Here is a 57,671-nt window from a genome sequence, read left to right on the forward strand (position 1 = left end):
GAGCAGCTGGAGCTGAACACCGGCGGCGCCTCGGACAAGAAGACCTGGCTCACCTACAGCTACGAGCAGGGCACCAAGCAGCTCACCAACTCACGCGTCGACGTGGAAGGCGCCTCGTCGGTCGCCTACGACGGCGACTACACCTATGACGCGGGCGGCAACGTCCAGTCAATCGTCGACAACCCCACCGGCGGCACGCGCGACACGCAGTGCTTCGCCTACGACAACCTGCGCCGCATGACAGACGACTGGACGTCGTCTGTGACTCCCGACGGCGCCGTCGGCACAGGCAGCACGGACGCGGCCTGCAAGTCCGCAGCGTCGTCGACGACGGTCGGAGGGGTGGCCCCGTACTGGCACCACTACGACTACGACGCCACCGGAAACCGCACCGCGGAGACCGACCACGGCATCAACGGAGCAGCAACCTCGACCAAGACGTACACCTATGGTGAGAACGGCGAGGGACCGCACCAGCTGACCAAGGTGGTCACCGACACGACGGCCACGCCCACCACGCCGGCCGTCACGTCCCAGGACACCTACAGCTACGACGCGGCCGGCAACACCGACACGCGTGTCCTGGGCGGCGACACCCAGACGCTGGCCTGGGACAAGCAGAACGACCTGACCAAGGTGACGAACGCGGACGGCAGCGAGTCGTCCTACCTCTACGACGCCGCGGGCAGCCGAATCCTGCGCAAGGCACCATCCGAGACGACGTTCTACCTGCCCGGAATGGAGCTGCACCTCAACAAGTCCTCCAAGGCCGTCACCGCCACCCGCTACTACTCCCTCGGCGGCCAGACCGTCGCGGTCCGCGACAGCGGCGGCGTGACATTCCTGGCCGGCGACAACCACGGCACCGCGCAACTCGCGATCAACGCGGTCACCGGGCAAACCCAGCGCCGACGCCTCGACCCGTTCGGCGAAGGCCGCGACAGCGCCTCCTCGGACAACTCGAAGTGGGTGGACGACAAGGGCTTCGTCGGCGGCTCGAACGACGACACGTCAGGCCTGGTGAACCTGGGGGCCCGCGAATACGACGCGTCCACCGGACGCTTCATCTCCGCCGACCCCATCGTCGACTACACCGACCCGCAGCAAGTCAACGGCTACGCCTATAGCTACAACAACCCGGTCACCTTCTTCGACCCCGACGGCCTCAAGCCGGCTGAGTGCGACGAGCCCGGCATGAGCTGCCGGGTCAACGACGCGGGCGGCTTCGACGTCAAGCCCACCGCCACTTGGTACAAGTACAGCGGCGCGAAGCCCCCCACGGAGACGCCGGCCAGCTACAAGGCCCGCCAGGAACGCGCCAAGGCCAACGCGGCCAAGGAACTCGCGATCGCGATCGCCAAGGAACTTGGCAAGATCATCGCCGACGAACTGGGCATCACCGACGCACTCGACTGCTTCACCACCGGCAGCCTGGGCGCCTGCGGCGCCACCGCAGGCAACATCGTCTCCTCCCTGATCGGCGGCGGTCCGGCCACCAAGCTGGTCATGAAGTACTGGAACAAGATCGACAAGGCGTATGCGTTGGGCAAGCGCATCGTCGGGCTCGGAAAGAGACTCTGGGGCGCCTTCAAGGATTGGCGCAAGAGCAGCAAGGCAGCAAGGGCGGCCAAGTCTTGCGATGTCTTGAACAGCTTCACTCCAGGCACCAGAGTGCTGATGGCCGACGGCACAACCAAGGCCATCAAGGACGTCGATATCGGAGACAAGGTCCTCGCGGCCGATCCGGTGACCGGCGAGACGAAGACCGAAACGGTCACGGCCGAAATCAAGGGCAAGGGCCTCAAGCACCTCGTCAAGATCACCATTGATGTCGATGGCCAGCGGGGCACCAAGACGGCATCAGTCACAGCAACCGACGGACACCCGTTCTGGGTGCCACAGTTGGGTAAATGGATCGACGCCACGGACCTGAAGACCGGTGAATGGCTGCGCACGAACGCCGGAACACGGGTACAGATCGCCGCGATCGAGCGACGCGCGGCACAAGCGGCCACGGTCCATAATCTCACTGTCGCCGACCTGCACACGTACTATGTGGTTGCCGGTAGTGAATCTGTATTGGTTCACAATGCACGCGGCGGTGGCCAGCAGCCCGACCCTCGGGCCGTTGTCGATGGCATTGGGTATCCGCATACAACGATTCAGTGGCACGGCGGTACAGGTCAGGTGAAGAAGTATCAAGAGTGGCGCACGCAGACGAACCCGAGGAGTCCGCACCCGTTTGAAGCAGGCCCTCGGTTTGACCTGGAAGGGCCGGCCCACAGGAACGCGGATGGGACATCGGTCTCGACGCCTCACATGAATGAACCGGATGGTAGCGCTCGAGCGCTGGAGGACTGGGAGAAGCCCCGTGGTTGCCCGTAGACCTGAGAGCATGATGGGTTTCCTTCAATCGTGGTATCAATCTCAGTGCGATGGGGATTGGGAGCACGAGTTTGGGATTCGGATCGAAACGCTCGACAATCCCGGTTGGAACATCGAAATCGATCTCACTGGGACCGATTCTGAGGGACGCACACTCCCGAAGACGGATATGTGGACGAGCCCTGATGGGAGATGGCTCTGGCTATCGTCCAACGGGGAAAAATTCGAGGCATCGTGTGACCCGATCTCCATAGATCACGCGATTCTTCGATTCAAGGAGCTAGTGGAAGGAGGCGGGAAGGGGTCGAACGATGACTCTGACCCTGTCTCCTGAAGGAAGTCGCCCTCCTCGAACACCGAGTAGATGTGAGATTGGCGAAGCGGGTCTCGGCGGCGTCCGCGTTGGTCCCGTCATTTTACGATATAGCCGAGATTCCTGAATGTGTAGCTGCCCGGAGCCTGGAGGGTCTCCGGGCAGCTACATATTTCACCCGCATGGAGGTATTAAATGAATGCGCAGATTAGCTTCATTTTGTTCATGAAAAGCCTGCCATCGGGGCAACTGGGAGGAGGAGGAGGAGGAGGAGGAGGAGGAGGAGCTAACAATGAGATTGATCGCCGCGGAGATTGGGTTCTTCGAGGATTACGAGGACGAAGAGGCGCTTGAGGTGGGCGTTGCCGGGGTGGATGAGTTCGGCGTCCCGAGATTGTTCTCATTTCAGCGATCCACGTATGAACCGGATGGGCAGGAAATCCGGTCTGGAATGGATTCCTATAACATTTCGACTGGACGGGGCTTCACGGTCTACGGCTGTTTGCGGAGCGTGATGCTTGCCGACTCGCAGTTCACTCTAGAGTTCGCAGCTGAGGGTGCGGAGTTTCTTGAAGTTTCGACGCCGGTGGAAGTGGACCTTCGCGAATCGGGAGTCGATTATGTGATCTTGTCCGAGAAGCTTCTTCAGATCTTGGACTGGGGCGCTCGCGAGAAGCGGCCGGAATTGATTGGATTAAGCATCCCTGGTCTACGCTCTGGCGAGCGACTTCCTCGCGAGTAGCTGACGCTAGCTGTTCGCGCCAGTGAATATGGAGTCCCGGCCGAAAGGGATTTCGGCCGGGACTCCATATGGCGTTTGATGCTGAGGTTGAAAGGGTGGAGCGCGCATCGCCAATAATCCGCCAGGATGGAGAGGTTGGGTGTGGGAATTGTTTCGGTCGGCGCCCTCCTGTCTGCGGGCCGTCACCGTTGTCCTGGGCCCGCTCGTGGCCCGCACGGCAGTCGAGGGACGGTGCTGAGAGTGTCGACAGGTTGGCGCTTGAGGCGGAGGCTGGCGGCGGCGCCAATGTGAGTGTGGCCGAGCGTTCCTTGACCACCCGTGGTCGGCCGCACTTCGTCGTCACCGTGAGGTGAAATCACTCAAAACGATGGAAACGCCAAGCAAGTGATGAAAGTGCTGGCCAGTGAGTGAAAGGCTTGCGGCACCTCCCCCAAGAGGGCTGAACCCGTAGGAAGGGAAAGTGCGTTGCCTCGACGCCACGTCTTGCCGCTCGCCATCGGAATGCTCACCGCCCCGCTGATCGCCATGTCGGCTCCCGCAGTTGCCGCCCCGCCCGTGCATGCGCCCGTCGCAGCGATGGCCGCCAAGAAGGACTTCTGCCGCATCACCGTTTCGTCGGCCACGATCCGCGCCCAGCCGCGCAAGAGCGCCGCTGCAGTCGGCACCGCGTACAAGGGCGATACCTGTACGGCGCATGGCTGGGCCGGGGGTGACAGCACGTGGGTCAAGGTCACGATGAAGCGCACCGGTGTCACCGGGTACGTGCACTCCTCCCTCGTCGCCTGGGGCAAGGAGGAGCTGACCCAGACCGGGCCCTGACTGTTCAGTGCCTTGGGACCCAGCGGCGGGTACCCCCTTAATAGGGGGTACCCGCCGCCGCGCTGGTGCTGGGCTCTACTCGGTGTCCGCCTCAGGGGTCGCATGGCGGTAGGTGCGCGGGGTGTCGCTGACCTGCTGGGCGATGCCCTGCCGGGCGAGGATGACCAGCGCGTTCGCGATCGCGCCTGAGCTCCTTTCGATCACTCGGCTGATCCTGGTCGCGGTGAACGCTTCTTCCGGGTGGGCCTGAAGGTGCTCGATGACCCTTTGCCGCAGCGCGCCCGGCGCCATCCGGGTCTTCGGAACAAGGACTGCCACCGGCTTAGCGGTTGCGGTGTGAGTGGGGGGCTGGGCTGAGGGCTTCGGAGCTTCCGGGTTTGTGCACGCGTCGTCCGGGTCCGGAGCGCCCGTGGCTTTGTTCGCCTTGGGCACGTTGGGGGCTTCGACCTGTGCGGGGGATTGCGCGGCCGCCCCCGTGTCGGGCTCAGCGGCTGAGGTCGGGGAGGTGTCGGTTTGCGTGTCCTTGTTGGTGCATACGGAGTCCGTGGTCGAGGACTCGTCCGGGGCGGCGCTGACGGTGTCGTCGATCGCCTCCGTGTCGGTGGGCTCGCTCTGGGCGCAGCTCCAGCGGTCGGGGGTGCGGCGAGCGCCGGTTCGCTCTCCTTCTTTGCGGATGGCCAGGCCGTGCTCTTCGAGGGTGGTGAGGGCCTTGCCGGCGGTGGAGCGGCCGATGCATGCGGCCAGGGCGAGTTCCGTGGCCGTCGCGCCGGGGTTGCTGATGAGCGCTGTGTAGATCGCGGCGGGTGCGCCCGTCAGGCCGGTCAGGGGCTCGGGCGCAGGGACGGCGTGGAGGGTGCGGGTTTCGGACATGTTGGGGGCCTCGTTCCAGAGTGTTGATGGTGGGTGAGGTCCCCGGCCGGGGTGCAGCCGCTGGGGCGGTTGCGGGGTCGGCGGGCCGCGTGCGCAGCGCGGGGTTCTCCCGCCGATCTGCCCGCCGGATCTCGGAATTTGTGAACCCCGTGGCCCGGTGGGCGGACCACCATGGACGCTCTGGCGCGGGATGAAGTCAAGCCGCTTACCCCGCTCTCCGATCGAACTGAGAAATGCCGATCGGCGCAGGTTATGAGAGTGGCGACGCACCATCGGGGCGGCGTTTGATGAGCTGGGCGTGGATCTGTTTTGCGCGATCTGGTCCGAGGCGCAGCTCGGAGCGCAGCCGCCATACGCTCACCGGCCCGCCGTTCGCCATTCGCACGGCATCGTCGATCGCCACGGCGTGCGCCCACAGGGCCGCGTCGATCGCCCCATGGGTGCCGTCGGGACCCGTGGGTGCTCCAGGGTGCGTGGTGGGCGGACTGGTGGCGCCGTGGGGCCCGGTGGCGCCCGTGCCCTCGCCCGGGGCCGCCGCCGGCGAGCCGAACGTGGAGGGGAGCACGGTCGGTTCGTCGGATCGGAGAACTCTCCTCGGATCGAAGTCGGGGGTGGGATCGGTGTCGCCGATCGGGTCAAGGAGTGGGGCGACGGTACGCCGGTAGGCGGCGATGGTTTCGGTGAGCAGAATCAGGAGCACGGTCGGTACGCCGTGCAGGACGACGCCCGCCAGATCGGCGTGGATCGGTGTGCCGATCTGCCGGTCGGGCCAGATCGAGTCCCAGGTGTTCATCAGCGTGGCGGTGATCCCGGTGAACCAGCGCAGAGCTGCCGACCAGCGGGGCGGGCGGATACCCCAGGCGGCGAGGCGGGCGTCCGCGTACAGGATCGCGGCGAGTGCCAGGGCGACCATCGGGTCGAGGAGGATGGCGATGGCGGGGGTGACGCCGCGGCTGGTGGCGAACAGGGTGACGTTCACGGCGGTGAAGATCAGCGCGAGGATGGCTACTCCGGCCAGGGCCCGGGTGAGTGCGGTCAGCAGGGCCTGGGCCTCGGCCGGCGCGGGAGCGCTCACCGGGGGTGTCCTTGTCCGGCGGGGCGGGTGGCGCCCTGGAAGTCGGCTCTGGTGGTGGGATCGAAGGCGCGCTCGCGGACCACCGCTCCGGGGTGGGGTGCGTCGATCATGCGGCCCGGTGCGCTGTAGATGCCGACGTGGGTGATGTGGGCCGGGCTGGTGCCGAAGAACAGCAAGTCGCCTGGTGTGAGAGGGGATTTGGCCGGGAGGTGGGGTCCGGCGGTGTACTGGGCCTGTGCCACGCGTGGGATGTTGATTCCGGCCTTGTGGTACGCGGCTTGGGTGAGGCCGGAGCAGTCGAAGCCGCCCTCGCCAGCTCCGTCGCCGCCCCAGAGGTAGGGCTGGCCGAGCTGGGCGCGGGCGAATGTGACGGCCTTCGAGGCGGCTGCGTTGGGTGCGGGGGCGGCGGCCTCGTACTGTGCTGCGATCTTCAGGACCTTGTCCACGTACCAGTTGGCATGGTTGTAGCTGAAGATCGCGGAGCGCAGGTTGCGGCTGTCCTTCGCGCCGTTGGCGCACAGCATCCTCGCTGCCGCGTACACGGCGTCTACCGGGTCCCACGGGGTCGGCGGGCTCTTCCCGCCCGGAGGGACTGGGTGCGAGTACTGCTTGAAGGTGGAGGGCAGGAACTGCATCGGGCCGACCGCACCTGCTGAGGAGATCATGGTGGGGTGGCGGCCGTGGTCGGTTTCGACCTTGCCGATCGCTGCCAGGATCGTCCAGGACAGTCCCCGGCATTCGGGCGCGGTCCGCTGGTAGAGGGCCAGCATGCTCCGCGGGATGTCGGCGAGGGCGTGCTTGCTGGGGGAGGCGGCCGCGCCGCCGGTGCTGGGGATCGCTGAGCTGATCAGCGCGGCGACGACGAGGGCGGCGAGCAGCGGCAGGGCGAGGACGGTGCAGCCCACTCCGGCGGCTGTTTTGGCGAGGGCGCTCACGGTCAGCTGCTGGGAGTCGGCGGCTGGGGCGGAACAGGATGCCACGGCAGGGCGGTGGGGCGGCCGCCGGTGGAGGGCAGGGCTGTGTCGGGGGTGAGGGCGGGGATGAGGCCCGTCCAGTGGGTGGCGAGCTGGGCGGGGGTGAGGCGCCTGGCCTGGGCGGGGCCGAGGGGGAGCCAGGCGGCGTCGGCGGGTTGGGCGAGCTGGGTGTTGCCGGTGGCGATGGGGAGTTCGAGGCGGTCCGCGCTCTGGGCAAGGCGGTGTCGGAGGGCGGCTTCGCGGCAGGCGGTGGCGGTGTGGATGAGGAGGGGGGTGCGGGTGCCGGTGGTGGAGGCGAGGGCGGCGTAGCCGGGGAGTTTGGCCTCGACGCGGGCGAGGTTGTAGGACCCGGTGTCGTACTCCAGGAAGAACGGCAGGAGTTGATGGCCTGCGGTGGTGTGGTGGGCGTAGGCGTCGGGGCGGATCCAGTCGCCCCAGAGCCGCGTTGCCGAGCGCTCGGACAGCCACTCGGCGAGGTCTCCGGTGGTGGCGAGTTGGATGAGGAGGGTGTTGACGCCGAGGGTGTGGTCGAGGGTGGGGGAGAACGCGATGCGGGCGCAGGTGTCCTTGCGCCAGCCGGTGGCGGCGAGGTCGGTGCCGGCGCGGGCGGCGAGGAGTTCGGCTCCCGCGCGGCCGAGGGTGTAGTGCTCGGGGGCTGAGCCATGCTGGCGCAGGGGGCGGAAGGAGTCGGTGACGCCCATGAAGTACAGCTCGCGCAGACGTCGGTTGGCGGTGCGGTGGCCGGTGAAGGCGAGCGCGGTGATGTGGTGCGAGGTGAGCACCTTGTGCTCGTGGAGCATTTCGATGAGCCACACATCGCGTGGGGTGAGGCGGGTCGCGAGCTGTGCGAGGTTGGTGCGGGCCCGGGCGGGTTGGACCGGTCGGCGACGCCGTGATGCGGCGCGTGGGACGTAGCCCGGGTTCGGACTGGGCGTGGGCATGACCTTCTCCTCGTCGAAAGCTCGGCGCGCGCAGGGGGTTTGGGGATTACAGGGGGAGGTAGCGGGAGCGGCTGGTGGTGCCGCCGACCCGGGCGGCCGCGGCGGCCCGCAGTGCGGCGGAGCGTCCGGGCACCGGCGGGGCCAGGGGGCGGGTGGTGAGAGTGAAGGCCGCGGATTCCGCGCCGTGCGCCAGGAGGTGGGCGGCGGCCTGGTAGGGGCCGAGGTGGGCGAGGTCGTGGGCGCCGAGGGTGGGCAGGGTGTGGCGCTCCAGGGCTCCGGCGTCTTCGGGGGAGGCGTTGAAGAAGACCTTGTTGCGGGCGTTGGCGGAGATGCCTTCGCGCAGGTCGCGGGGAAGTTGGGCGAGATGCTGGTGGGCGAGGACCATGGACAGGCGGTAGCCGCGGGCCTCGGCGAGCATGTCTTCCAGCGGGTAGGGCAAGGTCAGGAAGTTGTGCGCCTCGTCCACGTAGAGCGAGGCGTCGATCCGGTCGCGTTCCGCGGTGCGGGCGCGGGCCGTGGTGGCCTGCCAGGTCTTGGCGACGATGAAGGAACCGAGCAGCCGCGTGGTCTCCTCACCCAGCGCCCCCTTCGGTAGGCGGGCCAGCAGGATGCCGCCGTCCAGCACGTCGGCCAGGTCAAAGGTGGACTCGCCGGAGGCGATGGTCTGGCGGGCGAACGAGCGCAGCAGGAAGGCGCGCAGCTTGTTCATGATCGGTCCGACGACGGCGGCCCGAGAGGGCTCGGACAAAGACTCGTACCAGAGCCAGAACCCTTTGAGGACGGGGTCCTTGATGGTGGGGATCATACGGATGCGGTAGGCGGACTCACCCAGCAGTCGGGGGATGTCGGCGAGGGTGACCAGGCGGTTGGTGGCCTGGGCATGACGCAGCAGCGTGAGGCAGGCCGCACGCATGATGTCGTCGGTGCGCGGTCCCCAGAAGGCGCTGAAGATGCGGCGGAAGATGCCAGTGATGTTGTCGACGACGACGTCGATGTCCGCGCCGTCCAGGACGTTGAGGCAGGGCGGGGTGTGGGTGTCGTCGGGGTCGATGACCACCAGTTTCTCGGCGCAGTCGGGTGGGAGGCGGTGCAGAAGGTCGGTGACGAGGTCGCCCTTGGGGTCGATGACGACCGCGCCGCGACCTTCGCGTACGTCGTCGAGGACGAGCTGGGCGACGAGGGTGGACTTGCCCGAGCCGGTGGCGCCCATCAGGTGCAGGTGGTGCCGCGCGTCGGGGACGGCCAGGCCGACACCACGGCGGGCGCCGGTATCCGCCGTGCCGAGCGGTTTGACACCGGCGCCTGGGGTGGGGATGGCCGGGGGCGGTGCGATGGAACGGGCGCCGGCCCGGGCCAGGCCGGGGGCGTCGGGGTCGACGGGGAGGTGGGCGAGGGCGGCGAGTTCGGGCACGGACAGCAGGTCGCCGCGGTGAAGAAAGCGGCGGGTGCTCAGCGCCAGATGCGGTTCGCGCAGGCGGTGGCGGGCCAGCCAGTTCCGGGCCGCGTAGAGGGAGAACGAGGAGGCGATGGCGTGGGCGCGACCACGCAGCCGGGCCTCGGCCCCTTCCGCTTTCGCCGGGAGGGCTACGACGTAGCGGATCTGTACGTCCCATTGCGGTCCGGTGAGTTTGCCGACGCTCTGGCGTACCTCGACGCCGTGCGAGGGGTCGGTGGCGGCGGGCGAGGTGCGCTGCGGGGCATGAGCGAACACTCGGAAGACGGAGGTGAGGCGCGGCGCGGTGTGTCCGGCCTTGAGCCGGCGGGCCATGCGCTTGGCACGGCGTAGCCGGGCGCCGGTCGCGGGCCGCGCCAGGAACTGCACCAAGGCGTGCTCGTCCTCCGCCATGCCGGTGGCCGCTTGGAGCAGTGCTCGCAGCGGATCGTCCTTGTGGTCCGTGCGCAGCGGCAGCGCCTCCACCCGGGCCAAGCGGAGGCGGCCCGACGTAGTCAAGTAACCCGAAGAGAAAGGCGGCTCGGCATCGGTGACAGTGGTGTGGGCCCCGGGCCAGGAGGCCTCGATGGCGCGGCGGACGAGGGCGGTGGGGATGGAGCCGGGCAGCCACAGCCGCACAGTCAGTCCACCGGTGTTCCACGCATACTCGAAGCCGATGTGCGGCTGGCCGTGCACCAGGCGCCGGTACCAGGGGCGCAGCAGGCCGGAAAGCTGCGCCCACAGCACCTCGCCGCCCTTGGCGGGCACGGTGGGCGGGGCAAGGATCGTGACCAGGCGGGCGCCAACGGCAAGCGATCGCTGCCTCCGGCGATGCACTCGCATGCGCAGACCGAGGACGACGACGCAGCCCAACACCGTGACGGGCGCCAGCCACGGCCAGGAGTCCGAGAGAAACTGCCCGCCGGGCGCCAGCAGGGAGGGCCACAGGATGCCGGGGTCCGTCAGGAACGTGCCGATAGGCCCGCCCTGCGAAGGGCCGCTCACAGCTGAAGACCTGTCAGGTCGGGGAGCCCGTAAGGATTGTTAGCCTCGCCCTGCGCAGCGTGTTCGGCCGCGTGGAGTTCGACGGGGTCTGTGGTGATCAGCTCGTGCTCGGTGGCCGAGGCGATCGGGCTGAAGGAGATCTTGGTCCGGCCCGACAGCAGTAGGGCGCAGCCGCGGGGCGCGGCCAGCAGATGATGCCGCTCGCCGCGAGAGAGGCGGAATGCGGCAGCGACCTGGTCGATTGACTGCGGGGCCTGGCGCATCAGGAGCTGGGTGGCGGCATTCGCCACGATGGCCCTGCCCAGTTCGGACGCCAGGACGTCGTCGGCGTCCTGCGTGACCACCGCGAGCCCGGCCCAGTACTTACGGGCCGCCTTGGCCATCTGGAACAGGAAACGCGCACCGTGCGCTTCGCGCATCAGACGCCAGGCCTCGTCGACGACGACCAGACGTCTGCGCCGGGTGCCGGTGTGCGCGACCTGATGCCAGATCGCGTCCAGGGCGAGCAGCATGCCGGCGGTCTTCAGCTCCTCGGGGATCTCGCGCAGCGAGAAGACGACCAAGTGACCGATGGGACGGGTTGTGCTCGGCCCGGCGAACAGCTGCCGGTGTGAGCCCGTGATGTAGGGCTCCAGACGCGTCGCCAGATCGCGGGAGGCCGGGTCCTTCATCGCGTCCAGCTGGGCGGCCAGATCGGCGAGCAGCGGCGCGGGCCGCGACCAGGTGGCCGGATCGGACGTGATGCCAGCCTGTGCGTAGGCGGCGAGGACGGCCTTGTCCAGGACGGCGCGTTCGGTCGTGGCCAGTTCTCCGCCGAGCAGCACGGTCAGGAAGGTGTGCAGGAAGAGGACGCGGCGCGTGAGGGCATCCGACTCCTCGTCGCTCTCATGCGGAAGGTCGAAGGGGTTGAGGCGGACAGTGGGGTCGCCGAGACGGATGACGGTGCCGCCGACGGCTTCGGCGAGGCGGACGTACTCCTCTTCCGGGTCGATGACCATGGCCTCGGTGCCGGTGAACAGTAGTCGGAGCAGCTCCAGTTTGGTCAGGTACGACTTGCCGGCCCCGGAGCGGGCCAGCAACACCGAGTTGTAGTTGTCCTGGGCGAAGCGGTCCCACAGGACCACGGAGCCGCTGGCCGTGTTGACGCCGTACAGGACGCCGCCCGGCGCCATCGCCATGTCGGCGGGCAGGTCGGGGGAGGCGAAGGGGAAGCAGGCAGCCAACGCCTCGGTGTCGAACGTGCGGCGCACGTTCAACGTGTCGATGCCCAGGGGGAGGGTGGCCAGCCAGCCAGCCCGGCAGCGCCCGGTAGGTGGCGGGAGCGGTGGACACCAGTAGGGACTCGGCGATCGAGCGGACCAACGCCACTTCGTCGGCGAGGTGTTCCTCGCTCTCGCCGTAGACGGTCATGTACAGGCCGAGGCGGAAGAGTTTTCCCTCGCCGCGGGCGATCCGGTATGCCAGGTCGGCCGCATCCTGTGCGGCCGCCACGGTGTCGGGGTCGTCCAGCCGTCCCCGGTCCGATCCGGTGCGGCGCGAGGATTCCAGGCGGGCGCGCTGCTTCTTGAGCTGCTGCGCGGCGAGCGCACTGGTGACGGGCTCGATGTGTAGGGCGACATCGAGGCGCCCGGGGTAGGTGAGCAACGGGTCCAGCCACCCTGGCACCACCTCGGCGGGGTACCCGGTCACGACGAGCGTGGCGGCGAGGAAGTCGCCGACGGCGAGGGTTCGGGCGTGTACCTCGATGGCGTCGGGGCCGAGGCGAGCGAACTCGTCACGTGCGTTGACCAACGCGCCGGGCACGGCGGAGCGTCGCGGTAGCCGGAGCATCATGCCCCTCCCATCGGGGTGGCGTCGGGATCGGCGGCGAGCCGGAGGGTGTGTGCGGCGGCCTCCGCATCCAGCGCGGTGACGGTGATCTCGGCGCCTTCCAACGCGCGCGCTGCTTCGGTGAGGCGGCGGCCGGCTCGTCCCCCGCCTGAGGGGGACGGCTCGCGGGCCACGAGCAGGACCTGGCGGGTGAGCAAGTCGCGTTCCGCGGCGAGTTGATCGAGGAAGTCGGCGTGGGCGAGCGCTGCTTGCTCGAGCGCCGGATGCGGAAGCTGCGGTGCCTCGTCGGTCAGCTCAGCGACGAGCGGGGCGACGTCCAGACGGTGAGCGCGCACCAGGATCTGGGTGGGGCCGGTGAGGGCGTTGAGCCAGCGGGCGAACGCCTCGGTCAGCGCCTGCTGTTCGCCTCCGGTGCGCAGATGGAAGTTGATCGTGCTGCACACCGCGAGCGCGGACCGGCCCTCATTGCCGAGGTCCAGCACGCCGGTGTCGCTGACCTCACGGCACGGCATTCGCAAAGCAGCCGGTTTCCGGCCGTCCTGCGCACGCCACGCCCCGGGGACGAGGGATGGCAGCGGCCGGACTCCTTCCGGGGCCGGTACGCGCCGTTTCGGCGTGCGGTGGAAGCGGACCGCGGCCAGCAGCAGCCGGTCCATGCCGATGCCGTCCCGCCGACCCACCGCGATCACCGTCACGACGAGGGCGACGGGTGCGACGAGTGCCAGGTAGGCGAGCGGGGCCATGAACGGACGCGATACCCAGTACCCGCCGTACAGCAGGAGGCCGGCCACGGCCAGGATGGCGGCCTGGCGCGCGGTGAGCGGGCCCAGCACCTGATCCGACTTGCTCACGTCGGCCGGGATACGGGCCGAGGCGACGTACTCGTCATCCAGGTCGGTCACAGCGGATTCACCTCCCGGAGGCTGACGGAGTGGGTTCCAGAGGCAGGCGCAACTGCGCCGGGCGTGCGGGGCGTTTGCGGACGCGGGCGGCAGGCACGGGGAGGGCCAGCTGCTGCGGCCTCCGCCTCGGACGGGCCGTGGCGGCAGGTGCGGCGGCCACGCTCGGCTGCCCACCCGGCCGCACGATCGGCTGGACGCCCGGTCCGGAACTGCCCATGCGTGGAACACCGCCGGGAAGAGCGCGTGCGGTGCGGGGAACACGCTGGGCTGCGATCGGGAGACGCAGCTGAGTCGGCCGCCCGGGACGAGCGGGGACACGTTTCGCCGGGATAGGCAGCGTCAACTGCCGCTTATGCCGGGCCTGCGCGGGGTGGATCACGGAGCGAGGACCTCCTGTCGCACGCGATGGCCGGGACGAGGTACTGCCGCGCCGAGCAGCAGCGCTCTGGGCGGTGGTCTGCCCTCCGGCTGCCGCACCAGAGCCAGAGGCGACATGGGTGGCGCGTGCCCGGAGCCCGGTCAGCAGGGCTCTACCGCGGCGGACGGCGAACCCGGCGACGCCCCCTGGCCGCAGCAGGCCGCCCGCGCCCGGACCTCGGCCAGGCCGTCCACCGCCTCCGCCACCGCGTGGCCCTCGTGGGGTCGAGCCACCGCCACGAGGGCGCCCACCACCGCCTCCACCCCAGCCGCCGCCTCGACCGGCCCCGGCGGGACGCAGAGCGCCCAGTCCGGGCGCCGCACGGTTCAACAGCCGCCACATGGCGACGGACTGGAGCATCCGCACCGGCGCAGGCGCATTCAGGCTTACGGGGGTGGAGCGCAGGACGGACCGCAAGCACCAGCCGGGAATCTTGAACAGGATCCAGAACAGGGCGAGTCCGGCGAGCGTGGTGCCCAGCTGGCTCGGCTTGGGAAAGCCCAGCAGGCTGGCACCCGGGGCGAAGAACAGCTTCAGCGCGGCAATGAACGTCATCGACTGGGCGACCTGGATCGCCAGGCAGCCCGCGAGCCCGCGCCACCACATGCGCGCCAGCGGATCGGTGACCGGATGCGCATGACAGGACAGCGCGAGCGGCGCCGAAATCGCCAGCAGCGCGATCACGGCCACGCGCACGATGTATCCGATGAGGACCGCGATGATCAGTACGACCAGGATGATGGTGAGCATCAGCAGGTACAGCTGCAGCCCGGCGACGCCGAACAGCGCGAACGGGATGACCCGTTCCACCAGCCCCTGGCCGGCGTCCGACAGGTCAGTGCCCATCACCACGTATGACAGGGTGTTCGCAAGGCTGATTGCTTTGCCCATCACGGTCAGCGACATGGCGGCGGCGATCATCCCGATCAGCAGCCGGGGAGCGATCTGCTTGAGGGCGTAGCGGGTCTGAACGGTCTCGTAGCCCATGACCGTGATCCCGCCGGCGGTCACGAAGAGCACGTAGATCCCCGCCGCGATCCCCAACGAGCCGGTCCACAGCCGCTTGATGTCGGCCTGCCGGGTTACGTCCGGGGTGGCAAGCAGGGTGACGGCCAAGAGTTCGCGGACAGGTTTCATGACCTGCTCGACGAGCTTGCCGAGGAACGAGGTGACCGCGTTCACGATCATTCCGGGGACATCGAGGAGAGCGCCGAAGCCCTCGCCCGGAGTGCAGTCGGTGCCCTCCACCTCGCAGGCCGGCGGAATCAGCCCGGGAGCGGGCTCGGGGGCGGAAGGCCGCTTCGGCTTGGGGGCGGGGCGCCCGGGGGCGGGCGAAGGCCCGGGCGACGGCGACGGTTGAGGCTGCGCGGGGCCAGGACCAGGACCAGGATCGGGCGCGGGCTGGGGCCCGGGGGCGGGGCGAGGTTCCGGATCGGCGGGCGTGGCCGGTGCATGGGATGCGGCCGCCAGGGCGTACGGCGACGACAACGGTCCAGGAGCGAACCCCAGGGAGACCATGAGTAGGAGCAGGACGCCGGTGAGGCGGCGGAAAGTGGTCATTGGCCGCCCCCGCCAGCGCCGACGATGCCTTGAAGCACGGTGACCAGGACGGGAGCCATGATGGCCAGCCCGTAGCCGATGGCTGCAGCCTTCAACGCCCGTTTGGCGGACTCGACTTCGCCCGGGTCGCCGCCGGCCATCAGGTAGCGCAGACCACCGAACGTGAGAAACAGCGTGGCGAGCCCGGCCAGGCTGCCGACGATCCAGTTCCGCAGATTGTTGATCACCGTGGGGACGTCCGCGACCGCCCACGACGACGGCGGATCGCATAGAAGCGCGAAAAGCGCGAACGCGACGACGAAGAGCAGCCGGGCCACGATAGAGCCCGCCTCGCGCCGGGCAGATCGGCGGGCTCCGGCCCGCGGTGGGCGCAGATGTACGAGCACGTGCACACACCTCCTGGAGCGGCACAAGGGGAGAGACCGAGAGTGGGAGAAGGGGAAGAGGTGCCTCGTCCCCGGGGTCCGGGCTGGCCCGCAACAGCGCTTCACCTCCTTCATGGGGGAAGGCGAGCTACTGGAACGCGGAGGGGCGGAACCGAGTGTCAGCACGGGACGCCGTGCCCGAACCCCAGGGACAGATGAGTGAGACAGAAGGAGCGCTACGAGACGGGAGTTCCCACAGGTGCCTTCACACCTCTAAGGAGAAAAACCGGACGCGATCGTGCCAGGCGCTGACTTCAGAACTCCCGCGCGGCCAGCGCAGCGGCCAGACGCTGCTCAGCCGCGGATCGGCGCCGGAAGGCGGCGCGGACACTCATGCCCACCTCGTTCGCGGCCTGCGCCATGAGCCGGCGCTCCAGCCGTGTCTGTGCGATGAGTTCGGCCTCCTCCTTCCCGAGAACCCCAGCACCCACGGCCCGCTCCAGGACCTCGAACACCTCCGCGTACCCGCCGACGGAAAACGGTCGCGCGACCGTGTTCTCGTCCAGCGGCACGGGGGCCGTGCGCCGCGCCCGCTGCGCGGCGTACAGCAGACGGTGTGCGGCCCGGTCCCCGGCCCGCAGCAGCCGCAGTCCTGCCTCTTCTGCCTCCGCCGGCATGGCGGTGAGCTCGGTGGTCACCGCGGTCAGCACTTCCTGCTCCAGCTCGCACGCCTCGACCTCCGCCAGCCTCGGCAGCCGCGACAGCGCGCGCCGCAGCCCGGGAATGGCAAAGCCGACCGCCACGGTGCACCAGGGCTCACCGTGCGCCTGGCAGCGGCACAGCACTTCCCGCCATACACGGGCACGGGCCTCAGCGGTGCAGCTGGGATGCGCCATCCGCGAGCGAACCCGGGTCACCGACAGCACACCGGCCCCCGGCTCGGGCAGCAACGAGCCCGGCAGCGTGAGCGGCCACGGCGGCGAAGCCAGAGCGAGGAACGCAGACTCAACCTCCTCCAGTGGTGAGACGGACAGTGCGGGGCGGGAGGGGCGGATGTTCGTACGTCGCATGACGGGGCTCCTTGCCTACGAGCTGCGAAGCGGACGCCGCCCATCCCGCCAGTCACCCCCGCCACGCCCCTGCCGGCATCGAGCCGCATGCACGTCGCCGCTCCGCCACGGGCCCGCCGCACTCCGGGCCCGGTATGGCAGATATGCCACCGACCTGCACCTTTGTCGCATCAGGCTGCCCGAGAGACTCGCGGAAGAATTTCTCAGAGTTTGTTCTGCCGACCCAGAGGTGAGACCCACGTGCGTCACCGCGCGGCATGCCGCCGGCATGGCAGATCGCGCGCTGACCAGCACCTTCTTCGTCTGCTGGCGGTACAGCAGTTGTACCGATGCTGACCAGGGGAAACGGCAGTTGATGCGGATCCTTGACGTGGGCTGGTCCGGAAATGGTTCGGATCTTGGTCCGGTAGCCCTGGGGAGGAGGGGATGGGGTGGGCTGGGAAGTTCTGGCAATGATCGGGAGCGGGCTGGGCTATCAGGTGGGGCCACTGTGCTGCACATGAGCCTGGACTGAGAGGTGGACTCGGATGCCTTGTAGCGAACAACGCCGAGGGCGAAGTGGCCAAGAATCGAACGTGAGAGACTAGCGAGCTATGACATCAACTTGGCGCTTATGCCGCGGAGTTACTGCGCCGCAGGATGGCATGTTGCGGAACGTCGTCGAACAGCCCGGGCGAGGGATTGCATGACTGAGCTGCTGCGGATACCCATCGGAGACGACGAGGCGGGGGCCCTTGTTGTCGAGGTCAGACCCAACTCACGTGACATCCAACAGGTATCGCGTACCGGGGACCGAGTCATTGAAGCGACCCAGACGCTGCAAGAGTCTCTACAGCCGATCACTCAAGCAGCTGCGATGGCGCTCCGCACCCTTCAGAGCGTCAATCCGACGGCGGTCGAGGTGGAGTTCGGGGTTCGAATCCACGCGAAGACGGGCGCGGTGCTCACGGAGGCTGGGGCCGAGGGCCATCTCAAGGTGACGATCACCTGGGATCGGACGGCGGCCGGGCTTCAACCCCCCCCAGCGGTCGGCAGAAGCCAGGGCCTCGAATGAGTGACCTCGCATCGTGGTCGGTGCGAGTAGCCGATGGAGACGGCGCCATCTACGGCGCTGGCTTACATCTCGGCGGCGGACTGGTCCTCACCTGTGCCCATGTAGTGCGGGACGCAACGCAGGCGGATGAGATTGCAGTCCGTCCAACCGGGCCCGTCTTCATCAACTTCCCTGGTCTCTCCACCGATTGGATGGCAGCTGTGGTGGAGCCGGACGGATGGTGGCCTTACGACGACGCCCTACACGGAGATGCCGCTGTACTGCGACTCTCCGTTCCTCCTCCGCAGGGGGCGACCGCCGCGCCGCTGACCTACGAGTTCCCGGAGGGGGCCATTGTGCGGACGTTCGGCTACCCATTGGGGCGCGACTTTGGGGTACACGCTCGGGCGGAGATCATGGGCGAAACCCTTTCGCAGGGCTGGTATCAGCTGGACGACAGTCGCCTGAGAGGTGAGCAGATCCAGCCTGGCTTCAGTGGCGCGGCCGTTACACTTGAGGGAAGCGGCAAGGTAGCAGGAATGGTCGCGCTCGCCACCGTTGACACCGGCAACGTGTCACCCCGGGTCTCCTGGATGCTGCCGATTCGATTGCTGGCCGAGCATCTGCGCCCGGTTGCCACAGCCCTGGACGACTCCACGCCCGTCCCCCGGCAGCGCTCGTGTGAGCAGCCTGCCGCCGCTCTCGGCACGTCCTGTCCGCTTCCATCCGACATCCGCGACTTCACCGGCCGCGAGGACGAGATAGCAGACGCTAGTGAAGAGATTGAAGGGGCTGACGGCGTCCCCATAGTCCAGGCCGTATACGGCATGGGGGGCATCGGTAAGACCACACTGGCTGTCCGTCTCGCCCACCGGTGCAAAGCTCGGTACCCGGATGGCCAGTACTTCATCGACTTACAGGCGCACACCATCGGCGCCGAACCGCTCAGCCCGGAACAGGCTCTCCGTGCACTGCTGCGTGCCACACTTGGCCAGCCGCCGAAAGATGGAAGTTCACTCCTTGAGCTCTCCTCCATGTGGCAAGACGTCATGCGATTGCGGCGCCTGATCGTCGTATTGGACAACGCCGAGTCATTCGGCCAGATCGAGCGATTGTTGCCCCGAGCAGGGCTCGGTCTCATGCTGGTCACGAGTCGGCGATGGCTGGAAGAGTTAGGTGCGGATGGCAGTGTGCCGAGACAGATGACCGTATTCGACGAGAATGCTTCCGTCGAGCTGTTCACGCGCGTCGTCGGCAGGCGGCGAACTGATGCTGAACCAGATGCGGTCAAAGACCTTGTTCGCTTGTGTGGCTACCTGCCGCTGGCGATCCGTCTGAAGGCCGCCTACGCCAAGGGCCGGCCAACATGGAGTCTTGCCGATATACGGGAGGAGATGGCTGAGGAGGAGCGAGCGGAGGCGGCGAGGGGCCAGCGAGAGGGCGTTCCGATGGACGGACGCCTCGGCCAGCTCCGATTGGGTACTGCGCAACCAGTCCGTACGGCCTTCGTCACATCATTCCGGCGGCTATCCGAACCCCACCGGCGACTCTTCCGGCTCCTGGGCTTGCACCCGCCGGAAATTATGGATCGCCGCGCCGTTGAGGCTCTGGCTGAGAATATACAGACAGCAAAGGCAGGACTAGAGGTTCTGACCCGGGAGAGTCTCGTGAGCGAGCACGGCCGCTCCCGCATCGGCATGCACGATCTGTTAAGGGAATATGCTCGCGACGAACTCTTCGCCGTTGAGTCGTGGGACGCACGGGGCCAAGCTGCTGGTCGACTGATCGACTACTACCTAGCAGTGGCACTGATGGCCCGCCAAGTACTGCTGCCTGCACGGCCAGTGGAGGATGAGGCTGAACTACTGCACCCGCAGCTGCCCGATGTATCCAGTCTCGCCGCGTCGCTGCAGTGGTTCGAGGTCGAGCATCAGAACCTGCTTGGCTGCATCGACCTCGCCGTTCAATACGGGCACACCTCCTACGTGTGGCGTCTTCCCAGAGCTATGGGCATGTACCTGTCTCTTTCGTCCAATTCGAAGGACGCCATCCCCTGTTATGAAAGGGGGATTGAGGCTGCTGAGGCCTCAGATCAGCGTGCTGCGGCAGATCTGCACGGTCTGCTCGGAGACGCACTGCGCGCCGAGGGGAAACCGGACAAGTCTCTCGCCGAGTTCCGTGCAGCCCGTTCGCTCTACATCAAACTCGGTGACAGCGTCTCCGCCGCCGACATGCTGACTAGAGGAAGTGCTCCGCAGCGCACCATCGAGGGCTCTGAGCAGTCAGTTGCCAGTTGCTTGCAGGCCATCGAGGAATACACAGCTACTGGAGATAGCTTCGGGTCTGCCGAGGCAGAGTATTTGCTAGCTGTGTCGGCCCGCCTGGACGGCGACCGGGCACGCGCATTTGGTCACCTGCGTCGTGCCCTTGACCTGTATCAAGACTCCGCCTTCAGCGCAGGTCAGGCCCGTTGTCTGAATCTAATGGGAGTGATTCAACGGCTTGGCGGTGACTACGCCACGGCCATCGACACGCTTGAGAAAGCTATACAGCTATATCGCAAGGCGCATGACAACCGGGGCATCGCACACGCCGTAAACAACCTCGCGTCCGCCATGGCCTTGGCAGGGAATCTAGAGCAAGCCATCGCCATCCACGGTGAGGCACTGGAGCGCTTCCAGAAGTACAGTCCCTACGGCTACCCCGACGCTCTACTCGTGGCGGGCGATCTGCGCAGCAAGCAAGGCGATCACGCTGCGGCGGAGCAGAAGCTCCGGGAGGCAGTACGGCTGTACCGCCCGATGCGTGCAAGCTTCGGCGAGGCCCGCGCTCACCTACTGCTAGCGACCGCCCTTCGCCAGCAGGGACGGTATTCCGAGAGCGCTAGCGAGGCTGGCGAAGCCCTCAGCTTCTACAGGAGCACCGGCAACAGGGCAGGCGCGACTGCCGCGCAGCTTGAACTGGAGGCATGCCAGGCGGCACTGGAAGATACGAGCGGTGAAGGCTGAACAGTCACTACAGCGAGGCGATCAGCTGGCGCATGGCTCGAACGGCGGAGCGCACCTCGAGGAGATACTTGGTGGCGCTAAAGTTCGAGACTGGGGCACCTGGGATGGCACCCGGCTCATTGCCCACCGTGTCCACCTCTACTCCAAACGGCAGCGCCAACATCCGGACCGCAGCTGTGTGCTGGGCAGGTACGTAGATCGGCGTGGTGACCATTAGCAGCCGCTGACCGGGCTGCAGCTCCGCAAGTCGCCTGGCGAAGAAGTCGTAGGAATCTGGCGTGTTGGCCCTGCGGACGCCCGGTTCTGAGGATGGGGCGGCGACGACATGGACCACTACGCCTTGGTCGGTGCGGTAGTGCCGCACTCCCCAGGTGCCGCCTGGCAGGTCAGACACTTCCCCTTCCGCACGCTCCGGTTCCAAGAGGCCGAACGCTCGGCGTGTGCCGAAATCCATGGCTTCGTACTCTTCATCGAGTTCCGGGGCGCCTGCTTCAGCAGCTAGCTGGAACTCGTTGCCGACAAAAGGCCGGTGCCCTCCCAGCGCAGTAATCGAACCTGCCTCGATCTGCCCGGTCTCGATAAGGTGCGCTGCATAGGCTGGCCGGACCAAACATGCTCGGATCAGGCCGCCGAGAATCAATACGTGATCGTAACGCCGGAAGCGGAGCCGGGCGCCGCCACGCAGGCCCAAGGCAGTAGCGGCCGCGAAAACGAGTTCCTGCTGCTCAGCCGTCAGCGGCAACTCTCCTGCTTGATTGCGCTCGAGGCCCTGGCGGGTGTCCCAGCGATCGGTGAAGGCGTCGAGCGCGGCCAGGCGATCGCTCGTCGTCCCCTTGGCTGCAGCCAGCGCTTCCAGCAGGCTCCAATCGTCTGATGTTCCGGCAAACGATTCGACGAGGGCATGCACGGGCCGCGAAGCCAGCCACGCGTCCACGTCATCAGCCGGGCTAGCGCCAGTCCCAACAAGGGGAACCTGCTCGAACCGCACGCTCATCGATTACCCGCCCCAACCGTATTGGTGTTCGCCATGGCACGCCCAGTGTCCCACGGGAATCCTTGATGGGGCGACAACTCAGGGAGTCCAACGGCAGCTTGGACGCATGGCGCGCCACATCTTGGCTCTCGTGTAGCCAGGGCCATCGAACGTGATCCTATGTAGCAGAACGAACGCTCTTCGCTGCCACGACCCGGGCCACTCGAACACACTCATCCCAGTGATCACCAGCGTGAGCCGGCGGAGTCACCGCACCGCCGCGATGTCTCAGTGCCTGTTGTCGTACCGATTGTGGAGACTGGCGACTCGAACGGGGCTCTGAGTCGGGTGATCTTCGGCTGGTTCGGGCATGAAGGCAGGGCCTCTTGGTAGCTCGGGGTTTGCGAAGTCAACCGAGACCCCAGGAGACTCTGTTGCCGCAGCTCTACGCGCTCATGCCGACGGAGTTCAACTCCGTTGCCTCGTCGTGTGGTTGTGTTCGCGCTTAGGTTCGAAACGCTGCCGATCATCCAGAACGAGTTCGACGTTATCCGTCGGACAACACGGATGCGGAGTGGGAGGTCGTGCGGCCCTTGCTGCCGGTTCAGGCCTGGATGGAGGGCCGGGGCGGGCAGCCGGAGGGCTACTGCCACCGCCAGATGCTCTATGGCGGGCTTGCGATGACTTCGAGGCTCCTGGCAGCAATGCCTTACGCAAGAGCGGCAAGCGAGTCCGGCACGCCTGGGGTTGACCGTCCGAGGGTGCCGCAGGGATGCCTGGAGTCGTCCGGACCTGAGATGTCTCTGTCCAGACCGGCACCCCCGCGACATCCTCGCGACCGTCAACACCTGTGCCGTGAGTGCTCGTTGGTATTGCGCGTCCCCGCTTGCGCTTGTCACGAGCGCAAAGACCAACTGCCACTGCCCAGGGTGAACTTGAACGGCTGGCCCCGGTCCCAGAAGGCATCGAACTCCTTTCCGGACTCGAAGGTCACCCCGACATAGTGGACCCTGACCACCATGCCCGGCTTCACCTCTGTCCCGTCCCCGATGACCAGGTCCCGGATGGTCAACCCGGTAGGAGCGTCACCGTCTGGAACGTGGACCTTCGAGAGCTTCGACGCATGACGCCTCCCGCCCGCGAGCACACGGGGCCGGACGGGCCGGTGCGGCGGGCGGCGAGGATCGTGTCGATGCCGTGGCCGCACCTGATGTCGATGTGCTCGCCGGGCCGGTTGTCGCCGTAGCGGAGGTGGTTGGCCATGCCGAGTGATCAGTCGATGGCGCACCGTGGCACCTGGCTAGGTCTTCGGCGCTGTCAGGATGCGGGCCACGACAGCGGCGGTCGCTGGAACGTTCCGGTATACGGCGCGCACCAGGTCCTTCACCTCGGCACTGTGCGTGAGGTCCCTCGTCATGGATCCAGCTTCTCGGGGTTCTACCTGGACACGGTCGTCTTCGTCATCGGCGCACTGCTCAGCCTGCAGCCGCTGGGCAGGCCAGCCTGTGGTGATAACAACAACTCTTTCAAAAGGTTTGTTGTAGGTCTACGCTCGGCGCATGGCTGTTTCCCCTGCCGCCTCACCTAACTGGGCCTCGGGGCCGGACATCGAACTGGACACTGCCGCTTTGCGCGTGCTGGCCCACCCCATGCGGATCAACGTGCTCGCGCTGTTGCGCAAGAGTGGCCCGTCGACCGCGACCAGGGTCGCCGAGGAGCTGGGCATCAAGCCCGGGGCAGCGAGTTATCACCTGCGTCGCCTGGCAGCGGGCGGGCTCATCGTGGAGGAGCGAGACCGTGGCACCGGACGCGAACGGTGGTGGAAGGCGGCCCACCGCCAGTCGATCCACGATCCGGCGTCCGGGGCTCCGGAGCAGCGGGAGGCCGGACGCGCCTACGGCCACGCCGTGGCGCTCGCCTGCGTGGAGCGCTTGCACACGGCGGCGCAGGAGGTGCCGCTGCTGCCTGAGGAGTGGTTCGACGTCAGCACTTTCGGCGACTTCGTCCTGCACCTGGGCCCGAAGGAGGTTGCTCAGATGCGCGACGAGATCTTCGCGGTGATCTCCCGGTACCGGCAGGCACAGGACCAGGACGCGGAGGGGCTCGCACCGGTGGCGGTCCAAGTGCAGATGTTCCCGGTGCCCGGCACCATCACGCCGCAGCCCACCAGCTCATGACAGGCCCGGCCATAGCCGCCGTGCGGCCGGCATACCGGGACGGCAACGTGCTGCGCTGGCTAGCCGCGTACACCGCGTCAGTCACCGGTGACGTGGTCTACTTCCTGGCCCTGTCCTGGTCCGCCACCCGCACCGCTGGTCCATCGCAGGCGGGCCTGGTGGTCGCGACCGGAGCACTCCCCCGCGCGGTGTTCATGCTCGTCGGGGGCGTGGTGGCCGACCGGTTCGGCCCTAGGCGAGTCGCCGCGGCCAGTGACGCCACCCGCTGCCTGGTCATACTGGCCACGGCCGCCGCGCTGGTGTGGGCCGCGCCCGGGATATGGCTGCTCGTGCCGCTCGCCCTGCTCTTCGGCACCGTGGATGCGGTGTTCATGCCTGCCGTGGGAGCCTTCCCGCCCCGCATCACGACGCGCGAGCAGCTCGTCCGCGTGCAGGGCATGCGAGGGCTGTCGATCCGGTTGAGCAACTCCGTCGGTCCGGCTGCGGGAGGCGTCGCGCTGGCCACCGGCGGGGCGGCCGGCGCCTTCGCGGCGGCGGGAGTCCTGTTCGCCGTATCGCTCGTCCTCCTCCTTACCGTGCGCGTCGCACCCACCTCCGCCGAGGCAGCACCCAAACACACCGCGCCCTGGCGCGAGTTGGTCGATGGTCTGCGGTACGTCCGCCGCCACCGGATGCTCGCCCCGCTCACGGTAGTGATCGGGCTGAGCGAGATGTGCTTCAGCGGCCCGGTCGCCCTGGGCCTGGTACTGCTGGCGGACGAACGAGGCTGGGGCGCCGCGGGGACGGGGTGGATGGCGAGTGCCTTCAGCGTCGGGGCGGCGGTCGCAGCGTTATGGATCACCGTACTTCCGCGGATTCCCCATGCTGGGCTAGGCGTCATCGCCGCGCTGCTGGCCACCGCGGCGGCCACGACAGCCCTGGGGCACGCACCGTCTCTGCTGACGGCCACCGCGCTCGCCGTCCTGATCGGCCTGGCCAGCGGTGCCACTGTGACGCTCACCAGCGCCCTGGTCCAAGCAGAGGCCAACCCCCAATACCTCGGCCGGGTCACCTCACTGACGACACTGTGCACACTGGGCCTGGCACCAGCCCTCTTCCCCGTCGCGGGCGTCACGGCGCAAATATGGGGAGCGGCCGTCTTCTTCACCGGGTGCGGCGTGATCAGTCTGCTGGCGGCCGCGCTTGCCGTCGCGGTCCCGCCCCTGCGGCACGCCCGACTCCAAGGCACAGACGCTTAGCCTTGACCAGGCCAGGGCGCCTCCGCAAGCAGTGAGCACGATGCGTTCTCTTTCGACCGCCTCGTTCGACGGCGCGATGCGGTCACCTTCGAGACGCTGCGCTGTCGTCGTCGTCCGCTGGTGCTCGACGGCCGGGCATCGTGACCGCAGTGAGGTTGAGCCGGGGCGGCCAAGGTGAGGCGTCGGATGGCCGTAGCACGGGCGGCGTGGACGGCGGCCAGGGCGACGATCAGCGCTGGGCCCGGCGGTGGCCGAAGTGTCCTATGGGGTCATATGTCGTTCACCGGGGTGGGCGGTGTACGCAGTGCTGTTCTGCGGCGGGGCGCGTCTCCGACTGGGGCGACGCGAGAGCCCACTGTTCGTCGATCCGCACTTTCTACGGGTCACCATGGCTTCACACTGGAACCCTGCGGTCGCCCGACGTCGGGAAGACTAACGGGCCGTCGGGTAGGTCGCCTTGGGGCGCGGCCGTTGTCAGAGGGGGCGGCTACTGTCCGGCGCATGCCGAAAAAGAGGAAGAAGAAGCCGCCGTCGCGGGCTCGGCGTACCGGCGAGGTTGCCCCGCACGAGCAACTGCCCTCCGTGATCAAGCTCGGTGGCCCGCGGGTGCCGTCGCGCGGGTGGACCTTTCAGGCGTTGATCGACGCGGGGCGGGAGTCCGGCCAGCCGCTCTTGGAGTTCACGGCGCAGCCTCCCGACGGATACTCATCCGATTTCGTGCCGCAGATCGATTCCCCTCGGGCGCCGCTCCAAGCGGGGTGGTACCTGCGGTCCGATCTGGCCGTTCCGGTCTACCTGTGGGTGTTTCCCGAGAGTCAACTCGTCGATGATCCAGGCATGTTGGATCTGCGGCGGCGGGGGTTCGCCTTCTACGTGGCGCACTCGGTGTGTACGCATGGAGGAAGTGACGGCGCTTATGCCAGCGCGGAGGACTTGGAGGCGTGGATTCCCATTGTGGCGCCAGACCCGAGCGTCGTGGACGCCGACCGGTATGGCCGCGCGCCCGTTTATCGCACGCCTGCGGTACGGCGGCTGCCCCCAGGATCTCCTCGCACGGTGGGAGTGCTGGACGTGGACTATGCGCGGGTAGCTGGCCGGAGCCTGCCCGAGCGCTGGGATATCGACGTCGTCGGCTTCTTGGTGATGGAACGACAGGAAGCCGCCGACATGCCGGGACAGGAATTCTGGCGGCAAATATCCTTTCACACGTTCCGAGATCAGAATCTGTCGGACCTCTGTGCCGCGGCCGGAGACGTCGACCTGATCATTGGCCACAATCTCTTCGACGGTGACTATCGATGCCTGCGGACCTATGGCGACGTGGTGGACGTCGGCGTGCTTGCCGCGAAGACGGTGGACACGCTGTATGCCGCCCGTCATGTGGTCGGCGGCGGCGCATCTCGTGCGGCGCGTCTGGACCTCACCACGTTGGCGGGCGCCCAGGCACTGCGGGAACGGGCGAAGAAGGCGTCCCGGACCGAGGCCCACCGCGGCATCCGCACCATCCATGACGCGGAGGAGCGCTGGTTCTTCCAGCCCATTTCTGATGACTGCGAACTGATGCTGGAGCTGTGGCTCGAACTGGTCACCAGCCGGCGCCTGCGCAGCGTCCTCCCGTCGGGTGAAGCGGTGGAGTACCCGGTCGGCGAGGACGGTCTGCGACTGCTGCTGGCGCCGCAACTCGCCCCGGACACCTTCACGAACCTGCTGACGACGAAAGGCACCGTCTACCCGCTGCAGGGCGCGGCGCGCAATGAGAGCGTGGCCCGGATCCACCGCGAGATCGAACAGCAGCGGGCCGACGGCACGCTGGTCAATCGTCACCCGGCCGCCGCGCACCGCCAGCGCTGTATGGCACCCAGCGACACGGGGGGACGGCAGTGCGACCAGCTCATCGAGGTGAGGCAGACGTATTGCCGTGCCCATCGTGTCAAGCGGCGCTGCCGAGGGAATCCGGCCCTCAACGACGCCTGCATCGCCATCATCCACGGCGATCTGGCGCATTGCCGCTGGCACCGTATGACCGCGCTCTATGTGCCACAAGGGCAGCGAATCGTCGAGGACTTCACCCTCGCTCTGCCGCTTCGTGGCTGGGAGCGCGGCAGCGACTGGGGATACGACACGGGGACGCGATCGTTCTTCGCGAGGCTGTACAGCAACGAGGCCGTCTCGTCCGGCTCACCGACCGTATGGCTTTCGGGCACTGATCCCGACCTCGGCAACGTGGTCGCGCTCACGGACGCCGTGCAGAAAGCGACCGGGGCGTGCCGGCAGGACGTCGTGGCAGCCCTGACAGCGGATCGGAAGTCACCCCGAGAACGCGCAGTGATCACCCAGGACTGGGAACCGGCCGGGTGCGACCGTCCCTGCCCGTGCGGCACCGCGGACTGTGGCCACGGCGCACCGTGCCCGAACGACGAGTGCAGCGGTCACGACATTCATACGATGCGCAACCCTCGCACCGAAGCGGACGTGACAGCGTGGCAGGACCAATTCGACTGCTGCGAGGGGTGCTCCGGCAGCTTCCTCGACATCTCACTCCCGGAGCACCCCTGGGGCGAGATTCACGACGACGGCACCGTGACCGTATACGCCGGAGTGTCCCACTACGAGCTCGGCGTCTACCCGTAGCCGCGTGTAGTCGTGGCAGACCAGCGCAGCCAGCCGGGGCCGGCGGGTGCCCGCGACCGTGCCGAACGGAGGCCGGCTGGGCCCGGACGCCGTTCGCTGAGTGCGGCGGGTCAGCGGTGGCGCCAGGTTTGGCGCAGGCGCAGGACTTCGGTGGCCCAGTGGGCGGGAAGGTCTGGTTCGGGTATGCGTTCGCGTCCGAGGCTGAAGCAGACGTGGCGGTAGAGCCAGTGCAGCGAGGCGTCCGCGCTCGCGACGAGTGTGGACAGCAGCGGTTCACCGACCGGTGTCTCCCGGTCGACGGCGATCAGGAGTTCACCTTGGTCGTCCGGGTGCAGGTGCGGCAGCCCGCCCGCCATCCGCAGCCGCAGGTCACCCCACGTCAGAAGTGAGCCGCCGCTGCGCGCCGCGTCCTTGAGGACGTCCCGGGCGATGGCGGCCAGCTTGTCGATGGTCTCGATCGGCAGACGGTCCGGGGGAGACGGTGCGGTGGCCTTGGGGCTGGGGACGGCCTTGACCGGGTCCGCCGCGAGCGGTGCGGCACGACGCGGCGCGCTCGAGGTGCGGGCCTTGAGCTGGCGCTTCCACCGCTTGACCTGAACCTCTTCGAGCACCGGTAGGCGCCGGTCCAACTCACGTCGCAGCGAGCCGATCTTGTCGAGGAACGCGGCGAGTTGCTCGGTGGCCAGGCTGTTGCCGGCGCGGCCGAGTTCGGCGAGGACTTGACGGATACGGCGCAGGATCGGGTCCGTGTTCGGATCCTGTTCCTGGCACCACGCCTTCACCTCGCGCATCAACGGCGTGTAGGTGGCACGGTCTTCAGGCGACAGACGCCGGCCGTAGATGGGTCCGGCCAAGTGGCGCGCGGTCTCGACCGAAGCCAGGTCGCCGACCTCCTGCGCGCCACGGATCTCCTTCACGAGCCAGGCGAACTCCGCCCGGGCTTCTGCGAGAGCGGCAGACTCGGAGGGTGGAGCGCCGCTGGGTGACGGGTGGGTCGCCGGCAGGGTGGCTCCGTCGTCTGGAGTCACCGATTCGCCGTTGACCTGGGCTTCCAGGCGGGCGAGCGCCGTGTGGAGATCCTGCGGCAGGGGGCCGGGGCAGCGTCGTTTGAGAACCTTCGAGTGGGCCAGGGCACTGCGCAGGGCGAGAGGTGTGGGGGCGGGGGAGGCCGTCGCGAGGTCGGCGAACAAGGTGTGCAGCGCCGCGTTGGCGGCTGCTGCTTCACGGCTGTTGATCCAGGTCTGGAGGTCGGTGCGGAGCAGCAGGAGGTTCTGCCGTGGCTCACCGAAGAGGCGATCCGTGGCGACCCGTGAGACCTCCTGGCGGATCCGTCTGGCCTCGTTCAGGTCGTCGGCGTCGCGAGCCTGCTTGAACAGCTGCGTCAGACGGGCGATGTCCGCTGCCGTCTGCGCCTGGAACGAGTGCTGGTCCTGTCCCGGAGAGACGGGGCTCTTCGCGGCGGGCGGGACGGCGGGCGTGGCCTTCTTCGCGGGAGCAGGCGCCGGCAGAGGGTGGCCGATGAGGCGATCGAGGTCGTCCAGGAGCCGTTCGCTCTCGCGTTGCCATGCGCGCAGCTCCTGCCTGCGCTGCCGGACACTCTCGTAGAGACGCTGATGCTGCTCGCCGTCCTTGACCGTGGTGGCTAGGCGGGCGGCGCGACGGCCGGTGGCGCGGGGAAACGTGGCGCGACCCACGGCCAACTGGGCCTTGAGGAGGGTCAGTTGTTTCTGCGCGGCCCGCGCTTCCGCGGGGCGGGGCGCCTCCGCAACGGCGGCCGATGCCAGTACAGGAGGAGTGCGGTGGCCGTACGCCGTATGCGCCGCGCGGATCTGTTCCTCGCTCCACCGGTACAGCGCGGACTCCGAGGCCGGGGCGGGGACTTGGAGCAGGCGCAGCACGGTGGCGATATAAGACAGGGGACGGCCGGAGGGCGCGCGGACCAGGACGCACAACAGCGACCGGTTCCGGGCCCGCGGCTTGTCGACCTCCACGAGGAGGTCGCGGCGCTTGGGATCGGGCAGATGCGCCAGATCCAGGCCGACCCGCTCGGCCAGCTGTTTCCACGTGGTGGTGGCTCCGTCCCGCGCCACGTCTTCGAGAGCCCGCCGCAACACAGTCGCGGTACGGCTGCCCTGGGACTGCACCGGAACAGTGGGGGCAGGGGCGGGCCGCGTGGCGGGCTTCGGCGCGGGCAGGGGCTCGTCCAGGGCGACGGGGGGACGCCACAGGCCGGTGCGTTCCGCGTCCAGGCCCTTGAGCTGGATGAGGCTGTCCGCGCGCACAGCCCAGAGGGTGCTCTCACCCGGCCGGTCAGCTTCGGTGACCAGCAGGCGCACCGCGCCCGCCAGCTGGTACACGTACTGCTCGGTGGGGCGGGGTGTGTCGTGGGGCAAGGAGAGCTGGGCCTTGAGGATCCGGTGTCCGGCCGGTTTGATGAAGCCGGATCTCAGGTACCGGCCGCCCTCAACGAGGGGCGAGTCGGTGTCCGGCCGGGCCTCGCCGTCGATCGCGAAGACGATCTCGGCGCCGCGCAGCGGGAGGCTGCTGGCCACGGCGTCGTGGCGCGCGGCGCCCTCACGGATCAGCCCGCGGCCGCGCAGTTCGTCGAGGTCGGGGGTGATGAGGCCGTCGCCGGTCATCCGGCACTGCTCGAGCGGGGACCAGGCGACGGGGCGGTTCTCGGTGACGGTGCCGATCAGAACCCGGCGACTGTTGCCGTCGATTTCGCACCGCACCCGCAGGGCATAGCCGTAGCGGGCCGTCATATCGCGGGTGATGGCACTCTCCAGTCCGAAGACCCACTCGACGTGCCCTTCCTTGGCGGCAAGGCTGTCCGCCGTTCCACGCCAGCTGCGGTAGTCGTTGGGCCGCAGCTCGAAGCGCAGACGTTGATTCGTGGCACGCAGCACGAAGTCCACGGCATCCCCGGGGCCGTGCCCGAGGCTGCATAACTCGGCCTGCGCCGCGTGCCCCTGGCCCGCCAGCCACCGCGTCACGTGCGCCTTGATGAACAGGTGATCGGCGCTGTCGACGCCGTTGGCCGTGCGATGACAAGCCGCCCGGCTTCCGTCGCGGTCCGGGAGATGGGAGAAGTGACAGACCTTCGTTTCGTAGCTCTTGGTCATCAGCCGCTCGCCGCAGCCACCGAGCAGCGTCCCGCACCAGAAGTCGTCCTTGCCGAACTGGCGGCGGAACTCATCCAGATTGTGCGCCTCCTCGGGCAGGATGACCGGCTGGTCCGAATCCCGGCCTCCCATAACCGCGGTCTGGACGAGACGGAAGTCGATCTGCGCCACCAGCAGTTCCTCCGAAGACAGTCAGCACCCATCTACCCAAGCAGGCACGCACCCGGCGCGGACAGCGCGCCCCGGAGCACCCCTGGCACCAGCGCAGTCACACACATCCCGACGGCACAGCGACGCCTTGAGCGTGCCCGATGAGATTATCTGTCGCGTCGGACAATGCGTCAGGTGTGGTGTGCATTGCCTCCCGGAAATTCCTTGGCGGGCTCCGGTGAGTTGATCGAGCGGTTGGCACGATCGGCCGCCGAAAACCTCCTTAATGGAGTGTCAGCACGATTCGGCGCCCGGCCCGCTCAGCGCGCCCACCCATGACCCAGCACCGCACCACGACTACCCCATCGCCGCTGCCGGCCACCGTCTGGCTCCCCGGCCCTCGCGACGCACAGATCTCGCCCACGGCCCCAGCAGTCCTGCCCTCTTGGGCCATCGACAAGATCCGCTCGGAGTTCACTCACCGTCCGGGTCGCACGCCCGCCCCGCTCCTGCGCCTGGCCATCAGCGACACTGACGAGGGCATGGACGCCCGCACCCCGTGCGCGCAATACACCGGCCCCGACTACCCGCACAACTCGTCCCGCACCACGCCGGTGCTCCTCGCGGAACTCCACCCCGCCACCCTCCCCACGACCGAGGTGCACAGCCAGTACGGCAGCGATGAACAAGGCGCCATCGACGACGCCTGGCCCGGCTTCTTCCACCGCGCCCACCGCCTCCTGCGCGGCAACGGCCTCCTGCTACTCGCCACCCGCCAGCGCCGTGACGCCGACCGGCTCACCGACCCCCTCGGCCTCCTCGTGGCGGGCGCCCGAACCGCCGGGTTCCGCTACCTCCAGCACATCGTGATCGTCCACGGCCACCCGGTCGGCGACCGCATCGTGCCCGCCCCACCGGACGACGCCCCGCCCGGGCTCATCCACTGCGACCTGCTCGTCCTGCGGGCACAGGGGAGCCGGCCATGACTCCGTGCCCTCTCTCGGTGTGGAACACCGCCCCCACGTCCGCCCCCGCCCAGCGCAAGGGCCGCTACGTGCCCGGCTCCGCCGCCCACCCCGCCAAGATGCTCCCCGCGATCGCCGCCCACGCCATCACCACCTACACCCGGCCCGGCGGCCTGGTCCTCGACCCGATGTGCGGCATCGGCACCACCCTCGTCGAAGCCGTCCACCTTGGCCGCCACGCCCTGGGCACCGAGTACGAACCCCAGTGGGCCGACCTCGCCGACCGGAACCTGCGCCACGCCGAAATGCAGGGAGCGCCGGGCGCCGGGTCCGTCTACCGAGGCGACGCCCGCCGCCTCGCCACGCTGATCCCGGGCGCGTTCCAGGGCCTGGTCGACCTCGTGCTCACCTCACCCCCGTACGGGGCGAGCGTCCACGGCCAGGTCCGCTCGACCCGCGAGAGCGGCGAACGCGGCGTCGTCAAGAAGGACTACCGCTACAGCCGCGATCCTGCGAACCTCGCCCACGTCAGCCTCGAAACCCTCCTTGAGGCCTTCACCGAAATCCTCACCCAGTGCCGCCACCTTCTGCGCCCCGGCGGCCACGCCGTGATCACCACCCGCCCCTGGCGCGAACGCGGCGAACTCATCGACCTGCCCTCCGCCGTCCTGGCCGCCGCCGAGAACGCCGGACTCATCCCCGTCGAACGCTGCGTCGCTCTCCTGGCCGGCATCCGCGACGGCCAACTCATCGCCCGCCCCTCCTTCTTCCAGATGAAGAACGTCCGCGACGCCCGCCGCCGCGGCCTGCCCCTCGCGGTCATCCAGCACGAAGACACCCTCGTCGTACGACGAGCGGCACACCCGGCCCCGCTCGACGCTCGCCGCCCCCCACGTCCTGTGGGTGGTCCCCCTGGCCCGGCGAACGACACGCACCGCGCGCCACTCGCCCGGGCGGGACGGTGACCTGACCGATGGCCCACCGCATCGCTCACCGTCACGAAACCGGTCTCCGTATAGGCAGCCTGTGCTCGGGAATCGGCGGCCTCGATCTCGGCGTCCAGGCCGCCCTGGGCGGCGACATCGCCTGGCACGCGGAGACCGACCCCAGGGCTGTCCAGATCCTCGCCCGGCACCGACCCAAGGTGCCCAACCACGGTGACATCACCACCATCGACTGGACCACGACCGAACCGGTCTGCGTTCTCACCGCCGGATTCCCCTGCCAGGACCTGTCGGTCGCCGGCCCCCGCACCGGCCTTGTCCCCGGCACCCGCTCCGGCCTGTGGCACACCGTCACCCGCGCCATCCCACACCCTCAACCCCTGCCTGGTGGTGATCGAGAATGTCCGCGGCCTGCTCTCCACCCGAGCCGGAACCCACACCGTTCGCGACGTGGAACCCTGCCCGCGGTGTATGGGAGACCCACCCGCTCAACCCGACATGCGGGCACTGGGCCTGCTACTCGCAGACCTGGCCGACCTCGGGTACGACGCGGCGTGGTGCTGCGTACACGCCTGCGACATCGGCGCCCCGCACCGTCGGGCGAGAGTATTCCTCGCCTCCTGGCCCGCAATGCCCCTGCCAGGAAAGGCTGTTGAAGACGCCGACGGCGAACCTGGGCAGCAACGGGGGCTCCCAGCACCCGGACAAACGCAAGGCCGGGGGCCACGGTCCGAACCTGGCCGACGAGGTCGAGCATCTGCTGCCGACCCCGAGAGCGAGCGACGGTGCCAAGGGCTCTCCGAACCAGCGCTACAGGAACGGCAGTTCCACCCTGGCCTCCACGGCGGCAACGCTTCTTGCCGCGAGACCACTGGGCGGAACACAGGTGCAACCGCAACCTGCCCCGCCACCCCTTGCCGGCACAGGGGCCGCTCCGGGGCGCGGTGTCACCGCGGCCGAGGACATCAGACACCTGCTGCCCACCCCGACCTCGTCGGACGCTCATGGCGGTGCGGGCACCACCCCGAAACGCAAAGGCGGCATGAATCTGCGGACGGCCGTCACTCGCCTGCCCGCTGGTGGGGCGACTTCCTGCCCGCCATCCGCCGATGGGAACACGTAAGTGAACGTGCCGCGCCCAGCCCCACCCAGCCCGGCACCCGCAGGCTCTCCGCCGAATTCGTGGAGTGGATGATGGGCCTGCCCGCCGGCTGGGTCACCGGCACCGGCGAACTCTCCCGAGCCGCCCAACTCCACCTCCTGGGCAACAGCGTCGTTACCCGCCAGGCCGCACACGCCATCAACCTCCTGCTCCCCGACGGCATCCCACCCCACGCCCACCGCATGTGAAGACGCGCGGACGACGCGGGAGGTGAGGAACGACGTGTCCACCCCGCCCGGAAATCACCGGACTACGGGAACGGGCGTGAGGACCTCGCCGAATCGGAGCGTCCACGGTCGGCGCCCAGTACCGTATCTCCACCGCCGACACGGGTGCGCAGCGTCGTCCCTGATCCGGGGCCTCCGGGAGGCACACGACCTTCCGGCCCGGGCCGGCGTGTGCACCGCGAGGTGGCCTGACTGGCCAACTCGTCCCCGCATCCCGGGACCGCTGCCGCACGAGCAATAGACGCCCTGCCCTCGGTTCCGCCCGCCACACATCATGCGGCCATGTGCCGACGTGCTTGTCGCCGCGCGCCGCCGCCCCGGCCTGTGGCCCCCTACTTTCAGGAGCGTGTCATGACCTCCGAATCTGTCGAAGAATCCGCTCAGTCCGACCGTACAGATGTGGACCTCACCTACCTGCTCGCCCTGCCTCCGGGCGAGGCCCCTGCCTCCTCGGACCGGTCCACGCCGCCCATCGGCACACCACCTCGACCCCAGGGCCGTACGACTGCGAGGCCGGGGCGGAGCCGGCGCGGGTCACAGACCTCTCAGCCCGGGCGCATTGCCAAGTCCGCTCCGGCCGACGCCGGGGTGGACGTCAACGACGAGGAGGCGTTGCGGCTGTTCACCGCGGAGCAAGCGGCGGGGCTGCTGCAGGTACCGCCGTCGTGGCTGCGCAAGAAGGCCGCGGCCGGCGCCATCCCGCACACGCGCATCGGCCGCCATCTGCGTTTCAGCGCACATGACTTGCACCGTCTCATCGCGACCGGGCAGTGCGGACCCACCGACGCCCGGCACGGGTGACAACCCGAACACGTGATCCGCTTCCCCTCCGGTGTCCGATGGAGCGTCGATGGTCCGGCGCCCGATGGCGCACATAACCGGGTACTCAACGCCGGGAGCGTCCGCACGTGATGCACATGCAGACGCTCCCGGGCGCCCACCCCACCTCAACCCTGGTGCGGCTACACGCCGCTGGGGCTGAACAAGCAATCTGGAGAATCCGATGGCCTGGGTCGAACGCCGTGGCAACCGCTACCGAGTGCGCTACTGGACACGGGACGGCCGCGCCGAAACCGCCGGAGTATTCCCCACACATGACGCGGCCACCGAGCATGCCGACACCCTCGTCCCCATCTCCCGCACCACCCCACCGCCCGCCGCGAAGGGTGCCGTACCCGGGGCAGGCCGAACCGATCTCGCCAATCCGCCGGCCTACGCGAATCTGCAGCTACTCCAGCCGACGCAGCAGGCCCAGGACACGTATACACCCACCCCCTGGCCGCCGCAGGCGCCCGCGCCCAGGGTCGGCATCGCAGCCCACCCGAGCCGCGACGATCTCCCCCCGGAACAGGAGAGCGCACCGACGGCCGCAGCCATCACCCTTCCCCCACGTGCCCTAACGCCCCACCTCGTGCCCGCCCGGACCACCCGCCCCAGCCGACGGGAACTGTCAACGCCCGCCCCGCTTCCCCCGGACATCGCCCGCATCTCGCCAGCACCGCCGCTCACCGCTACGGCGGTGCTACCTGCGCGACCACTGTTCGAGCCAGTCGAGACACTGCTCACGGACTGGGTGCACCGCTGGTGGCTCACCATCGACGTCGGCCCCAACACCGCCTCCCATTACCGCAGCCTCCTCAAAAACCACATCCTGCCCCGCTGGGGGGCCATGCCCCTGCACCTCATCGCCCCCAGCGACGTCACCGTGTGGCTCAAGTCCCTCCAGCAGCGCTACGCCCGCCCCACCACCACGTCCATCGGCAAACTCTTCGCCCTGGTCATGGCCGCCGCCGTCACCGAACGCCTCATCCCCGACAACCCCGTACGCGTCCCCCGCCAGCGCGGCCGCGAACGCCAGGGCGAGAACCAACTATGGGCCACCGAACACGAGGTCATCTCCCTGGCCCGCCGCATCACCCACCTCACCGGCCCCACCCAGGGCCTCCTCGTGATCACCGCCGCGTACACCGGCATGCGCTGGGGCGAACTCGCCTCACTACGCCGCCCAGCCCACGACCCGCAGGCCGCGACCCTGACCATCCACCCCGACACCGGCAACCTCCTCGAAGTCGACGGCCGACACGGCTACGGCCCGCCCAAAACCGCTGCCTCCGTCCGCACCGTCACCCTCCCGCCCTTCCTCAACGCCCTTCTCCAGCAAGACCTCGCCCGCCACGACCGCGAACACCTCTTCACCAGCACCAAGGGCAAGCTCCTGCGCCGCTCCACCTTCGCCCGCCGAATCTGGGCACCAGCCTCACGCGGCACGACCTTGCCCGACGGCACCACCTGGCCCGCGCTCAAACCCGGTCTCACCTTCCACAACCTCCGCCACACCCACAAAACCTGGCTCATCGAGGACAACATTCCCGAAGTCGCCCAGGCCCGCCGCCTGGGCCACACCCTCAAAGGCATCGCCGATGTCTACGCACACGTAGCAGACAGCGTCGACGCCCGCCTCCTTGCCGCTCTGGAAGCCCGCTGGCAGCGCTCCCTGACCCACCACGCCTTGGCGCACACCCCGACCGCCCAGGACACACCGCAATGAACCAGGGGTGATCGGGCCCGAGGACCGCAGGCCACCGTTTCGGATGACGCCATGCACTTGACGTAGTCATATCTATCCCTCGCCGGGGTGATCACCCCCAAGGAGGCCGTATCCACATGATCAGCACGTGAGTTAGGGCGATCATGCGAAATATGATCAAGGCCGGTCTGACGGCCGCTTCCATCGTCTTGCTCCTCGCTCCCGCCTCCTCGGCGTCAGTGCCGATGAGCGGGGACGACACCGACGGGTCGGTTTCCATCTACGTCGAGGGGAATGGACTGCACGTTGAACGCATTACCGTGTCGTCCGACAAACAGCGCAACGGCGAGAAGTTCCGGGTGTACAAGCACACGGGCAGCTCGGCGAGCAGCTCTAACGTGACCCGCTGGAAGCTGGCCGAGATCACCAGCGCCGGCATGACGAAGTTCGCCTCGGCCTCGTGGAAGATCAACCGATCGTTCCCGAACGGGACGTGGCTGTGCGCTGTGGCCACCAAGTCGTCGGGGAACCCCTGCATCAAGGTGCACGGCTGACCGTCGCGGCCGCTCGCGGACGGGTATGAGCCACATGGCCCGGGCGGATGTGATCCGCCCGGGCCGCCTTGGGTGTTGACACCACATCGAAGTCTCCCGCGGTGGATACACGCTGCTGGCCTGCATGATGGTGACTCTGCCGAGCTGACCGAACGCACTCACCGAACTCGGACGCAGCCACGCTGAGCAATCACTCGAAGTCTTCTCGTGCTCGGCGATCGGATTCCGAAACGCGACGTTCCTTGGATCCCACAAGGTCGAATCAATGTCGCCCCGCGGCACCCGGTCTGGAGTGGGGCTGGGTGAAGACGTCAACCGATCGTGCATCAGACCCTACGGCCCGGGGCCCGCTCCCGGGGCCCGGCTGACGGTCAGCCTCCCTGTCGCGTGACCGGCTCCGCTCCTTGCCTACCGTGCGGCGGTCTGGCGCTCCTGTACCTGAGCATGGGCCATCAGGCCGAGAAGAACGGCGAGCAGGACGGCGGATGAGCCTGCCGTACCGAGATCCAGGCCGCCCTTGGCGACCGGCTTGGTGAGGAAGTCGCCGGCGGTGGCCCCCAGCGGGCGGGTGAGGACGAAGGCGATCCAGAACAGCAGCACGTTCGGTACCGCGGGCACCTTCATCAGCGCCACGAGCACGGCGAGCACCCCAGTAACGAGCAGTGCGCCGCCGGCGTAACCGAGGCCGGAGCTGTCGGAAAGGAAGTCGCCCATCGAAGTGCCAAGGGTGTTGGAAACGAGGATCGCCGCCCAGAACAGTGCCTCTGCCTTGAAGGTGACGATGTCGCGGATCTGGAACGTCATCCCGCTCAGCTTCCAGGCGAGGAAGATCGCCAGGAGGATCGAGATCAGGATGGCTGCTCCTTCCGGATACCCGAGACCGAGGCCCTGCGGTCCCCAGCCGAGCTTCGTCGTACCGTTCGAGAGGAACTGAGCGCTGGCGTCCCGGTTCATGAAGTCGGACATCGTGGTGCCGGCCATGCTGGTCGAAAGAATCACGGTCCAGTAGAAGAACGGGTTGTAGCGCCTGGAGCGCAATTGGACCACCAGCGTCACCACGAAGACCACGAACAGCGCGATCGTGGTCAGGAAGTAGCCCAGTTTCAAGGTCTGCGAGAAAAGGTCGCCCGCCGTCTCACCCAGGGTCGTCGCGGCGATCTTCATGATCCAGAATGCCAGCGTGACCTCGGGCAATTTCTTCATCACCGACTCGGTCCTGTCCGACGTGGTCGCCACGTCGAGGCCGGTGATGACCTCTGATTCCTCCACCCAATGTCTCCTCTCCGGTCGAACGACAGGGCGCTCGCCCCCGGAAAGAGGGACGAGCGCCCTGTGAGATGTGCCGGCCACGGACTGCGGCCGATGCCCCGACCGTGACACAGGGATCCAGCAGGTCGGAACGCGTGTTGGGCGGCCGCACGGCTCGCCATGGGGCTCAATGTCACCGTCGCAAGAGCGCCCAACTGTGACTGAGCACCGAAGTTGGCCGGGCTGGACAAGTACGGGGCACAGCTCACTCCGACGCCCTCGCCTGAGCCCATGCCTGCGGTCGCCTCACGACGATGCGGGCTGCGGGTGCCGACTGGCGTCGAGCGGGGTCCCGAAGGCATCTGTGACGCAGTCCCTCGATTCCAGCAGACGCGAGTTCAACGCGCGCGGGTCCACGTGACGCGATCAACACCTCATGCGCAACTACCTCGACCGCGCCCGCGAGGGTGACAGCCTTCCGGCCCAAGCCATCACGATGATGCGCTCACTGAACCTGGCCCTGGCCGGAGATCCGTGAAGCCTCAAATCAGTGGTCGAATGCGGGAAGGTTCCTGCCGGGAAGTTCTCGATCACGGGGGTTCGCTCGCTCGATGATGTTCTGTTTCCCGAGACCGATGTCCGATTGGAGCGGGTGAGCGTCACCGCGGAGGCCTCGTCGTGAAGGTCGCAGCTTGCGAACCGTAGCCACAGTGCCCGGACTGCCGTTCTCGGGCCCGGCGGGTTCACACGACGTATGAGCGCGGACTTGCCGAACACCCCCTGGACGGGGCGAGGTTGATGGTCCGGTTGCAGGTCCGTCGCTTCGTGGCGGTGCCCGAGCCGGCCGACGCCGATCCGGAGCCCTGGGCCGCCACGACCGCTGGACCGCCGCGTACCCGGGAGACGGCCTCGGACGGCCACCGCCGCGCTCGCCGCGCACCAGGAGGCGACGCCGCCGTCCCGCGTGGACCAGGCTATCGCGGAGGCGGTGGAGCGGCCGAACGCCGTGATGCGAGAGCTGTCCCAGCGCGCGTTCCCCAAGCCCGACGTCGTTCCGGGCGACGCCGCCAGGCCGCTGCGATTGAAGCCGCAGCTGTGCGCCGGGCAACCGTCGTCGCTGCGACAACTCCTTCTGCTCGGCAGGCGTCCGGTGGGGTGGCACGAGCCGATGTCGTGATTGATGAAGGTGGTTGTGATGAGGGGCTGCAAATTTTCACGGCGCGGGGCAGGGCCTCGGGATCGCGAATATTTTCGATCAGACTCTGTCACTACCGAGCGCAACATGCCTGGGTATGGATCAGTCGCCCGGCCGACCCTCGCGAGGGTGGCTGATATATGCATTTCACTTGGCGCGGAACGGCCGAGTCCTCCGGATCCCTTCGCCGGGTGGCACAGAGTGCCTTGTCAGAGCGGTTGTGCCCCGGCGCAGGGTGGCGAACAGGTGGCGATAAACCGGGAGTTGGCATGCCCTCCACGTGGGATGGGTCACACCCCAAATTTTCGCGGAACGTAAGCCGCAGGTCACACGCTGTGTAACTGAATCGAAGGGCATCATCCGTTTACGGCTTGGGCAAACGGTTAACTCTGAGCGCCTCGCGATCGGTTCTATAGGCACGACGCGATGAGGCGTTCGCAGGCGCATCCGGCTTGAGCACGGACCTGCGCATCCACTGAGGAGACACCATGAGGCAGAACCGCGTCGGGCAGCGGGAACTCGAAGGCTTCCGCACCCCGCGCTCGCACCAGGCAGCGACGGCCATCGGCGCAACAACGCGCCGTACCCTCCAGCGCCCCGCTACGGCCCGCCAGGCCTCCGTGGGCCGCACGCACTCGTGCGCCGTCCGTTCCGAGGGGGCCTGATGAGCGACGCGGACGCGTCCGACCAGGAGAACCCCGTCGCGCAGAGCGCGCACGACGCCGCCTTCGACGAGTTCTTCCGGCAGAACAAGGACTACTTGCTGCGCTACCTCGTGGTGCGCACCCGCACCGTCTTCGACGCCGACGAGATCCTCATGGACGCCGCCATACGCGTATACGAGCGCTGGCCCTACATCGAGGCGAGCCGGAACCGCCTGGGCCTGGTCCGCAAGATCGTGCACGGCTTCTGGGTCGATCATTACCGTCGCCAGGCCCGTCGCGCCGGCCGGGAGATCCTGGCCGACGACATCCAGACCCTTGTGTCTGACGGCGGCACCATCGACGAACTCCTCAAGCTTCGCGGCTACGAGGAGCTCCACCGGGCCATGGCCACGCTCGAGCGCACTGCGCCCACCCAGGCCCGCTGCGTCCGGCTGCACTACTTCGAGGGACTGGCGTCCGCGGAGATCGCTGAGCAGACCGGCAGTACCGCGGCCGCCGTCCGTACCAACCTCAGCAAGGGCCGCGTGCACCTGCGCCGTCTGCTCCGGCCGACCAGGAACGAAGGAGAACGATGAGCAACCACCGCCTGGACGAGCTCAACGCCGACCACAGCGCGGACGACCTCGACGTAGAGGAGCTGCTGCTCGCCGAGGCCCGCGTTGTGGAGGACATGGTCTCCACGCACGACACCGCGGATTTCATGAGCCGCCTGGCCAAGCGCATCGCCGCCGAAACCCCCCGCCCCCCGCGCGTCCGTCGCGCCACAGGAGGCGACAGCGACCGGGGCCGGGAGCCCGCCACCGCGCAGCCGCCGACCGCCCGCCATGACGCCGTCCGACCCCGCAGCCGTCGGGCCCGGCGCCGCCGCCCGCTCCCGATCGTCCACCGCAACCTTCTCTCCCACCCCCGCGCCACACAGACCTACCTCCTCGAGGTCTGCGAGACCGTGCTGTGCTCCCAGGAACACGAGCAGTTCGACCTGTACGAACGCGCCGGTGCCCGCACCTTCGCCTGCCTGCTCTACCTCCTGGGCCGCCGCCACAGCGCCGTCTTCTGGTGGGGCTTCGCCGCCGGCGCTGACGACGCCCTCGCCGCGCACCTGCTCGCCACCCACTACGCGATCGACAACACCGGCCTCAACCAGGCCCGGGCATGGCGCTGGTACGCCCGCTTCCTCGGCTACCGAAGGCGTCGGCACCTGCCCCAACTCATCCAGGACATCGCACCGCCCCGTGACCAGATCGCCGCCGACCTCGTCACCAACTACCCCTGGACCGACATCATGCGCACCTTCATCGACAACCCCCGCCTTGTCGAGATGTGAACACCCATCAGTTCCGCATTCGTAGGCATCCACACTTCGAGGAGTCCCCATGTCTGATTCGGCAGCCCCTTTTGAGCCGCCCCCAGCGCCCCGACGGCGCCGCGCATTACGTGTCATCCTCGCCCACCTGGTGCGCGGGCTGGCGTACGGAGCGGGCACCGCGCTCACCGGCCTGCTCGCGTACTGGGTGCAGACGCACCTATAGCCTCGCAGTCGACGAAGAACGGCTACCCGCGGCGGCATCACAAACCACGATCTGCTCCTCGCTTGCGGGAAAGGCCGGGTACCGGGACGGGTGCTCGGGCATCGCCGGGGCAGAGGTCGCGCCGCCGGGTATCACCCACGAGCTGTCAGCAGTCGGAAGAACTACTTCCAGTATCCCCGTCAGGCGTCATGCGGCAACGCTCGTACGATTTCCGCCCGAGCCAGCACAGGTATGCCGAAGTGCCCCGACGGCCACTACGCTTTCCCAGGGCCGAACTTGAGCACATCTTGCGACGATCCGACTTACCGTCCGCCCGAGCGACATGAGTGCCGTCTGCGGCACGTCGTGCGCCACGGACTCGGTACGAAGATCACGACCAGTTTCGTGCTCTTCGAGGAGTCTCGTGCGCGCCCTTTCCCGCACCATCACCCTGCTCGCCGCCATCGCCGCCCTCACCATCCCCACGGCCAATGCGCAGGCTGCACCCGGCCCGTTCGGCAACCCTGGTGACATCCTCACCATGCCGCTGCAGAACGCTCTGAAGGCGCTCCCTGTGCAGGCCGAGGACCGCACCGGCTACCAGCGCACCAGCTTCAAGCACTGGACCGACGCCGATAAGGACGGCTGCAACACCCGGGCCGAGGTACTCAAGGCGGAAGCGTTCAGCACGCCCGAACAGGGGCCGAAGTGCAAGCTGTCCGGCGGCGAGTGGTACTCCGCATACGACAACCAGTACCTCGACGCCCCCGGAAAATTGGATGTTGACCACCGCGTTCCGCTCGCCGAAGCGTGGGACTCGGGTGCGGGGGAGTGGACCGCGAAGGAGCGCGAGGCGTACGCCAATGACCTCGGCGATGACCGCTCTCTGATCGCGGTCTCCGCGAAGACGAACCGGTCGAAAGCCGACCAGGACCCGTCCACGTGGATGCCGCCGTTCGCCGGCGACCGGTGCGAGTACATCACCGACTGGATCGCCGTGAAGGTCCGCTGGCAGCTCACCATCGACCCGTCCGAAGAATCCGCGCTGTCCGAGAACGCGGCCACCTGCCCCAACGCGCCGGTCAAGGTCACACTCGCACGCTGACCGCCCTCGAGCCGCCCGCCCGCGCACGCCCCCAAGTCTCATGCGGTGGCGACCAGTGTTCGGGTACGACGTACCCGAACACTGCTGGGGTGGGAGCGAACACACGCGCAAGCGCGCCTGGTCTCACAGATCCAGAACCTGGCGCAGAAGCTCTCGCGCAGCACCCCCTGCTGCACCCTTCCCGATCCACCTGGCCAGTGCCCTCGTCGCCTGAGCCACCCAGAGTCCTCCCCGCGGGACTGCTTCGACTCCGCCAAGCCCGTGACCTGGCCGGATGGCTTGTCGGCACCCGCAGGGCCAGCAGCCGGAGTCGACCTAGTGCCGCGGGCGGGAGCGGGGTGAGCAGTGCGCCTAGGAATGCGCGGTCCGCGGCGTGGAAGCGGGGGCGTTTTCCGTCGAGTTGCCGTTGCAGGAGGCCGAGTTGGTGGCGGAGGGCCTCGTCTCGGCGTCCTTCTCGCGGTCGGTCATCGACAGTAACCGTAGTGCTGCGAAGGTCTGGGTCACGGCGAGGTAAACGATGCGGACAAGCTTGAGCAGCGATCATGCCGGATTGCGAACGGTCACGTCGTGGCTGAGCTGACCTGCGTGGGTGTAATTTCCGGCACGCACAGCTCGGCCAGGTGGACGTCGTGCCAGTGCAGGCCGAGTGCTTCGCCGCGGCGCAGCCCGGGATCATCAGCTCGAATAGGTCAGTGAGCTGGTCGGCGTAGGCGGTGGCGTTGTGCAGCAGGAAGGCGGCCGCCTGCGCCAGGGTCCAACACCTGCCGCTCTGGCGCGGCGGGCTGGGCGGGTATGGCGTAGGCGGCGGGGTTGTAGGCCAGGTGGCGGGTGCGTACAGCGGCGTTGAGTGCGGTCCGCAAGGTGCCGGCGGTTCGGTAGAAAGTGACGGGCCCGCGTCCGGCGGCGCGCTGGCTGGCCAGCCCCTCCTGAACGTGCCGGGCGCGCAGATCGAGCCGGCGCAGCGGGCCGAAGCCGGGCAGCAGATCGTAGTAGACGGCCCGGGTGTAGCCGACCAGCGTGGGTCGCTACGGCGATCGTCGCCTTCTCGCCGTGCGACGACCCTGGGGTGTCTCGGCGCCACTCTCGAGACAAACACTGCGAGCAACGCGCGCTCTCCCGGCGACGGGTCGTCGAGTACATGGCCGCCGGCTACCTCGGCGAGACGTCGGGGAGAGGGCAGGGTCATCTCGCCTTGCTGCGTGCGGACTCGAACGCTGTCAGCGGATCGCCTTCGACGTGCCAGGGCCAGCTGGTGACTCTCCCACCGATGGCATCGAAGACAGGAGCGGCTTCGCGTCGCTTGTTGGCGACGGTCAGTGCGTAGGTGAGCAGGTTCAGATCGGCCAGGGTCGCGGCATGGCTGAAGAACGCCGGCTGGGGCCACGTGGTCTGTGCCCGCTCCAGGAGCTCAGCCGCCTGCGGAACGCTCCAGCGGCTGGGGGCCAGAAGCGCTTCCGCACCGCCACGGGCCACCGCGGCGTGAAAGTGTGTCACGTGGACTCTGAGGTCCACAGAGGCACAGGGCGCGTTCGCCGGCATCCGTGGCCGCACCGAGTCGACGAACTCGACCATCTGCGCTGTCGATCCTGATTCTTGGGGGCTCAGATAGGCGAGCATGCTCAGGTACGCCTCGCGATGCCATCGATCCCGCGTCAGGATCTCGTTCCAGGTCGCGTAGACGTCTGCCCTGCCATGACGTTCCAGGCGTGCGACGCCCAGCATCACGACCCAGGGTGCGGGGTCCCGCGGGTCGAGTTCCGCCACCAGCAGGCATCGTTTCCACATCGAGGATGCGTCGGCCAACTCCCCGGCCGCGCGGGCCCGTTCGAGTTCGGACCAGGACTGCAGGAGCAGGGCGTTCGCGTTGCGTGGCTCCCGCATCGCCCAAGCGGTGGGCAGGTGCGACTCGGAAAGGAAGCCGGCAAGGACGGACAGGCGGTGTGTCCTGCGGTCGAAGTCCCCTGGGCTTTGCTCCAGGAATCGTGCTAGCTGAGCCACACAGATGTCCGTCGTCCCGGGGGTGCTGGACCGGGTCGTCGAGATCAGACGCTTCAGGAGTCTGCCCAGATCGGCGTCGTCGAGTTCCGGGGCGAGGCGTGGACGTCTGACGCGGTTTGGAAGCAATGGCATGCACGCATGCTAGGAGTGGCGCAACGTCACGCAACGTACGCACCTGGATCGTTACCGGATGCTTGCCGCAAGCATCGTTACCCGCCCGTATGGCGAGACATGTACCAACGGTGCTGCTCCTTGGCCGCGGGTACGCGACTCGTGGGTGAGGAGGCATACCTGCTGAACGTCGGCTTCGAGCAGGCCAACCCGAAGAACGCGTTTCTGAGCGGAGTCCTGTTGCCCGCGACCTCGGCCGAACGCGCCTGTGTGCAACTTGCACACGGGCGGACTCTGATTCTGGAGCATGCTGTTGTGGCAACCGACTGCTCTGGAGCTCGACAATGAGATCCGGATGACCGCCTGCTGCCCGACGCGAGCTGCAGGTCTGTCAGGGTCGGCGATTCTCTGAATAGAGCCAATGTCATGACGATGAAGCGCAGTGTCGATCTCGCCGAGTGCTTGGGTTACGCCTGCTGCATGCGCGAGTCGCCGAACTTGTTCGACATTCGTGACGACAGCGGGTTGGCGACTCTGCTCGTCGAGGGTCCAAGCGACGACCAACGGGATGAGGCCGAGCGGGCGGTGCGAGTGTGTCCGGCCGGTGTCAATGCCGTTGAGGGACTGCGGACTGCGGACTACCAGGAGAAGATAGTCCGGATCAGCGGCGAATAGGCGCTTCCCGGCGGGGTCAACGGCGGCCTCGACCTCGCCAGCGTCCCGGACTGCGTGCACCCAGCTACGTCAATGGTGGTGCGCTGATGGGCATTGGTCTCGCCGACTGGCTCGGCCGCCGCAAGCTCGGCGCGAGTTGAGATCTGGTCCGGGTTCGCGACGCGCACCTCGTGATGTCGTCGGCATCGTGTCACGCGACCCCGCAGTCAAGAGGAAGGTTTCCACCATGACAGACATCGTTGACAAGATCCGCTTCGATGCAACCGGCGTCGAGTTCGTGCCGATCAGCCTCGAGGACGCGGGCATGACCGCGATCGAGGGCGATCCGCAGCCGCGGGTGTGCACGCTCGTTGCCACCGAACATGTCTGGATCGGGCTCAGCAAGGTGGAGCCGAGTGTGCAGAAGCTGAAGGTGAACAACCACTCGGTGCTGACCTTCATCGAGGGTGAGGGAACGCTGACGGTCGACGGGAAGAGCCGGGAGATCGTTGCAGGCGACAGCGTCGTCTTCCAGCCGGGCGTCGAGGCTCACTGGGAGTTGCGAACGCCGCTGCGGGACTGGTTCGTCATGTACGGACCCTTCGAGAGCTGACAGGCCGTGCTCCTGCGGGGTACTGGCCACTTCGATTGGAACAGGAGGGAAGAACGATGACGCGGAACGTTCGCACGCACGCTGTCGTGGTCCTTGGCTGCGGTCTGATGGGCGCGGCGGTCGCACGTACCCTGGCTCGCACCGGCACGTCGGTCGCCGCCTGGAACCGCACCCACAGCAAGGCCGTGGCGCTGGCTGACGACGGCGTGACGGCCATCGCCGACATCCATGAGGCCGTCAGGGCGGCGCCGTTGATCATCGCGGTGACGGCGGACTACGAGGCGCTCTGGTCGAACATCGCAGGCGCAACCGGGTGGCAGGGCGCGACGCTGGTCAACCTGGCCACAGGGACGCCGGACGAGGCCGATCGGATGCACGCCCGCATCACGGCCATGGGCGCGCGGTACCTGGACGGCATGGCGGCCTGCTATCCGGAGGGTATCGGGTCGCCCGAGGCATTCCTCAGCTACGCCGGGTCACCGGAGGCGTGGGCCGAGTATTCTGGTGTGCTCCGTCGGCTGGGTGGCCAGACCCATCATGTCGCGGCTGACCCACGGGTCTCGATGCTGATGTCTGTCTGGTACTCGGCGTTCTACGTACCTGCGCTCGCGGCCTACGTCGAGGCGGTCGGCTTCGCCGCGGACCAGGGCATCAGCCGTGAGGATATCGATACCCTGACGCCGCTGCTGATCGACCTTGTGGGGCACGCGGCGCCGGAGATCTCGGCTGCCGTCACCACAGGGGAGCACGCGACCGATCAGGCGACCATCGACACTTTCTACGATGGCAGCGTCCCCGTACTGAACGTGATGCACGACGCCGGCCATCACGCCCGGATGTACAGCGCCGCACTGGCGAGCATGAGCGCTGCCCGCGAACTCGGCCTCGGGGATCAGGGCTATTCCGCGCTTGCCACCTGTGGCATTTCCCGACCTGTGGATTAGCGCACTTTTCCACCGAGGGTCCTGGAAGCCTTTTGCCATTTCTTCGGTGTTCAGGCTGCGGTTCTCGGTCGCGAACGCGGGTCGGCGGCAGGTTGCACCACGTAGAGCTTCCAAAATTGGTGCGGATCTTCAGCGCGCCCGCCTACACCTCTGCGATGTCGGTTCGCGCGCCGGCCATGCGCCAGGCCAACACCACGTACTCCTCGGCGACGGCCTCGGGATCGAGGCGCCCACCCGGGCGAACCCACTCGTTGACGTGCTCGCACATCGCGATGATCGCGAATGCGGTGGCGCTGGTGTCGGCGAGGGTGAAGTCTCCCGCAGTGTCGCCGTCGCGCAACGTGGTGGAGAAACGCTCGTAGGTCACACGTTGCATCGTTCTCAATGTGTCCTGGTGCTCGGGCGTGAGAAGGTGTGCGGCCTCGGCCATGCCGACCAGCGAGGCGTACCCGGCCGCGTCGGTGCTTGCGGAGAGCTGCGTCAGTACGTATTTCCTGACCAGGTCGGCGAGGCGCTGGACCGGGGCGGCGTGCTGCGAGTCCACGATCCGGGCGAAGGCGGTCAGCCGCTCCTCGATCAAGGTGAAGAGAACGGCCTCCTTCGACGGGAAGTGCCAGTAGAGCGCGGGCGCCGAGATGCCGATGGCCTTGCCTATCGCGGACGTGCTGGTGCCCGCATAGCCGCGGCTGAGGAAGAGGTCCCGCGCCGTCGAAAGGATCCGCGCGCGCGTGTCGTTGTTCGCATCGGCGTCGTCGACGTGGTGAGAACTCTGCTGTCCGGTGCTCGCAGGCTGGGCGGTCACACGGTGATCCTACGTGATTCCCCGTACCCTCGGTGAGCGCGATAATTGAAGGAGCTTTCGAAGGAAAAGGAACTTGGGGGCATTATGGAGCCTCGGAGGCTTTCGCCTTAACGACGTAAAGGCGCGGCACATGTGCGTGGTCGCCCGCACAGGCCGAGATCGGGTCGGATGATCGGCGCCGTCAGCCGTGGTTCGTCGGCACCTCTGTCCAGATGGTCTTGCCGCCGCGGGTGTACCGGGTGCCCCAACGACCCGTCAACTGGGCGACCAGGAAGAGGCCGCGACCACCCTCGTCGTCGGGACCGGCGTGCCGCAGGTGGGGCGAGGTGTGGCCGCCGTCGGAGACCTCACAGATCAGAGCCCCGTCCTGGTCGCGAAGCAGGCGCAACAGCACCGGCGGCCTGCCGTAACGGATGGCGTTGGTCACCAGCTCGCTCACCATCAGCTCGACGACGAACGACAGTTCCTCCAGGCCCCAGGCCGTCAACCGGTCCGCGGCCCAGGCGCGGGCTGCCGCCACCTCGGCGGGGTCGCTGGACACCGAGAGGCTGGCCATCTGGTCGGTCTCCAGTGCATGGGCCCGGACGACCAGCAGGACCGCGTCGTCCGGCGCGGGATCGTTGGCGTGCCAGGCCATGATCAGATCCCGCGTCTCCTGGGGGGACAGGTCCTGGTGACGGTCGAGGTTCCGGCAGAGCTCCACCACACCGGCCTCGGCGTCGGCCTGCTTCCGGCCCGCCACGAGTCCGTCGGTGAACAGCACCAGCAGAGCATTCTCGGGCAGCTCGAACTCAACGCTCTCGTAGGGAAGTCCGGCCACCCCCGCGACGCCCAGGGGCAGTCCGACGGGGACATCGATCGGAAGCGAGGCGCCGTGCTCCTGGACGAGCAGCGGCGGCAGATGCCCGGCGCTTGCCACGGTGCAGCGACGGCTGACCGGGTCGTACACCGCGTACAGGCACCGGGCTCCGATTGCCAGGTCCTCCGGGGAATCGGCGCCGGGGTCGAGCCCTATGGATGCCTGGGCGACCAGGTCGTCGAGACGGCTCAGCAGCTCGTCCGGCGGGAGATCCAGTCCGGCCAGGGCTCTGACCGTGGTGCGGAGCCGTCCCATCGTCGCGGCGGCGTGCAGTCCGTGGCCGACCACGTCGCCGACCACGAGTCCCACCCGCAGGCCGGACAGCGGAATCACGTCGTACCAGTCGCCGCCGACGCCCGGTGGACCGGCGGTCGGGGCGTAGTGGTGCGCGACCTCCACGGCGCTGGGCACGGCCAGGGCGCGGGGGAGCAGCTGGCGTTGCAGGACGAGGGCGGTGGCGCGCTGGTGTACGTAACGACGGGCGTTGTCGAGGCTGATGGCCGCATACGAGACCATCTCTTCGGCCAGGGCCACATCGACCGCGCTGAACGGATCCCGGGGCGCGATCCGGGTGAAGGTGACGTGGCCGAGTTCCGCGTCGCCGATCCGCAGGGGCAGGACGATCTGCCGGGAGCCGTCGCGCGCCTCCGCCGATCGCCACTGGACGGGCGGTGCCTGCGCGGGCGGCGCCGACGAGGGCGGGGAACTCTCCGCCACCGGCACGAGCAGAGGCGGCAGTGGACCGGGGGTGGCCGGAACGTCCCCGCCGGCGAGGACGGTCTCGACGAGTTCGACCCGGGCGGCGTCCGCGAAGTCGGGCACGGTGAGGGTGACCAACTCCTGCGCCGTGCGTGTCACGTCCAGCGTCCGGCCGAGGGTGCTGCAGCTGCCCAGCAGGGCCAGACGCTGCTGCGCCTCGTAGCGCCCGGTGATTTCGTACGCCGACTCGCAGACCCCGAGCACGCGGTCCGCGGGGTCCTGAAGCCGGAAGTAGGTGGCGGACCAGACCCGGTGATGCGCCGGGTCCTGCGGGACGACTCCGCGAAAGTGCAGGTCCACCACGGGTTCGCCGGTGCGGTAGACCTGGTCGATGATCTCTTCGACCGAGAGGTGCTGGAACTCCGGCGTGAGGATTTCGCCCTCCAGCATGTCAGGGGCGACGTCACGCAACAGGTGGCCGATCGACCCCCGCGGGACGCCCATCCGGGCCACCGCGTCGTTGAACCAGCGGACGCGGGTGTCCTGGTCGTAGACCGTCAGCGCAAGGGGCGACTGGGCGAAAAGGCCGGCCAGCATGGCTTGGTCCTGGTTCCAGCGCTCCATCTCGTCCGCGGGCACGGCGACAATCACCCAGCCTTGTGATGCCCGGCGCGGCCCCGGTGCGGGAACGTAGAGCACCGCCCGAACGTGGGTCCCCGCCCGGTGGCGCAGCAGGCGTGTCTGGCCCCAGCATTCCAGTCGCTGGTCCGGATCGATGAGGGGGCCGCCGTCCAGCGGCACGAAGAACGTGCGGACTGGCTTTCCGATCACCTCCTCGGGGCTGAAGCCGAGAAGCTCCTGGGCCGCGTGGTTCCAGCCGATCACGATTCCGTGGGCGTCCACGACCGCGGTCGCGGTCGTCGCGAGGCTGAGCGGACTGCCGAGGGTCGGTTCATTTGGTGTGGGTGTCGCCATGACGACCTGCCTTGGGGAATGAGCCCGCCTCTGTGATCACGCTACCGGCATCTCAAGACGGTCGCCCGACGTGGTCGACGGCCGATGGTGCCTGACATCGATCTCGGCTACCGGGTGCACTGTGCACTGAAGGCGGTCCCGATACGCGGCAGATCGACGCAGCGCACACCCGGTGATGTCCGCGACGGTTGGACCGGCAGAGACGCTGGTCAGTCCGACCTTGAGAGGAGAACCGATGAGCAGCTGCGTGATCACCGCTGACACCCCCGCGACCGTATGGAAGGTCCTCGCCGGGGAGGGTGACACCGTCAGTGACGGCGACACCCTGATGATCCTCGAGGCCATGAAGATGGAGATCCCTGTGGAGGCCGAGCAGGACGGCGTGGTTGCACGGATCCTCGTTGCCGAGGGAGACCTCGTGGAGATGGATCAGCGGCTGGTCGAGCTGGTATGACGGAGCAACACGTGCGCTACTTCAACCGGGTGCTGGTTGCCAACCGCGGAGAGATCGCGCTGCGGGTGATCCGAACCCTGCAGGAACTCTCGATCGCGTCGGTCGCTGTCTACTCCGACGCGGACACGGACTCGGCTCACGTCGTAGCCGCCGACCATGCCGTGCACATCGGTGGATCGCCCGTGGCGGAGAGCTACCTGCGCATCGACCGCATCATCGAGGCGGCCCTCTCGTCCGGCGCAGACGCCATTCACCCAGGATACGGACTGCTGTCGGAGAATCCGGACATGGTCGAGGCGTGCGAGCGCGCCGGTCTGGTCTGGATCGGGCCGTCGGCGAGCGCGATGCGTGCCATGGGCTCGAAGCTGAATGCCCGACGCCTGATGATCAAGGCCGGGGTGCCCGTCGTCCCCGGGGGGACGGAGCCGATAGCGGACGAGGAGGCCGCCCTCGCCGCTGCCGAGTCCCTCGGATATCCAGTGGCGTTCAAAGCATCCGGAGCCGGTGGCGGCAAGGGCTTCCGTGTCGCGCACCACGCATCCGACGTGCCGGCCGCCTTCACCGGAGCGGCGGGCGAGGGTGAGCGGTTCTTCGGGGATCCGACGGTCTACGCCGAGCGCTATCTCGCGAACCCCCGCCACGTCGAGGTGCAGATTCTCGCCGACCAGCACGGGTCGGTCATCCACCTGCACGAGCGCGACTGCTCCGTGCAGCGGCGCCACCAGAAGCTCGTCGAGGAGGCACCGGCGCCGGCGGTGAGCGCCGAACTGCGCGCGGCCATCGGCGAGATCGCGATCGCCGCGGCTCGATCCACGGGGTACGTCTCGGCCGGCACGATCGAAGGCCTGCTGGACGGAGACCAGTTCTACTTCCTCGAGATGAACACGCGGATCCAGGTCGAGCACCCGGTGACGGAGATGATCACGGGGGTCGACATCGTCGCCGAGCAGCTGCGCATCGCGGCCGGCCATCCGCTCACGTTGGCCCAGGAAGCTGTACGCCTCAGCGGCCATGCCATCGAGTGCCGGATCAACGCGGAGAACGCGGCCAAGAACTTCCTTCCCTCGCCGGTTCGGATCGGGGACTATCGCGAGCCGTCCGGAGAGGGAGTCCGTGTCGACTCGGGTGTCCGAGCGGGCGATGCCGTGCACCAGTGGTACGACCCCTTGATCGCCAAGCTCGTGGTCTGGGCCGAGGACCGGGATGCAGCCACGGACAGGATGCTGGCTGCGCTGCGTGACTTCACGATCAGCGGTCCGGCGACCCTGCTGCCCTTCCATGCGGCACTGCTGAGCACGGATCAGTGGCGACGGGGAGAAACCTGCGCCGACCTGTTGGCCGATCGCGCATGGCTGAGAAGCACTGCCGGGTGAACGGGTCTGCGGCCTGCTGGACGGACATCAGTGGTGCCCACGACCCACTGGAGACAGGAACGGCCTCTGGCATCGACGCGTCGAGCCCGGCTGATCGGAGAGGAAGAGATGAGCTTTACTTGGAAGGGCGCGCTGCAGGAGCTGCAGGACCGTCGTAGCCGCGCACGCGAGCTCGGCGGCGCAAGGCGCATCGCCCGCGCGCACGAACAGGGCAGGTACACGATCCGCGAGCGGATCGAGCGCTCGACGACCAGCTTCACCGAGATCGGCGAGCTCGCCTGCTACGAGGACGTCGACGCCACCGGCCAGTCGCTGGACACGCTCCCGTCCAGCTACGTGTGTGGTCTGGCGGAGTTCGCCGGGCGGACGGTGGCGCTCGGAGGTGAGGACTTCACCGTTCGCGGCGGCGCTCCGACCTCCTACCTCGGGCGCATGAAGGGCGGCCTCGGCGGCTTCGTCGAGGATCTGGCCCACGAGTACCGGATCCCTCTGGTCATGTTCCTCGAGGGGATCGGCGGCGACGTGGCCGCCCAGGCCGAGAAGGGCTACGCATACCTGGCCAGCTCGGTGAGCATGCAGCGGCCGATCGAGTTGCTGTCTCAGGTCCCGGTCCTGGGCATGATCAGTGGTGCCGCGGTCGGAGCGACTGCCGGTCGAGCCGTGCTCACGCACTTCTCTGTCATGACGAAGGACTCCGTCCTCTTCGCCGGCGGCCCGCCGTTGGTCCGGCGGGCTCTCGGCATCGACGTCGACAAGCACGAGCTCGGCGGTGGCGCACTCCACACCGGAGTGTCGGGAGCGATCGACAACCTCGCCGAGGATGAGGACGACGCGATCCGCCAGATGCAGACCGTGCTGAGCTACCTGCCTCAGAACGTGTGGGAGATGCCACCGCGGGGGGAGCGTTCGGACCCGGTTGACCGCCGTGCAGAGGAACTTCTGGACATCATTCCCGAGGAGAGGCGGCGACCGTACCGCGTCGACAAGATGATCCGCGCGGTGGTCGACAACGACTCGTTCTTCCAGGTCGGCCCCAAGTGGGGCCGTTCGCTCGTGACCGGCTTCGCCCGGATGGACGGGATCCCGGTCGGCGTGATCGCCAACAACCCCGGGGTGCTGGGCGGTGCTATTGATGCCAAGGCTGCGGAGAAGCAGATCCGGTTCGTCGACACGTGCAGTACCTTCCACCTGCCGATCGTCTACTTCGTCGATGTGCCGGGTTTCATGGTCGGCCCCGACGCGGAGCGGTCGAGCACGATCCGGTGGGGGATGCGTGCCGTCCAATCGCTGGCGGAGGCAGAGGTTCCCGTGGTGACGGTCCAGGTTCGCAAGGCGTTCGGGATGGCGGTCAACGCCACCTCCAACCCCGATCGCCTCGGCCTGCGGCTTGCGTGGCCGTCGGGAGAGTGGGGTGACCTGCCCGTCGAGGGCGGAGTCGAGGCCGGGTTCCGGAGGGAGATCGAGGCGGCCGAGGATCCTGTGGCGTACCGGAGGCTCGTGGAGGAGCGCATGCTGGGGCTCTCTGATCCGTTCAAGACTGCGGAGCACTTCGGTGTCGAGCAGATGATCGACCCACGGGAGACCCGCGAGGTCGTCTGCCGGTTCCTCGAGGCGTCCCTCCACCGGGTGCGGACGAGTCTCGGCCCCTCGCAGCGTCAGTGGCGTCCGAGGCCGTGAGGAGACACCGGATCTTTCAACGGAGATTTTCAGTGAACACCAGGCGCTTCATGCGGTCTGCGACCGCAGTGCAGGCAAAGGCGGTTGCGCCACCGTTTCCCGTGCCGGCCGGCTGGCTCAGCCGCCGGCAGAGTGCCACGAGCTGAGGGGCGATACGACGATGCATGTTCCGGCAACGCCACTTGACTTCCTGAAGCGCAGCGAAACGCTGTTCGCCGACCGCACCGCGGTCGTTGACGGCGACCGACGATTCACCTACGGCGAGTTCGCCGATCGCTGCCGGCGCGCGGGAGGGGCACTCGAGGCTCTGGGCATCCGCCCGGGCGACCGGGTCGCGCTCCTGTGCCGCAACAGCACTCTGATGCTGGAGGCGCACTACGCCGTCCCCAGCCTCGGTGCGGTGCTCGTCCCTCTCAACTTCCGTCTGCTGCCGGAGGAACTGCAGCGTCTGATCGACCACTCGGGCGCCGGCCTCATCCTGTACGACGACGAGTTCGAGTCGGCGGCAGCACAGTTGGGCTGTCGGCGTCTGAGCGCGAGTGAGTACGAGGAAGCGATCGATGGGGCAGACCCTGTGCTGTGCGAGGTCGCGGACGAGCACGATCTCCTGTCGATCAACTACACCAGCGGCACGACCGGGCGTCCCAAGGGCGTCATGTACGACCACCGGGGCGCCTATCTGCAGGCGCTTGCCATGGTGACGCACGGCCGTCTTGACTTGCGGACCAACTATCTGTGGACCCTGCCGATGTTCCACTGCAACGGGTGGACATTCGTCTGGGCCGTGACGGCGGCCGGCGGCACACACGTGTGTCTTGATGCCATCGACCCCAAGCGGATCTGGGAGATGATCGGGCGTCTGAGTATCACCCACCTCAACGCTGCGCCGACCGTCCTGATCAGCCTGGCCAACGAAGAGTCCGCCCGTGCGGTGGGAGGTCAGCCGCTGCGGGTCGGCACGGGTGGTGCTCCCCCCTCACCGTCCCTGCTCTCCAGGCTCGCCGACTTCAACATCGACGTCACGCACCTTTACGGGCTCACCGAGACTTATGGCCCGGCAGCCGTGTGCGCGTGGCAACCCGAGTGGTCCGAGCTGCCCATGGCCGAGCAGGCACAGCTCAAAGCCCGGCAGGGCAACGCGAACATTCTCGGCGGCCTCCACCGGGTCGTCGACCCTCAGGGGCGCGATGTGCCGGCCGACGGCGAGACCGTGGGGGAGGTGATCCTGCGCGGGAACAACGTGATGCGCGGGTACTTTCGTGATCCCGAGGCGACGAACGAGGCGCTCAGAGGTGGTTGGTTCCACTCGGGTGATCTGGCGGTCATGCACCCCGACGGCTACTTCGAGCTGCGGGACCGGGCGAAGGACATCATCATCGCGGGCGGCGAGAACATCGCCTCGATCGAGGTCGAGCAAGCGCTCGCGGCTCACGAAGACGTCATCGAGGTCGCCGTGGTGGGCGCGAGCCATCACCACTGGGGTGAGGTTCCCGTGGCGTACGTCGTGCGTCGCGCTGGAGCGGTTCTCGACCAGGACACCCTGATCCGGTTCGCCCGGAAGTCGCTGGCCGGCTTCAAGGTGCCCAAGGAGATTCGCTTCGTCGAGGACCTGCCCAAGACGGCGACGGGCAAGGTGCAGAAGTACCTGCTGCGCACGTCGGGCCCGGTCGCGAAATCGGCCGGAGCGCAGAGATGACGAGTTCGGCAGCGGAGACGAAGGTGGAAGTGAGCAGCGAGACCAGCCGGTACCGGCGGCGAAGCCCTGTCGAGATGCTGATCAGGGCGCAGCGGGAGGCGCCCGGTCGTCCTCTTCTGGCGTCGGAGGACGGAAGGGCCTCGGTCGGCGAGTTCGTGGACCTCGCCCGTCGGTGCGCCGTCGATCTGGTCGAGCTCCTCGGGGTCGGCGAGGGGGATCGCGTGGCTATCGTGGCGCGCAACTCGACGCACCGGCTTGCATGGCAGTACGGCGCGTACTGGATCGGTGCCGTCGAGGTGTCGGTCAACTACGAGTTGAAGGGCGGGATGCTGCGCCACATCATCGAGGACAGCGACCCGAAGGTGATCCTCGTCGACGCGGAGATCCTCTCCGATGTCGCCGAGATCGCGGGCAAGATCCCGCTCCAAGTGCTCGCGGCGCCCGTCACCTTGGGCGAGCACGTGGATGCCCCGGCGCTGGACACCGCCGAGCAACGGCTGCCGGCCGGCAGCCTGGCGACGATCTTGTACACGTCTGGAACCACGGGGCCGTCCAAGGGCGTCATGCTCCCGCGCGGATACCTGGCGAACCACGCCGACACCTTCCGCGACATGCTCGGCATCCGCGGCGGCGATGTCGGATACTTCGTGCTCCCGTTCTTCCACGTTGACGCGCACATCCTGTTGCCCGCGGTCATCGAGGCTGGTGCGTCGATCTACTTCAGGGACCGGTTCAGCGTCCGGGCGTACTGGAAAGACATCACCACCCACGGTTGCGCCTGGACCTTGGCCGTGGGCTCGATGCTCTCCGCGGTCGCGACCGCGGTGCCGCCTGCGGCATCAGACGTGCGGCTGCGGTGCGTCGTGTGCGCGCCGGTACCGGACGAGGCGTACGAGCTCTTCGAGGATCGGCTGGGTATCCCCGTCATCAGCCTCTACGGCCAGACCGAGGCGGACAGTATCGCCTTCGACTCTCCGGACGTACGCAGGCGGGGAAGCGCCGGATCGCCGTGTGAGGCCTTCGAGGTGGCGATCCTGGACGCTGACGGTTTCCGTCTGCCGAGCGGCAAGGTGGGAGAGATCTGTCATCGGCCGAACGTGCCCAACATGACCATGTCCGGATACTGGAAGCGACCCGATGCCACGGTCAGTTCATGGCGGGACCTCTGGTACCACACGGGCGATCTCGGCATGCTCGACGAGGACGGCTACCTGTTCTTCAAGGGGCGGATGACCGACTCGCTGCGGTACCGGGGCGAGAACATCTCGGCCTACGAGTTGGAGTCGGTCTTGCGTGAGGCTCCCGGGGTGGACGACATCGCGGCGATCGGCATCGTCGACGCGTTGGGTGGCGAGGACGAAATCAAGGTCCTGGTCGCATGCTCGGAAGACGCGTCCTTCGAGGCTGCAGCGTTCTTCGAATTCTGTCAGAAGAACCTGCCGCGCTTCGCGGTACCCCGGTTCGTCGAGCAGGTGAGTGCATCCGAATTCGTGCGCAGCCCCGGCACCGGCGTGATCCAGAAGCACCGGCTCTCCAGGAGCGTGTGTGGCCCGGCGGTGTTCGACCGCCGACTGGTCCGGGGCTGACTCGGGGCACGACGCAGGGGTGGTTGTGCAAAGTTCACCTCTTCTTTCCGGAAGTGTGGGGCACGATTCAGTGGCAGCCGAAACCGGCCCAAGG

47 protein-coding genes and 3 pseudogenes (1 of these 50 only partly in view) are annotated in these 57,671 nt (G+C 68.0%); 32 read left to right on the forward strand and 18 right to left on the reverse strand.

Annotation, left to right across the window (positions count from 1 at the left end; genetic code table 11):
- The 4 genes from EOT10_RS03865 to EOT10_RS03880 all read left to right on the forward strand — a co-directional run.
- A protein-coding gene (locus EOT10_RS03865; protein WP_127826575.1) for a polymorphic toxin-type HINT domain-containing protein crosses the window boundary here: on the forward strand, positions 1–2,385 show its 3' end. The gene continues 4,428 nt to the left of window position 1, outside the view; only the last 2,385 of its 6,813 coding nucleotides appear in the window; its start codon lies beyond the left edge, outside the window; it ends in the stop codon at positions 2,383–2,385.
- A 13-nt stretch (positions 2,386–2,398) separates the two neighbouring features.
- A complete protein-coding gene (locus EOT10_RS03870; protein WP_223280786.1) occupies positions 2,399–2,719 on the forward strand; it encodes an immunity 53 family protein in 321 nt (106 codons plus the stop codon).
- Positions 2,720–2,990: 271 nt separating this feature from the next.
- Positions 2,991–3,440: an Imm10 family immunity protein gene (locus EOT10_RS03875; protein ID WP_127826576.1), complete on the forward strand. Its 450-nt coding sequence runs from the start codon at positions 2,991–2,993 to the stop codon at positions 3,438–3,440.
- Positions 3,441–3,905: 465 nt separating this feature from the next.
- Positions 3,906–4,259, forward strand: coding sequence for an SH3 domain-containing protein (locus tag EOT10_RS03880; RefSeq protein WP_127826577.1), 354 nt, complete (start codon positions 3,906–3,908; stop codon positions 4,257–4,259).
- Between the two features lie 75 nt (positions 4,260–4,334).
- On the opposite strand, the gene EOT10_RS03885 is transcribed toward EOT10_RS03880, so the two are convergent.
- The 6 genes from EOT10_RS03885 to EOT10_RS03910 all read right to left on the reverse strand — a co-directional run bounded on the left by EOT10_RS03885 (position 4,335) and on the right by EOT10_RS03910 (position 11,806).
- Complete coding sequence (locus EOT10_RS03885) at positions 4,335–5,129, reverse strand: helix-turn-helix domain-containing protein (protein WP_189491075.1); 795 nt, start codon at positions 5,127–5,129, stop codon at positions 4,335–4,337.
- 250 nt (positions 5,130–5,379) lie between these two features.
- Entirely contained in the window at positions 5,380–6,204 is an 825-nt protein-coding gene (locus EOT10_RS03890) for an extensin (protein WP_127826579.1), read from the reverse strand.
- Positions 6,201–7,184 carry a C40 family peptidase gene (locus EOT10_RS03895; RefSeq protein ID WP_223280741.1) on the reverse strand — a complete coding sequence of 328 codons (984 nt, stop codon included), beginning with the start codon at positions 7,182–7,184 and terminating at the stop codon, positions 6,201–6,203. The genes EOT10_RS03890 and EOT10_RS03895 overlap by 4 nt, the downstream gene beginning before the upstream one ends.
- Positions 7,142–8,119 (reverse strand): replication-relaxation family protein, encoded by a 978-nt coding sequence (locus EOT10_RS03900; protein ID WP_127826581.1) that lies wholly within the window; start codon positions 8,117–8,119, stop codon positions 7,142–7,144. Before EOT10_RS03900 ends, EOT10_RS03895 begins: the two co-directional genes overlap by 43 nt.
- Before the next feature lie 46 nt (positions 8,120–8,165).
- Positions 8,166–10,556 carry a DUF8128 domain-containing protein gene (locus EOT10_RS03905; protein WP_127826582.1) on the reverse strand — a complete coding sequence of 797 codons (2,391 nt, stop codon included), beginning with the start codon at positions 10,554–10,556 and terminating at the stop codon, positions 8,166–8,168.
- Complete coding sequence (locus tag EOT10_RS03910) at positions 10,553–11,806, reverse strand: VirB4 family type IV secretion system protein (protein ID WP_317617325.1); 1,254 nt, start codon at positions 11,804–11,806, stop codon at positions 10,553–10,555. Before EOT10_RS03910 ends, EOT10_RS03905 begins: the two co-directional genes overlap by 4 nt.
- A gap of 130 nt (positions 11,807–11,936) precedes the next feature.
- On the opposite strand from EOT10_RS03910, the gene EOT10_RS42810 reads away from it, so the two are divergent.
- Positions 11,937–12,167: a hypothetical protein gene (locus EOT10_RS42810; RefSeq protein WP_317617326.1), complete on the forward strand. Its 231-nt coding sequence runs from the start codon at positions 11,937–11,939 to the stop codon at positions 12,165–12,167.
- A gap of 218 nt (positions 12,168–12,385) precedes the next feature.
- On the opposite strand, the gene EOT10_RS03915 is transcribed toward EOT10_RS42810, so the two are convergent.
- The 4 genes from EOT10_RS03915 to EOT10_RS03935 all read right to left on the reverse strand — a co-directional run bounded on the left by EOT10_RS03915 (position 12,386) and on the right by EOT10_RS03935 (position 16,701).
- Positions 12,386–13,288 carry a PrgI family protein gene (locus EOT10_RS03915; protein ID WP_127826583.1) on the reverse strand — a complete coding sequence of 301 codons (903 nt, stop codon included), beginning with the start codon at positions 13,286–13,288 and terminating at the stop codon, positions 12,386–12,388.
- Between the two features lie 7 nt (positions 13,289–13,295).
- Positions 13,296–14,894 (reverse strand): hypothetical protein, encoded by a 1,599-nt coding sequence (locus tag EOT10_RS03920; protein WP_127826584.1) that lies wholly within the window; start codon positions 14,892–14,894, stop codon positions 13,296–13,298.
- 368 nt (positions 14,895–15,262) lie between these two features.
- Positions 15,263–15,583: a pilin gene (locus EOT10_RS03930; protein WP_431313252.1), complete on the reverse strand. Its 321-nt coding sequence runs from the start codon at positions 15,581–15,583 to the stop codon at positions 15,263–15,265.
- Positions 15,584–15,945: 362 nt separating this feature from the next.
- Entirely contained in the window at positions 15,946–16,701 is a 756-nt protein-coding gene (locus EOT10_RS03935) for a hypothetical protein (RefSeq protein WP_127826585.1), read from the reverse strand.
- A gap of 685 nt (positions 16,702–17,386) precedes the next feature.
- Here EOT10_RS03935 and EOT10_RS03940 point away from each other — a divergent pair.
- Complete coding sequence (locus EOT10_RS03940; RefSeq protein WP_127826586.1) at positions 17,387–17,755, forward strand: CU044_2847 family protein; 369 nt, start codon at positions 17,387–17,389, stop codon at positions 17,753–17,755.
- Positions 17,752–20,742, forward strand: coding sequence for a tetratricopeptide repeat protein (locus EOT10_RS03945; protein ID WP_127826587.1), 2,991 nt, complete (start codon positions 17,752–17,754; stop codon positions 20,740–20,742). Before EOT10_RS03940 ends, EOT10_RS03945 begins: the two co-directional genes overlap by 4 nt.
- Before the next feature lie 7 nt (positions 20,743–20,749).
- Here EOT10_RS03945 and EOT10_RS03950 read toward each other — a convergent pair whose 3' ends face one another.
- The 3 genes and pseudogenes from EOT10_RS03950 to EOT10_RS41075 all read right to left on the reverse strand — a co-directional run bounded on the left by EOT10_RS03950 (position 20,750) and on the right by EOT10_RS41075 (position 22,978).
- Positions 20,750–21,676 (reverse strand): hypothetical protein, encoded by a 927-nt coding sequence (locus EOT10_RS03950; protein ID WP_127826588.1) that lies wholly within the window; start codon positions 21,674–21,676, stop codon positions 20,750–20,752.
- A gap of 955 nt (positions 21,677–22,631) precedes the next feature.
- Positions 22,632–22,862: pseudogene (locus EOT10_RS03960) on the reverse strand (FKBP-type peptidyl-prolyl cis-trans isomerase); the annotation flags it as partial.
- Positions 22,784–22,978 carry a hypothetical protein gene (locus EOT10_RS41075; protein ID WP_189491171.1) on the reverse strand — a complete coding sequence of 65 codons (195 nt, stop codon included), beginning with the start codon at positions 22,976–22,978 and terminating at the stop codon, positions 22,784–22,786. The gene EOT10_RS41075 and the pseudogene EOT10_RS03960, both read right to left, overlap by 79 nt.
- 296 nt (positions 22,979–23,274) lie before the next feature.
- On the opposite strand from EOT10_RS41075, the gene EOT10_RS03965 reads away from it, so the two are divergent.
- The 3 genes from EOT10_RS03965 to EOT10_RS03975 all read left to right on the forward strand — a co-directional run bounded on the left by EOT10_RS03965 (position 23,275) and on the right by EOT10_RS03975 (position 27,761).
- Positions 23,275–23,892, forward strand: a complete 618-nt coding sequence (locus EOT10_RS03965) for an ArsR/SmtB family transcription factor (RefSeq protein WP_127826589.1) — start codon at positions 23,275–23,277, stop codon at positions 23,890–23,892.
- On the forward strand, positions 23,889–25,130 hold the full coding sequence (locus tag EOT10_RS03970; protein WP_127826590.1) for an MFS transporter: 1,242 nt from the start codon (positions 23,889–23,891) through the stop codon (positions 25,128–25,130). Before EOT10_RS03965 ends, EOT10_RS03970 begins: the two co-directional genes overlap by 4 nt.
- Positions 25,131–25,631: 501 nt before the next feature.
- Positions 25,632–27,761: a hypothetical protein gene (locus EOT10_RS03975; RefSeq protein WP_127826591.1), complete on the forward strand. Its 2,130-nt coding sequence runs from the start codon at positions 25,632–25,634 to the stop codon at positions 27,759–27,761.
- Between the two features lie 110 nt (positions 27,762–27,871).
- Here the strand turns inward: EOT10_RS03975 and EOT10_RS03980 are convergent, their stop codons facing one another.
- Positions 27,872–31,057, reverse strand: coding sequence for a hypothetical protein (locus EOT10_RS03980; RefSeq protein WP_127826592.1), 3,186 nt, complete (start codon positions 31,055–31,057; stop codon positions 27,872–27,874).
- Positions 31,058–31,371: 314 nt separating this feature from the next.
- Here EOT10_RS03980 and EOT10_RS03985 point away from each other — a divergent pair, with 314 nt between their 5' ends.
- The 8 genes and pseudogenes from EOT10_RS03985 to EOT10_RS04010 all read left to right on the forward strand — a co-directional run bounded on the left by EOT10_RS03985 (position 31,372) and on the right by EOT10_RS04010 (position 37,415).
- Complete coding sequence (locus tag EOT10_RS03985; RefSeq protein ID WP_127826593.1) at positions 31,372–32,022, forward strand: hypothetical protein; 651 nt, start codon at positions 31,372–31,374, stop codon at positions 32,020–32,022.
- Positions 32,019–32,966 (forward strand): TRM11 family SAM-dependent methyltransferase, encoded by a 948-nt coding sequence (locus EOT10_RS03990; protein ID WP_127826594.1) that lies wholly within the window; start codon positions 32,019–32,021, stop codon positions 32,964–32,966. Before EOT10_RS03985 ends, EOT10_RS03990 begins: the two co-directional genes overlap by 4 nt.
- Positions 32,967–32,974: 8 nt before the next feature.
- Positions 32,975–33,259: pseudogene (locus tag EOT10_RS43045) on the forward strand (DNA cytosine methyltransferase); the annotation flags it as partial.
- 76 nt (positions 33,260–33,335) lie between these two features.
- Positions 33,336–33,503, forward strand: a pseudogene (locus EOT10_RS43050) (DNA cytosine methyltransferase); the annotation flags it as partial.
- A gap of 636 nt (positions 33,504–34,139) precedes the next feature.
- A complete protein-coding gene (locus tag EOT10_RS41665) occupies positions 34,140–34,295 on the forward strand; it encodes a hypothetical protein (protein ID WP_223280795.1) in 156 nt (51 codons plus the stop codon).
- Positions 34,296–34,685: 390 nt separating this feature from the next.
- Positions 34,686–35,135: a helix-turn-helix domain-containing protein gene (locus EOT10_RS04000; protein ID WP_127826596.1), complete on the forward strand. Its 450-nt coding sequence runs from the start codon at positions 34,686–34,688 to the stop codon at positions 35,133–35,135.
- A gap of 718 nt (positions 35,136–35,853) precedes the next feature.
- Positions 35,854–36,882 carry a tyrosine-type recombinase/integrase gene (locus tag EOT10_RS04005; RefSeq protein WP_189491078.1) on the forward strand — a complete coding sequence of 343 codons (1,029 nt, stop codon included), beginning with the start codon at positions 35,854–35,856 and terminating at the stop codon, positions 36,880–36,882.
- Between the two features lie 152 nt (positions 36,883–37,034).
- Positions 37,035–37,415 (forward strand): hypothetical protein, encoded by a 381-nt coding sequence (locus tag EOT10_RS04010; protein ID WP_127826598.1) that lies wholly within the window; start codon positions 37,035–37,037, stop codon positions 37,413–37,415.
- A gap of 408 nt (positions 37,416–37,823) precedes the next feature.
- On the opposite strand, the gene EOT10_RS04015 is transcribed toward EOT10_RS04010, so the two are convergent.
- Entirely contained in the window at positions 37,824–38,684 is an 861-nt protein-coding gene (locus EOT10_RS04015) for a COG4705 family protein (protein WP_223280742.1), read from the reverse strand.
- A gap of 943 nt (positions 38,685–39,627) precedes the next feature.
- Between EOT10_RS04015 and EOT10_RS42815 the strand changes: the two genes are divergently transcribed.
- The 6 genes from EOT10_RS42815 (at position 39,628) to EOT10_RS04035 (ending at position 43,136) form a co-directional block, all read left to right on the forward strand.
- On the forward strand, positions 39,628–39,840 hold the full coding sequence (locus EOT10_RS42815; RefSeq protein ID WP_317617327.1) for a hypothetical protein: 213 nt from the start codon (positions 39,628–39,630) through the stop codon (positions 39,838–39,840).
- A 506-nt stretch (positions 39,841–40,346) separates the two neighbouring features.
- Positions 40,347–40,523 (forward strand): hypothetical protein, encoded by a 177-nt coding sequence (locus tag EOT10_RS41085; protein WP_189491081.1) that lies wholly within the window; start codon positions 40,347–40,349, stop codon positions 40,521–40,523.
- Entirely contained in the window at positions 40,523–41,098 is a 576-nt protein-coding gene (locus tag EOT10_RS04025; protein ID WP_127826599.1) for an RNA polymerase sigma factor, read from the forward strand. Before EOT10_RS41085 ends, EOT10_RS04025 begins: the two co-directional genes overlap by 1 nt.
- Positions 41,095–41,847, forward strand: a complete 753-nt coding sequence (locus tag EOT10_RS04030; RefSeq protein WP_127826600.1) for a hypothetical protein — start codon at positions 41,095–41,097, stop codon at positions 41,845–41,847. The genes EOT10_RS04025 and EOT10_RS04030 overlap by 4 nt, the downstream gene beginning before the upstream one ends.
- 49 nt (positions 41,848–41,896) lie before the next feature.
- A complete protein-coding gene (locus tag EOT10_RS41090) occupies positions 41,897–42,052 on the forward strand; it encodes a hypothetical protein (RefSeq protein WP_189491084.1) in 156 nt (51 codons plus the stop codon).
- 403 nt (positions 42,053–42,455) lie between these two features.
- The gene (locus tag EOT10_RS04035) at positions 42,456–43,136 is read left to right on the forward strand and encodes an HNH endonuclease family protein (RefSeq protein WP_223280743.1); all 681 of its coding nucleotides are present in this window, start codon (positions 42,456–42,458) and stop codon (positions 43,134–43,136) included.
- Positions 43,137–44,318: 1,182 nt separating this feature from the next.
- Here EOT10_RS04035 and EOT10_RS04045 read toward each other — a convergent pair.
- Positions 44,319–45,017, reverse strand: a complete 699-nt coding sequence (locus EOT10_RS04045; RefSeq protein ID WP_146003132.1) for a hypothetical protein — start codon at positions 45,015–45,017, stop codon at positions 44,319–44,321.
- A gap of 654 nt (positions 45,018–45,671) precedes the next feature.
- Between EOT10_RS04045 and EOT10_RS04050 the strand changes: the two genes are divergently transcribed.
- The 3 genes from EOT10_RS04050 (at position 45,672) to EOT10_RS04060 (ending at position 47,456) form a co-directional block, all read left to right on the forward strand.
- Positions 45,672–45,920 (forward strand): ferredoxin, encoded by a 249-nt coding sequence (locus tag EOT10_RS04050; protein ID WP_223280744.1) that lies wholly within the window; start codon positions 45,672–45,674, stop codon positions 45,918–45,920.
- Positions 45,921–46,146: 226 nt separating this feature from the next.
- Entirely contained in the window at positions 46,147–46,512 is a 366-nt protein-coding gene (locus tag EOT10_RS04055) for a cupin domain-containing protein (protein WP_127826603.1), read from the forward strand.
- Positions 46,509–47,456, forward strand: coding sequence for an NAD(P)-binding domain-containing protein (locus tag EOT10_RS04060; protein WP_262985394.1), 948 nt, complete (start codon positions 46,509–46,511; stop codon positions 47,454–47,456). Before EOT10_RS04055 ends, EOT10_RS04060 begins: the two co-directional genes overlap by 4 nt.
- A 142-nt stretch (positions 47,457–47,598) precedes the next feature.
- On the opposite strand, the gene EOT10_RS04065 is transcribed toward EOT10_RS04060, so the two are convergent.
- Both EOT10_RS04065 and EOT10_RS04070 read right to left on the reverse strand, forming a co-directional pair.
- Positions 47,599–48,258, reverse strand: coding sequence for a TetR/AcrR family transcriptional regulator (locus tag EOT10_RS04065; RefSeq protein ID WP_127826605.1), 660 nt, complete (start codon positions 48,256–48,258; stop codon positions 47,599–47,601).
- Positions 48,259–48,439: 181 nt separating this feature from the next.
- Complete coding sequence (locus tag EOT10_RS04070; protein ID WP_127826606.1) at positions 48,440–50,791, reverse strand: SpoIIE family protein phosphatase; 2,352 nt, start codon at positions 50,789–50,791, stop codon at positions 48,440–48,442.
- Between the two features lie 235 nt (positions 50,792–51,026).
- Between EOT10_RS04070 and EOT10_RS04075 the strand changes: the two genes are divergently transcribed.
- The 5 genes from EOT10_RS04075 to EOT10_RS04095 all read left to right on the forward strand — a co-directional run bounded on the left by EOT10_RS04075 (position 51,027) and on the right by EOT10_RS04095 (position 57,577).
- Positions 51,027–51,245: a biotin/lipoyl-binding carrier protein gene (locus EOT10_RS04075; RefSeq protein WP_127826607.1), complete on the forward strand. Its 219-nt coding sequence runs from the start codon at positions 51,027–51,029 to the stop codon at positions 51,243–51,245.
- Positions 51,242–52,618, forward strand: a complete 1,377-nt coding sequence (locus tag EOT10_RS04080; RefSeq protein WP_127826608.1) for an acetyl-CoA carboxylase biotin carboxylase subunit — start codon at positions 51,242–51,244, stop codon at positions 52,616–52,618. The genes EOT10_RS04075 and EOT10_RS04080 overlap by 4 nt, the downstream gene beginning before the upstream one ends.
- A 108-nt stretch (positions 52,619–52,726) precedes the next feature.
- On the forward strand, positions 52,727–54,295 hold the full coding sequence (locus EOT10_RS04085; protein ID WP_127826609.1) for an acyl-CoA carboxylase subunit beta: 1,569 nt from the start codon (positions 52,727–52,729) through the stop codon (positions 54,293–54,295).
- Positions 54,296–54,455: 160 nt separating this feature from the next.
- On the forward strand, positions 54,456–55,991 hold the full coding sequence (locus EOT10_RS04090; RefSeq protein ID WP_127826610.1) for an AMP-binding protein: 1,536 nt from the start codon (positions 54,456–54,458) through the stop codon (positions 55,989–55,991).
- A gap of 29 nt (positions 55,992–56,020) precedes the next feature.
- Positions 56,021–57,577 carry a class I adenylate-forming enzyme family protein gene (locus EOT10_RS04095; protein WP_189491088.1) on the forward strand — a complete coding sequence of 519 codons (1,557 nt, stop codon included), beginning with the start codon at positions 56,021–56,023 and terminating at the stop codon, positions 57,575–57,577.
- Positions 57,578–57,671 lie beyond the last annotated feature (94 nt).

This window comes from Streptomyces antnestii (assembly GCF_004005495.1).
In the GTDB taxonomy this organism is placed as follows: Bacteria; Actinomycetota; Actinomycetes; order Streptomycetales; family Streptomycetaceae; genus Streptomyces; species Streptomyces antnestii.

What these genes read in the sequence shown, in the direction of transcription:
- EOT10_RS03870 (WP_223280786.1), top strand. Translation starts at nt 2,399, where the DNA reads ATGGGTTTCCTTCAATCGTGGTATCAATCTCAGTGCGATGGGGATTGG.
- EOT10_RS03875 (WP_127826576.1), top strand. Translation starts at nt 2,991, where the DNA reads ATGAGATTGATCGCCGCGGAGATTGGGTTCTTCGAGGATTACGAGGAC.
- EOT10_RS03885 (WP_189491075.1), bottom strand. Translation starts at nt 5,129, where the DNA reads ATGTCCGAAACCCGCACCCTCCACGCCGTCCCTGCGCCCGAGCCCCTG.
- EOT10_RS03900 (WP_127826581.1), bottom strand. Translation starts at nt 8,119, where the DNA reads ATGCCCACGCCCAGTCCGAACCCGGGCTACGTCCCACGCGCCGCATCA.
- EOT10_RS03920 (WP_127826584.1), bottom strand. Translation starts at nt 14,894, where the DNA reads ATGATCGTGAACGCGGTCACCTCGTTCCTCGGCAAGCTCGTCGAGCAG.
- EOT10_RS03935 (WP_127826585.1), bottom strand. Translation starts at nt 16,701, where the DNA reads ATGCGACGTACGAACATCCGCCCCTCCCGCCCCGCACTGTCCGTCTCA.
- EOT10_RS03940 (WP_127826586.1), top strand. Translation starts at nt 17,387, where the DNA reads ATGACTGAGCTGCTGCGGATACCCATCGGAGACGACGAGGCGGGGGCC.
- EOT10_RS03945 (WP_127826587.1), top strand. Translation starts at nt 17,752, where the DNA reads ATGAGTGACCTCGCATCGTGGTCGGTGCGAGTAGCCGATGGAGACGGC.
- EOT10_RS41075 (WP_189491171.1), bottom strand. Translation starts at nt 22,978, where the DNA reads ATGGCCAACCACCTCCGCTACGGCGACAACCGGCCCGGCGAGCACATC.
- EOT10_RS03965 (WP_127826589.1), top strand. Translation starts at nt 23,275, where the DNA reads ATGGCTGTTTCCCCTGCCGCCTCACCTAACTGGGCCTCGGGGCCGGAC.
- EOT10_RS03970 (WP_127826590.1), top strand. Translation starts at nt 23,889, where the DNA reads ATGACAGGCCCGGCCATAGCCGCCGTGCGGCCGGCATACCGGGACGGC.
- EOT10_RS03975 (WP_127826591.1), top strand. Translation starts at nt 25,632, where the DNA reads ATGCCGAAAAAGAGGAAGAAGAAGCCGCCGTCGCGGGCTCGGCGTACC.
- EOT10_RS03985 (WP_127826593.1), top strand. Translation starts at nt 31,372, where the DNA reads ATGACCCAGCACCGCACCACGACTACCCCATCGCCGCTGCCGGCCACC.
- EOT10_RS03990 (WP_127826594.1), top strand. Translation starts at nt 32,019, where the DNA reads ATGACTCCGTGCCCTCTCTCGGTGTGGAACACCGCCCCCACGTCCGCC.
- EOT10_RS41665 (WP_223280795.1), top strand. Translation starts at nt 34,140, where the DNA reads ATGGGCCTGCCCGCCGGCTGGGTCACCGGCACCGGCGAACTCTCCCGA.
- EOT10_RS04000 (WP_127826596.1), top strand. Translation starts at nt 34,686, where the DNA reads ATGACCTCCGAATCTGTCGAAGAATCCGCTCAGTCCGACCGTACAGAT.
- EOT10_RS04010 (WP_127826598.1), top strand. Translation starts at nt 37,035, where the DNA reads ATGATCAAGGCCGGTCTGACGGCCGCTTCCATCGTCTTGCTCCTCGCT.
- EOT10_RS41085 (WP_189491081.1), top strand. Translation starts at nt 40,347, where the DNA reads ATGAGGCAGAACCGCGTCGGGCAGCGGGAACTCGAAGGCTTCCGCACC.
- EOT10_RS04025 (WP_127826599.1), top strand. Translation starts at nt 40,523, where the DNA reads ATGAGCGACGCGGACGCGTCCGACCAGGAGAACCCCGTCGCGCAGAGC.
- EOT10_RS04030 (WP_127826600.1), top strand. Translation starts at nt 41,095, where the DNA reads ATGAGCAACCACCGCCTGGACGAGCTCAACGCCGACCACAGCGCGGAC.
- EOT10_RS41090 (WP_189491084.1), top strand. Translation starts at nt 41,897, where the DNA reads ATGTCTGATTCGGCAGCCCCTTTTGAGCCGCCCCCAGCGCCCCGACGG.
- EOT10_RS04045 (WP_146003132.1), bottom strand. Translation starts at nt 45,017, where the DNA reads ATGCGGGAGCCACGCAACGCGAACGCCCTGCTCCTGCAGTCCTGGTCC.
- EOT10_RS04050 (WP_223280744.1), top strand. Translation starts at nt 45,672, where the DNA reads ATGACGATGAAGCGCAGTGTCGATCTCGCCGAGTGCTTGGGTTACGCC.
- EOT10_RS04055 (WP_127826603.1), top strand. Translation starts at nt 46,147, where the DNA reads ATGACAGACATCGTTGACAAGATCCGCTTCGATGCAACCGGCGTCGAG.
- EOT10_RS04070 (WP_127826606.1), bottom strand. Translation starts at nt 50,791, where the DNA reads ATGGCGACACCCACACCAAATGAACCGACCCTCGGCAGTCCGCTCAGC.
- EOT10_RS04075 (WP_127826607.1), top strand. Translation starts at nt 51,027, where the DNA reads ATGAGCAGCTGCGTGATCACCGCTGACACCCCCGCGACCGTATGGAAG.
- EOT10_RS04080 (WP_127826608.1), top strand. Translation starts at nt 51,242, where the DNA reads ATGACGGAGCAACACGTGCGCTACTTCAACCGGGTGCTGGTTGCCAAC.
- EOT10_RS04085 (WP_127826609.1), top strand. Translation starts at nt 52,727, where the DNA reads ATGAGCTTTACTTGGAAGGGCGCGCTGCAGGAGCTGCAGGACCGTCGT.
- EOT10_RS04090 (WP_127826610.1), top strand. Translation starts at nt 54,456, where the DNA reads ATGCATGTTCCGGCAACGCCACTTGACTTCCTGAAGCGCAGCGAAACG.